Here is a 57,671-nt window from a genome sequence, read left to right on the forward strand (position 1 = left end):
GCAAGGGGGCATGGCGGCGGGAGTTGTCTCTTTCATTTATCAAACCATAACGTGAAATGGTTGCCATGCCTGTATTATACCTTTTTAGAGTCTTGTTTTTCGTTTAAGCACCGTTATCTATTTAAAGAGGCGGTGATTCCTGGGGATGCCAAGGCACTTGAGCAGACTGTAGACGAGATTACACCCGAACAAATCCGGGAAATGCCTTGCAAACATCTCAAAACGCTAGATCAACTTTGGCGACAAGCAAGTGGCGATCGCTTTGGGTTTGGCATTCAGCGGCGAATTTGGGAAAGTTCTCCAGTGAATCGAGATTACACCAAGTTCGGAGAAGCTGTGGGATGGAAGCAAAACGGAACTTGGCTCAAATTTAATGATTTAACCGCTAAAGAATCCGCTTCCAATGGCAGTGCTCTTCCAATCGGTCATTTTCCCTGGTACTCTTGGCAGGTTCAGGAACCTACTGAGACCGAGCCTACTCGCTTTCGCCGTGTGGGATTTGGGGAATGGATGGCACGACTTAAAGCCTGTGGATTTTGACCGAGCTGCCGTCTCTGTGGAATAACAAGGTGCAATCCTCTTAGGAAGGCTTACCGTAGATATCGGTTCCATGAAATTTAAGCGCGATCGCCTATTTCTGCTTTAGACTAACTGCCATCTAACTGGTTTGTGCGAATAAAATATCACCTAGCGATCGCCAGTTATTCGTTGATAGGCTAATCCCCGCTAATCTCCACTAACATCTCACCTGTTCGCAAAAGCTCTAAAGCTTCCGGTAATGTTGCACTCAAAATCTCTCGCAATCGCGTATTTGATGTATTGCCACACGTCAACCAGATAATTTGTGGCGGTACTCCGTAGCGATCGACCAAATCAACAAAATCTCTGTCCTTGGTCATAACGATCGCTCCTTGCGCTTTTGCTGCCTCGAAAATCTCAAAATCTTCAGCATCTCTCAGACCAATATCGCGCAAGGCTACTGCTGTCACCCCAAATGTATTCGCGATCCAGGCTGCAATTCCAGGCGACAGTTGTGCATCTACCCAAATCGTCATGCCACCAGAACTGGATGATCGAGTTTACGCGCCGCGTAGGTGAGTGCTGCCTTCAGATCCTCCATTTCAAGATCGGGCATTTCCTCCAAGATTTCTTCGGCACTTAAACCAGCCGCAAACAAGTCCAGCACATCGGATACTCGAATTCTCATACCCCGAATGCAGGGACGACCTCCACACTGCTTCAAATTAACTGTAATTCTGTCAAGCAAATTAGGCATCCGATTTCACTCCCAGATGAATCATCATTTCAGTGTGGATCGCATTTGCCCAACTTGCAAATCAAAAAATCTGAAGCTGCGATCGCTTATTTCTGCTTCTGACTAACTGCCCTCTAATTGGAATAATGAGGTGGAATTGCGATCGCATAGTGAAAACAATGAAGTGTAAGCGCGATCGCTTATTTCTGCTTCAAGCTCATAGCTATCTAACCGGTTTCTACATCCTTCCTACTGTGGTATTAGACTGCACTCTCACTCTCCAGCTATGATTTTAGCTTATGCTATTGTACATTAAGCATCTGCTTAATTTGATTGAGTCGATAAACAACTTGGTAATTATCAGGATAAAGTTCGTTCACAAATTCAATCAGATGCTCGACCGTGCAAGGATTTTGAAACCCGCCATTCCAGACATGAAAATCATTATGGACTTCCTGAGTTAAGGTAATGAGATTATCCTGGCAAGCGGCTAGACGAGGGTAATGCTCTTTGGAATAAATATGATGAACGACAATATTTACTGCTTTGTTTGATTTATCACGCTTTATATGAGTGATTTGGCAACGCTTACCGTCCCGTCTCTTAGCTTTATCCATTGCGGAGTTAATTCTTTGTTGTAGGGAAGTCTGCTCATCGATAATGAGTTTGAAGGTTTTTTTGCCCACAACTTCGATAGCCTCACACCAAGTGCGGCGATTTCTAACAGTCAATTTTTTAGCTAGATGTTGCGACAGTTTATAGAAGCCTGAAAGAGAATAACAGCGCACGCCATCAATTTCATCAAAGTCCTCATATATTTTCATCGGGTCGAGTGACCTTTGAATCTCATCGAAAGCTTTGTTCAGCCGTGCAGGACTCGTACAAAGAATATTAACAACATCTTTTTTAGACAGGAAATGTCGGTTATTTCTAACGGTCAGCGAACTACAATTTTCTTGGATTTTTCGGCTAATAAAGGCATTACGAATCTTCTCTTTATGCCGAGTAATAAACTCTGTAATGCGTGCCCAAATACTTTTCGGTGCTTTTTCATCTATATATTTGGCGATCGCATAAGCTCCTTGCTCAGAAAAGAGTCTTTCATTCAGGCTCTTGTTTATATAGATGAAATGGTCATTTTCACGCAACTCCCACTGGTCATTTGGATCGGAGTCAAAGAAAGTGATTATTTCGTCTAATTCCTGACGGGTAATTTCCAGCGCGCTTGCAAGTTCAGCTTCACGTATTGTGGGACTTGATATTTTTTTAGCCATGACTATGCCTCCGCACTGATACTTTTGTACATGACAGTGAGGCAATTAAAGATAGCGGCATCACCTGTCTTAGAAACACCCGGATGATAGATTCTACTTAATCTGTAATAAGCGTTTTTGATGTCCTGATTAGTTGCAGTTTGGGGATCTAGTTCAAAAACCTGCCAAGGCTTGAAATAGTTAAAGATATTGATGCCGTTAATACAGCCATAACCCTGTTCTTTTTCTTCCCCTGGAAGAAAGCCGATAAACTTACGGTAAAGCTTTTCCCATCCGTCCTTCACACTTAGATTAAGAGTATCCATACCATCTGTTGCCATTTTAAAAGCTCCAGATTTCTTGAGTTCTGTTGTGTTTTTAACTGAGAAATGCTGATAAATTGCTTCCTTAATTTGAGTTAGGGTTAATGGTTTAATTTTTGGTGGCTTAATAGTTAGTTCTTTCTTTTTATAATTTTCGATGACAAAGTGAGCAAATTCCTCAAAAACAAACGTACTCACTCCATGCATCTCTGCAAGCTGAGCAATCTCATTTTGTAGATATGAATTTAGTTGGCTGGGGTTTTGCACTTTATTATTCTTGGCTGCCCCCGCTTTCGTTGACTTGGCTTTAGCGGCAGTTTTGGACATAAATTCGTTGAATAAATGGATAAAGTTAGCGTCCAAACAGCGAAATCAGAGAACTAACAGCGTTGCTACTCCTTGAAAGAATAATTACCTTGCTTTAAAGTTATTATTCCCAGATTTGAGCTGCAAAGTTACATCAGCAAGAATAAATACTGTATCCACAGCTACCGAACCTCACAGAATCTGATAAACGGTATTTTTCGATACTTTTATAGTAAGATAAATACTGAATCTAGCGATCGCTCTCCTTCTATCAGGCGTAAACTACAACCGGAACTCGCTTAAACGCAGGTATTCCAGACTGCTTATCTATACGCGCTTTAAAGATTACATTAACTTCGGGATAGAACATCATTGCTGCTCCTTGGCGCACCGCACCAAAGATAATTTCAACATTCTCTAACTTGCCTGCATCGCCTTGCACCGTCACTTGTTGATGCTCTTGCCATCCTGCTTGTTTTGCATCGGATGGGTTCATTAAAATGCAGTTGCGGTGCGGCATTCCTCGATATTTGTCGCCTGGTTTATAAACTACCGTGTTGTGTTGCGAGTAGCTGCGTCCCGTCATCAATGCTAATACAATGCTCTGGGTAGATTCCGTTACTCCAAACTCTTTTGCTTCCGGTAAATGCAATTCCGGTAATGGCGTCACAAACATATTCGCTCTACCGGACGGTGTAGCAAATTTTGGTTCCTTGAAAATACGTCCGGTGATGGTAAATTCTTCCTTGGTTTCATCAATAGTCGCCATCTGCTCAAAACCAGGAATCGTTTTGGCAATCAGTTGGCGGACATATTTAGTATCTTGCAGTTTGCGCCAATCAACCGGATCGCTGCCAAGAATCCGATGCGCCAATTGTGTGAGAAATTCTACCTCGGAAATCAAATCCGCATCCTTGAGATGGGTTTTACCAACATCATTTAGCCGCACAAAGTTGTTGCCCGATTCCGTAGTAGTTTCGTGCGGATTTTCAAAGCGGTTAAAAACGGGAATGATGATAGTATTTTTCTGCGCTAATCCGTGAAAGTGTCCTAGATTCGGTTTAGTGGCGAGATAGATGATGGTTTCAATATTGCCTAAAGCACGCTTTGCTTGATTTAAATCCGGGTTGGCTGCATACAGATTTCCACCCAGGCAAATCAACGTGTCTACTTTGTCTGCATCAGCCGCATCAATTAAGTCGCGGGCGCGATATCCAGGGTTGCGGTTGAGCGATCGCCCCAGCAATTTCTCTAGCGCTTCCTGAATCTCTTTTTTGAGTTGGACTGTCACTCCCATCGAGCCAAAACCCTGGACGTTGGAGTGTCCCCGGATCGGCATCGTACCGCCGCCCTCTTTGCCCGCATTCCCCGTCAGCAGAGCCGTGTTAGCGATCGCATAGATGTTATCCACGCCGTTTTCTTGCTGCGTTGCACCCATCGCCCAGGCGAATACCACACCCTTAGAAGAGGCGATTATTTCTGCGGCGACTTCGATCTCTGCTAGAGAAACACCGCAAGTTTGCGCGATCGCATCCCACGAAATAGAGTTAGCATAATCGACAACCGCTTCCCAACCCTCAGCATGGGCGCAAAGATAATCTGTTTGAATTAAGTTGCGTTCAATTAGCGCTTTTTGGATGCCGATAAATAGCGCCACATCGCTACCAGGAATCGGTTGCAGATAAAGTGAGGAAATCTCCGATCCGGTAAATAGCGACTTGAGGGGAAATGCTGGAGATGCAAACTTGACCAACCCCACTTCAACGACTGGATTAACGACAATAATTTTGCCCCCGCGATCGCGCAACTCGATCAGTTCGTTCATCAAGCGCGGATGGTTAGCAGGTGCATTCGACCCGATCAGCACCACGCAGTCTGCCTTTTTCAGGCTATCCAGACTCACCATTGAGGTGCCAGAACCAAACATCTGCTTCAGTCCCACCGTCGAGGGGACGTGGCACAAATCGGAGCAATCTGCCAAATGATTCGACCCCAGAGATCGCATCATCAGTTGCAGCAGATAAGCCGCTTCATTCGACGATCTCCCGGAACTATAGGAGGCGACTCGTTCCGGGGACTTGCGAAAACCAGCTTCGCTAATCTCGTAAATCTCATCCCAGGAAATCCGCTCGTAATGAGATTTCCCCTCGCGCAGAATGACCGGAAAACTGAGACGACCGAGGCGATCCGCTTCTAAGGAAGTTAACTGTTGAAGTTCGGCGATACTGTGGCGGTCGAAAAAATGGGTCGAGACGCCTGGTTGCAACTCGGCGGAAATTGCCTCTACGCTTTTGGCGCAGCGTTGCATCGTTTCCCCCAACTCGTTCGCGAAGCCGCCTTTTTGTCCCCCCGTTCCCCAAGCACAGGACAAACAAGCACTTTTATGCAACAACGTTTGCCACAGTTTTGGCCCTTCGGGTGATAGGGTATGCTCTGCCCAATATTGTACGACGGGCAAACCGCCACCCATTTCTGGAGCGTTGCTGGTTGCTTTCGTTGCGTCTTCTGGTTTAATATCTGCGTCCATACAGCTTCCTCTTGAATGCAGCGCCACTCATCTGTCAGCCTGGAATGCGTTCTATCCCTCTGAATTTATCTTGAGCAAAATACTATCTAGAGGGACTTGAAATCAGCGTAACTCATCAAAACTTCTCTCGCACGATTGTATGGATGTGCGATCGCTGAGAGTTTTTTCCCTAGAAAACTGGCTTCTCAAACATCCTCTAACTATTTCAATCGTAGCGCTGGGATCTCAGCCCTTAAGTAGATTTTCAGATGCCTTCCTCTAGCCTGCAACTGCTCTATGAAATAATGGGGACACAATTGTTCCTAAAATTTTTATGACCACTTCTCAAAGCCAGGGCTATCTCGTCACGATCATTTGCGAAACGGTATTGCAAGATCGCCTAGTTAAGTTGCTCAGCGGATTGGGTGCTTCTGGCTACACCATTATTCCAGCCAAGGGCGCTGGTAGTCACGGTAAACGTATGGGAGATATCGCTGGCTATAACACCAACATTGAAGTCAAAACCATTGTGTCAAAAGAGATATCAGACCAATTGCTAGAAGACCTAAAGGAGTTTTCGAGCAATCATGCCTTGATTGCCTTTCGTCAAAAGGTAGATGGCTTGTTTGATTAAGTAGTTGAATCTAAACTCTGACTGGGGCGATCGATTTCCACTTGCCGAGTTTTAAGCGTTGTCTGCGGAATATTCAAGATTGCGATCGCTCATCCTGCCAACGCACCAAGATACACTATTCCGCAGATAGGATGGGCAGGAAAAAAAATGATCGACTTCTTGCCCTTGCAGAAACAGAGTTAAGGCTAGGACTCATCGGTTTCAGGGATTAATAATTCCTGGGGGCGCACAATTGTAATGCCTGATATGCCAGCAAAATCCCTTGGATTGAAAGTTAGAAGATGCGTAACTCCATGTGCAAGCATGACTGCACCGATACGAACATCATGAGTGCGCTTACCCACCACTCTATTAATTGTGACCAAATCTAACCAATTTGGAAAAATCTGCGGAATTTCCTCTAACAACGGAAAGCGATCGAGAAGCTGATCTACTGTGTTTCTCGTTTGCTCAACAGCCCACCCTAAACCATTCACTTCAATTGGTCGGGTAGCAACAACCCAAAGTTCAACAAGCACTTGCGCTGTTAGAAAACATTCGTCTTCCTGTGTGAGCAAACAGGATATTGCGTTTATTGCAAGGCTATGCTGCACATCGGAGGGGTTGCAAAAACGTAAAACAACATTAGTATCCAGCAGATATCTCGTCATTCCTCATAAATGCTGTCGCGGCTGAAGGCTTCATCAGGCAGACTTGGACTATTTTTGGGAAGTTGCGATACCCATTCACGTAACTCTCTAGCCCGTTCTACTGGCGTTTCCCTTTGCCAGAATGGAACAGATGATTCAACCCGTCTGGATTGAAACTCAAGGAAGGCGATGAAATCAGCGAGCTTCTTAAGTTGCTCTTCGTTTAACTTGTCTAGGTCTTGCTTGAGCTTTTCTCGGAGCATGATTATAACGATCGTCCGAAAGCAGATTCCTTCTATTGTAACCAATGCGATCGATCATTTCGGCTTAAATCTCGCTGCTATCAAACTGGTTTCCGGATTTTTCCTGCCAGGTCAAGAACTCAACAAAAATTTAGAACCTTATACAATTTAGGTTGAGGCAAATGATGTAACTTCCTAATAATGGTGTCAATTAAGGGTTCCATAGCCTATCGGAACTCGTAATCAGATTTCTTTTATGCTATTTAGTTATGCTTCCAGCTCTAGAGGGGTTGCGGAGGATGATAATCTATAGCAACTGCTTCGATTGAAACATACTTTTGGCGCGGATGACTAGGTTGAGCCGGATATAAGTAGTTAATACGACCTGTTGTAAGCAAAGTGCGAATTATTCTAAGAACATATTGCTTTTTACGTGCTAAGAGAGATTCAAGCTCGTTGACTCCAAGCGGAGCTAAAGCACATAGCTGGACTATAAGGTTTTGCAGCCTCATACGATCAATCCGAGGCTGAGTGCGTACAAATGCACTTATCTGCATCATTTGATTCCAAATATCTACAGGGATAGCCTCTTGTCTACTCGATGATGTACCTGTTTTCATAGGCTGTCGAGTTGTAGATATTACCGGTGAGCTTAACTCATATCTTGCATAGCGTCCACCACTAATCATCTCAAGGAAGAGTCGATTACGAAGACCAATGAGTACTTTAGAAATATCGGCTGGGTGCTGACCAGTTAATCGAGCTAGGGTTGCATTATCAACATAGCCGTGGTGTTTGGCATGAACTAAGGCTAATTGTTCTGCCTCATTCCACTGCAAACCTAAACTCCTTAACCAACGACGATCTTCAACAGAGAGTAAGTGAGCCTGACGAAGCTGTAGGGTGAATTCGTACCTTTCTGTTCCCGTATCAATTTTAGGCATTTCCAGCCCTAACTCACGCCATGCTCGAATAATTTTGGGTATGCCAGTTCCCGCCTCCTCTGCTAACCCAACAAAACGAAACATTCGCACTAATTCTGGGTTACGCGGATCAGAGCGATCGCCGTGGAGAAGATCGAATTCAGAAATACGAGAACTGCCAGGGTTACGAAAGAGGAAACTGCTAGGTGTGCGTATAATAAGTGACGCTTCTGGTACAGCATAATCAGCATGAACAAGAAGGTTCACTAGGGCTTCACGTAGCACAACATGGACAGAACTTTCATCAATTCGTGTTGACCCTTGTAAGTGAAAGGCGGTGGCTAAACCTGCTGTCAGACGAAGATAGAGGGTCTCAAAAGCACCAAATAAATGCCCTTCCCATGTAACGCGATCATCCCATCGTTTATCAGGATCGTTTTCACTTAGTACCATCCTATAGTCGATAAGGTGACGCGATCGCCACTTTCGGATAGCTCGATCCGTCCCCAACAGAAGCAAGCCTGCAACAGTCAATCCTTCCCTTTGTGTGCTTCGTTCGCGGTCATACCCTCTTATTGATGTCAAAAAATGAAGATCGTCGTAGGTATTGCGCGGTTCGCCAGGATGCAGAGTTTGATATAAGCGCCGATAACGGATTAATGCATTTTGATCTATATCATCTAAGCCGAATTCAGGCAAGATAGCGGAATCTGCACCAATATCTGACGCTTCACGCATCATGCGATCTACCTCAGGTTTAGTGCAGTGATGATCTCCTGTATGTCGTCTGACACACGTACCACTATATGGATTACCGTTGATGTAAATGGGTCTTTGCTGGCGCGGTGCTTCTGGCACTCTAATAACGATAATTTCCTTATTGTCTAAAGTTTCAATATGTGCGTCTCGTGCGCTACAAATTGGGTAATTAATTTTTGAAGAACTACGCAATGTATTGTAGAAATCATCTAGCATCTTGGATGCATTAGAAAGCCCCTCGACCACAAAGCTGCCATTAGACTCTTTAACTCCTAGTAAAATCCATCCACCGCTCGTATTGGCAAACGCACTAATCGTTTCCCAAAGGCTTTTAGGTATGCCACCTTGCGCTGCTTTGGCTTCTATTTCTAGCGTTTCGCTACCTTGTAAACGTTCGAGGAGAGTGGCGAGCAAATTAGAAACAGCGGTATCACTAGACATACATATTTTTGTTCACTATAAATCAAACTCTTGAACGCCAGCTTGGTAGCTTATAGGTTCAAACTGCTGACCGACAGCAAATTGGCTTTTCTCTTAAGCATACCGAAGTGTAAGCCAGGGTTGCGGGAAACATCTGGTGGGTGGAAGTAACTGCAAGCTTTGAAAGTCCCTTCACCGCTAAGCTAGAAGCCGTCTACATATTTTCCTTACCAGAGCGAGCAGCTGTCAATGATATGGTGATTCGCCAGGAGCGATTCAAGCCGTAATTGAAGGGGCTTCAGCATCAGAGGTATAGAATTGTTCGTAAACCTTCATCTACCTCTTCTTGCAAACTCGCTGGTAATGAACCAATACGCTCAGTCAAAAATGCTTTGTCTACAGTGAATATCTGGGAGACATTTCCAACAGAATCTCTGGGTAAACCCGTGGTATCCCGTGATAATAAAACATTGCCTGGTGCGTTCACAAGTTCTATATTGGAAGTGATAATAACAACTATTACCGTCCTAAGACGACTTTGGGTGAATGTATCATCCTGAATAATTAGAACTGGTCTACGATAGCCAGGTTCGGAACCCATTGGGTCAGGTAAATTTGCCCACCAAATCTCTCCGCGATACACTACCAATCCTCATATGGTAGAGACCTAAACTGCATTTTTGCCATCACTGGGTCTAATTCTGAAGACTCCTGAGAGTAAACTTCGTTTAGTTGCGATAACATTCGCTCTCGGTTATATCGCTTCAAATACGCTTTCAATGCTTTCGTGTAGAGTTCACTGCGAGACATACCCAACTGTTGAGCAAGTGCCTCAGCTTCTTCAAAAATTGGGTCAGGAAGAGAAATAGCGGTTTTCACGGGCTGATTCCTCAAGTAGTTGACATACTTTAGTTATACTATCCAATTGCCGGAATTGTAGGTTAGCCAACTACATGAGACAGAAATACTTTATTGGATTTAACTGTTGCTTAAAGCCATTGTCAATTGCAGGCTAGATTTTGCGCTATATCTGCGCTCAAGTTCTAGTAAACCTTCTTTAAGACGGACTCCACCTCTAAAACCTGTAAGTGTGCCGTTGCTGCCGATAACACGGTGGCAAGGCACAATAATACACAGAGGATTTTTACCGTTGGCGGCTCCCACAGCACGCGCTGCTGTTGGCAATCCTATTTTTCTTGCTAGTTCTCCATAAGATATCGTTTGACCGTAAGGAATCGATTGGAGTGCTGTCCAAACCTGCTGTTGAAACAGTGTCCCTATGGGGGCAAGTGGTAGCGTGAATTGATACAATTCGCCATTGAAATATGCCTGAAGTTGCTCAACGGCGTCACCGTCTAGCTTCTTTTGGAAATGCCAAGTGGCTTTTGGAGACTTTGCAGCTAGCCCTTCTTGAAAGTCTATTGCCACCAGCCCAACTGAGTTTTGCGCGATTAAGATACGTCCCAGAGGGCTATCCATGTAGGTATAGAAAATTGGATCAGAAATCATATAAACTCCTTTTTGCTTAAATTTTCCAGAACGCGCTCGCCTGCCATACTAGATAGAATTTTGACATGGATTCACATCTGTGCATTATGGGAATGCGTTGGCGAAGCCCACCGAAAGTATTGCTCATCAGCAACCCATACCATCGTTCAACCCAACAAATATTTATAAGAGTTGGATTTGTTTCCTTAAACGCCACGTTGCAAGGACGCGGGAACGCCCGCTTGTGACTCCCCAACCTCTGTGGATTTTAAATTTTTAGCTCTAATTGCTACATCTCGCCAGCAGCTTTTTTTGAGCAGCAACGAACGGTTGCAAAAAAATCCCCTGGCAGAAATGCCAGGGGATAAAAGTGCTAAATCTTAGCTAATGAATTGCGTAACTCATGCCCTTAGGCGACAGGAAGTAACTCACGCTGTTCGGATTTGACTACCTGAATCTGACCGTCATCGTCAACATCAATGATGGCAGTGTCTCCATCTTGAATGGTGCCAGATAGCATGGCTTCAGCCAAGTTGTCTTCCAGGAGTCGCATAATCGCCCGACGCAGCGGTCTTGCACCGTAAGCAGGACTATAGCCTTCGGTTACGACACGGTCTTTGAAGCGATCGCTGACTTCCAGCGTAATTCCCTGTTCGGTCAAGCGTTCGGAGATTTCGCGCAGCATGATTACAGAAATTTGCTTCACTTCGTCCTTCGTCAACTGACGGAAGACAATGATCTCGTCGAGACGATTGAGAAACTCAGGACGGAAGTACTGCTTGAGTTCTTCATTCACCAAAGCGCGAACATGGTTGTATTGCGCTTCAGCTTGATTGTCAGTAACCTCGAAGCCTAGACCGCCGCCGCCTTTCTCAATGACTTTAGAACCGACGTTGGAAGTCATGATGATCAGGGTGTTCTTGAAGTCTACTGTGCGACCTTGAGCATCGGTCAGGCGACCGTCATCCAAGAGTTGCAGCATCATATTGAACACATCGGGGTGAGCTTTTTCGATTTCGTCGAATAGTACCACCGTGTAAGGCTTGCGACGCACCGCTTCGGTTAACTGACCGCCTTCGTCGTATCCCACGTATCCAGGAGGCGAACCAATCAGCTTGGAAACCGTGTGGCTTTCCATGAATTCCGACATATCTAGACGGATCATGGCTTCTTCGGAACCGAAGAAATAAGCAGCCAAAGACTTCGCAAGTTCCGTCTTACCAACTCCGGTGGGGCCAGAGAAGATAAAGCTGGCGATGGGACGGTTCGGGTCTTTTAGACCAACACGAGCGCGGCGAATCGCCTTAGAGGCCGCGGTGACGGCTTCCTCTTGACCGATCAGACGCTGGTGCAAGGTATCTTCTAAGTGCAGCAGTAATTCCGATTCAGATTCGGTGAGTTTGCTGACAGGAACTCCAGTCCAGGAAGCAACGATTTGAGCAATGTCTTCTTCGTTAACAACTGGGAAGTCTTCGGCGCTGATCGCTTCTGCCTTTTTGTTGTCAGAAATCGCCTTCAACTGTGCCTCAAGTTCCAACTCGCGATCGCGCAGTTGTCCCGCTTTATCAAAGTCTTGAGCCTTCACAACCGCTTCTTTCTCTTTGGTCACTTCACGCAGTTCGCGCTTCAGTTGCCCAGTCCCAGAAGACTTGCTGTTTCTCAAATGGACGCGAGAACCCGCTTCATCAATCAGGTCAATTGCCTTATCCGGCAAGTAACGGTCTGAGATGTAGCGATCGCTCAAGCTGGCGGCTGCAACCAGAGCAACATCAGAGATTTTAACTTTATGGTGCTGCTCGTAGCGATCGCGCAGACCAAATAAAATTTCGATGGTTTCACTGACGCTGGGTGCGCCTACCATAATCGGCTGGAAGCGACGTTCTAAGGCAGCATCTCGCTCAATATGCTTGCGGTATTCGTCCAGGGTGGTCATTCCCATGCACTGCAACTCGCCTCGCGCTAATGCTGGCTTGAGGATATTCGCGGCATCCATGCCACCTTCGGTTGAACCCGTACCAATCAGCGTATGCACTTCGTCAATGACCAGAATGACGTTCCCCGATGTCCGAACTTCATCCACAATTTTCTTGAGGCGTTCTTCAAATTCGCCCCGGAATTTAGTACCCGCGATCAGCGAACCCATATCCAGACCGATCACCTGCTTATCTTCTAAGAAGCCAGGAACGTCCTTATTCACAATCCGCTGAGCTAAACCTTCAGCGATCGCAGTTTTACCAACCCCTGGCTCTCCAATCAACACCGGGTTGCTCTTGGTGCGGCGAGCTAAAATCTGGATGGCGCGTTCGATTTCTTTGGCGCGACCGACGACCGGATCGAGCTTGCCTTGTGCGGCGAGTGCGGTCAGATTCGTGCCAAACTCATCTAACGTTGCGGTTTTGCGATCGCCACGTCCGGATGTCGAACGATCTTCTCCACTACCCGCAGAGACGGCTGTGACATCTCCTAGCATCCGAATCACGGCGGTACGGAGGTTATCGGGGTTAGCGTTCAGGTTTTGCAGCACTTTGGCGGCAACCCCTTCCCCTTCTTGAATTAACCCCAGCAGCAGGTGTTCCGGGCCTACATAGTTATGTCCGAAAGCCTTTGCTTCCAGAAAGGCTTGCTCGAAAACACGCTTCACCTTAGGAGTGAAGGGAATTTCAGAGGGTACAAAGCGAGACCCCCGACCAATAATTTTTTCTACCTCAATCCGGCATGCTTGGAGGGTGATGCCTTGATCGATCAGAACTTTAGCCGCCACACCCGTGCCTTCTGCAATTAATCCTAAAAGGAGTTGCTCGGTGCCCACGAGGTTGTGTCCCAGGCGACGTGCTTCTTCCTGGGATAGCATAATTACCCTAACGGCTTTGTCTGTGAAATGTTGAAACATAGCAACTTTCCTCTACCGAGCTGTTTAGGCTATGGGTGAAGTGGCATTTCCCCATGCATAAACTTTTATGTACTTGCTTAATTAACAATGTATCTCCACCCTGATAGCGATCGCAGTGGGCACAACCGTATGAAATCAGGTGTAGTTGCCGCCTATGCATGGGAATAGAAGCGCAATGCATATATGGCGGAAAAAAATATACCTCGGTAGTTAGAAATTTAGGTATATAAATGGAGGGATAATTTTAAAATTCTTCCCTACCGTCGCCAACATTCAACCAGAAGCAGCTTCATCAATTCTTATAAACTTAATAATCCTTATTATTAAGTCCCCATACATCGCTCCCTGTATTCGTAGCTTAAGATACCAATCAGAGTTTCATCCACTAAAAATGTCGGAAAACCTTATATTTCTACCTGGCGGTATATTTATATCTCCTGCATGAATCATGAGGTCTAATGATTCTGGCGTGTGCAACGGCAGGACTAGACATGAGATCGTAAAGCTATCATGTAATCGACAGCCGTTCTCATTGGGATCTCCCTCCTTTAGTTTTGAAGCCCAGTGAGCGATAAAGACATTGCCCTAGTATTTCACTATCGCTCCGGCTTGATATCCTTCAGGCTTTTCCACTCAGCCAGGAACGAGTGAATCATCTTGAGAAAATCCCCTGATTGAACTCTTTCGGTAGATGTAAATGGGGTGTAAAGTATGGGCGAAGCAAGTGCATCCCAAGGTAAGCAAAAATACCGGAATCCGACTGCCAACTTCTGATTTTCAGATGAAAAACGGCTGAATCATTCGCTCATCGTGTTCGCAATTCGAGCATTAGAGAATAACACCCTCTCTTAGAATTCAACTTTTCCTACAAGCTCGCTGCATCAAGATCCGGTTGTTTTTATACACCTCTAAAGTTCCAGCCTGCGGATTATCTAACGTACCATCCCACACCCAATATTCATAGTTTCTATTCCGAAACTTATACACTCAAACGCCTTCTGTCCTTTGGCTAGTTCCTCTGCCCAAACTTAAATTCCCGTTGGGATTAGTTGCACGATAGAGTAGTTCACCAGAAGTATGTTTCTGCCAAATATTGATGTTATAACCACCCTGGCAGTTCATGCTTAGGATGATGCCAGCAGTAGAATCAGCAGAGGCTCTTAAGGAAAAATTAGCTAAGCTACTGATTGGCAGTAAACAATCTGTTGAAGTAGCACTGTCAAGCTAGTTAACTTAGCAGGGTTTGTTGATGGGACAAGGATTGTTATCTACAATCCTTGTCCCATCAACATTGTTTCCGAGGCGACATTATTTCCTGCTGAGGGCTAGTCCTGAGTTTTTTACTTGGCAAACAATTCTTTGCCTGCTAAGGCAGCAGCCACTCGTGTTACATTCGCACCATGATACTTGGCAGCTTCCAGCCTCTCTTCAGTAAACCATCACTGGCGATTACATCATCTTCAGTAACATCCTCAACAAACTTTACCGCCACTTCAGTACCTGGAACTGATGTCACACCAGATGCTACCGCTTCTGCCATCTTCTGGGTATTGCCGTAATCAGTTGCGTAAACGATTAAAACTTTTGTCATCTTTTACCTCACACTTGTTGAAGTTGATAGCTGTTTGTGCGCCAAATCTCAATCGCTTTGCGTTTAAGTCCCGCTACCCTAAATGCTGTTTTAAAAACGCCAACGTGCGATCGCGTGCTAATTCTGCGGCTTCTTGGCGATAAGCGGAACTATTCATGCGGCTAAACCCGTGACTCACTCCTTCATAGCGATAGATTGTGACCAGAGGGTTGTCTTTCAGTCCTTGCTGAATGGTTGTTTGAGCGCTTGGGGACACATACTCATCATTTCCACCTATATGCAATATCAGCGGTTTCTGAATCTTTGTCGCCTCGGCTAAATTCTTGTCAATCTCAACACCGTAGTAACTGACGTTGGCATCCGCATCGGTGCGTGTTGCCATGAAATATGCCAGTTTGCCGCCCAAACAAAAGCCCACACTGCCGACCTTGCCTGTGCTGCTGGGATACTGCCGCAGAAAAGATAGACTGGCCTTGAGGTCTTCTACGCCGCTATCCACATCAAATGCTCGAAGTAGCTCAAAGGCTTTAGCCCAATGCTCCTCCTTGCCAGGATCGAGTTGCACATCGGGTTCCAGTCGCCAATACAGATCCGGCACCAGTACCAAATAGCCTGCCTTAGCATAATCATCGGCAGTCTGTCGCATATTCGGATTGACCCCAAGAATTTCTTGAATCAGCACAATCCCTGCACGAGGCTGAGTATCGGGTGCTGATAGATAGGCGTTAAAACTGCCGCCTGAAAAGGCTGGAATGGTTACATTTTGAGTTGTCATGATGCCTTCATTCTTCCTGATTACGATAGCCATCTGGATGCTAGAACGTTAACTGGCATCAGCCACGGCGCTGTCAACGATCCACTCCAACGATCGCGGCTGAAAATCCAGTTCGCGTTTTGCCTTGGCATTCGATACGCCTCGCATCTGAGTCTGGTAGTAAACAATATCCGCACCACCATCCCTTTTCAGAGCATCCTCAACTGATACCTGTGGCGGTGGTGGAGCATTCAGCGATCGAGCAAACGCAGGGAGCCATTCGCGCACCGCTAAAGGGCGATCGTTCGCAATCAGATAAACACCAGGATTGCCCTGCTCTGCGGCTGCAACTGTGGCGATCGCTGCATCCTCAATGTGTAACCAGGACCAAACGCCATTACCATTCCCGACGATCGGAAACTGTTGCTGTCGCACCTGTTGTGCTACATCGCCATCCGGGTTGAACCAAGTGCCGGGTCCGTAGAAGAAACCATAGCGTAAAGCAATTCCTTCGAGATTGGATGTTTCCAATAAACGGTGTTCAATTTCAGTTACGAGGCGAGCATCGGCGGCAACGGCGGGGGAGGCATCAAGCGATAACGGTGTTTCCTCATCTGCCAATCCAGTACCGGGAATTCCCCAGAAGGCGACCGACTGTCTCAGGTAGCGGCGCACCCCTGCTGCCTGTGCAGCCGCCAGCACGTTGGCACCCCCTTCTAACCGAATGCGCGTATTCAGAGGCGCTGCTGCACTCATGGATTCACGACTGTAAGTCCTGGGTAGGGCGGTGAGTTGTTCAATCACCACTTCCGGTTGAGCGCGGGCGATCGCCGCTTTAACTGAATCAGCGTCGAATACATCCGCGACCGCAGGCTCTATTCCCTCTGCCACTAATGACTGTGCCCTTTCCGGGGAGCGGGTTAGAGCTATAACATCGTGACCTCTGGCAAGTAATTGGTTGAGTAGCGGACGACCGATTGCTCCTGTTGCTCCGGCAACAAAAATCTTCATCTGTAAACCCTCTAAAACTTTGTTGACGTTGAGTATCTTTCTCGTTCAATCGTTTTCATTGCTTACTTCATAGCCTAAGAGAATCAACAAAAATCAAAGTAGTGTTTCTTTGTTTTCATTAGGCAGGGATGGGTTGAAGCCGTGACGCGAGAAATTGACGGATGTAGTTTGCGATCGCATCCCCATCTTCTTCCAGCGCAAAGTGCCCGGTGTCGCGCTCTGGAGCTTTAGCCGCAATCCGATAACCAATCGGAACACCATAATCCATTAAGTAAAGGCTATATTTCTTGAGAGCGATCGCAGCGATAAATTTCTCGACGATCTGTGCCAGATGATCGAACGTGTAATCAAACTCATCCACAGTTGGCATCGAACTGTTACTAAAACCCGGATAATCGGGAGCAACGAGATGGAAGCGATCGCTAAGCGCGGGCATCAGATTGCGGAACATATGAGATGAGGTTGGGAAGCCGTGCAACAGCAGAATCGTTGGATTATCGCGAGAACCAGCTTCTCGATAAAAGATATCTAAACCATCGATCGAAACGGTGCGATATGTAATCATCGGATTACTCCTTGTAAGTTTACTGGAGTCGTTTTACGGCAATTACTTTGGCATGGGTTGCCACGTCGAGAAGTTAGCAAGATGTGCCCAGTAGGAACTCAATCCAATAAACGCAAAAATGAGGGCTGCCACAATTAACACAATGGCTCCAACAGTTCGGAAGAGCCGGTTTTCTTTGAAATAGAGAGTTGGTACAGCAAAAATTCCTCCTAAACCAACTAAGATAAACCCAGTTCCTGCTGGCACATCGATTGGTATGAGTCCCAGGTTGATGAAGCGCAAGCCAATGAGCAGCGATACAAGTCCTGCAAAAAATCCATAAATGCCATTTTCGGACAATGGGTAATGGATAAAAAGTCATTAGTTGTTACCTGAGGACTCATAACTAAGAACGAATAACTAATGACCAAGATGTTGCCAATTGCCCTAATTTATACGCCTGATTTTGCTATACACGATCCTGGTCAAATTAGGGTCGAAGGAAATAATTTATATCACCGGGTAGCGGGGCAAGATTTGCTTGACCCAGTTTACACGTTAGACCAAATTCAGTTTCCTTACCCAGTCGTTAGTCCGGTTCCCCACCCGGAATCCAGTAGTCGCCTGACAGCAGCAATGGCAGCGCTAAGAGATTTTGGGTTAAGCCAGCAGATGACTCTTCTTGAGCCAGAATCGGCAACGGAAGAGGATTTACAGGCGGTACACACATCGGAATACATTGCTCAAGTCCGGGCAATCAGTGCGGCTGGCGGGTATTTGGCTGAGTCTACCTATGTAAGCCCCGGCTCTTACAAAACCGCCTTGATTTCCGCTGGGGCAGGAATTAGCGCCCTCAAGGGCATTTTGTCCGGGCAGATTCAAAGCGCTGTGTGCTTAAACCGTCCGCCTGGACACCACGCCGGACGCAAACAAGCGGGTGGTTTCTGCTTATTTAATAATGCAGCGATCGCAGCCAAGTATTGCTTAAAAAAAGAGGGTGTAGAGCGTGTTTTAATCTTGGATTGGGACTTGCATCACGGAGATGGCACCCAAGATATCGTACAGGACGACCCGCGTATCATTTTTTGCTCCCTCCACCAGTTTGGTAAAGAGCTTTACCCGCAAACCGGCAATCTGGAGGATATTGGCGCACAAGGTAACATTATCAACCTGCCGCTACCCGCGAAGCTAGCAGATGATGAGTATTGGGCGTTGTTCCAAACTATCATCCCGGCTCTAATTGCCCAGGCTAAACCCGACATCGTGATTGTGTCGGCAGGGTTTGATGGACACTTCGATGATATCAATCATCTTTACCTGTACGATCCTGGTGCAGGCTTGTGCCTGAGTGCCCAACTTTACTACAACCTAACCCGTTTAGTCGCAGAAGCGATCGCTTCTGTGGGTGGGCATTACCTGCTGTTGTTAGAAGGTGGCTACGATGCCACGAATTTGGGCAACTGTCTAGTGAATACGTCTGCGGCGATGTTGGGTTTGCCGCTTGTCATTGAAGAAACCCTCCCCCAAAGAGAAACGGAGTCTTCTTTTAACTTGGAGGAATATATTGCCACACTCAACGCAGTACAGCTAGGTCGTTGGCAATTCTCTCGATAGTCACTTCTCACCCCTGACTGCTCACCCCTGACATCTCTACCCCTCAGCCCTCAGTCCTCAGTCCTCAGTCCTCACCCCTCAGTCCTTTTTTTCAGAAGCGCTTTTCATACTCCACCACTCCCCTCGTTTCCCCAGACAAATCGGTGCCACCTCGCAACAGAATCTCATTATTAACTCGATAAGTAACACCAAACTCAGGAGGCTCATCAGCAGTCAAAATCTTCGATACAGAGGCAGAAAGCTTAGGAGTGACGGAAACCCCAACTTCTGCCGCCAAGCCCAACGTTGAAGTGCGGGACTTTTCATCCCTAACCACCGTGGGGAATAAGCGAAACTCACTTAATCCCAACGCATCTCCCACCACATTTTGGAAAGGTGTCAACAGTGCCGAACCTGCCAAATTTGCGAGTCCTAGCGTGGTATCTCCCCGACCTAGCGTTTCCACAAAGCCACCACCCAAAAGGGCGACAATTTCGCTCTCGCTGCGAGGCGGATTACTGGTCAGCTCCAGATTATCTGCCAATTGACTTGCCGAACCTGTGGCTCTGGCTTGAATGCGAACCGTTCGCAATGCCCCTAAATTGGTAGCGGGAACATCGCTAATTTCGCTACTCACAATACCCGTGGCGGTTGTGTCAGCAATCCGGCTGCGGGTTACTTCGGAAACAGACGCGACCAGCCGAATATCTAGAACCGGGTCAAGTCCATCACTGGGGGTAAACTCAGCCGTGTGTTCGTAGCCGCGTGCCAAGCGGAACTGAGTCGTAAACAGATTCACCTGACCCCTGGTTAGCCGAATCGTCCCCTTTGGCTGAGGTTCATCCAAAGTGCCATTGAGAGTAAAGCCACCAGTCGCCTGGAAACTCAGCAGCGGTGGGCGGGAGATTTCGACGCCTTTGTCTAAAGCCAGTTGCAGGTTATTAAATGTGGGAGTGAAGGGTTGCTCGTCAGAGGTTGGGGATGATGGGGTAGCGGTACCACCACCGGGTGAAGCCGTTCCGTTTGTGCCATCCCCTGCCGTCTCTCCTATCAGCACCCGACCATCGGCAAGTCGCACTTCACCACCAATTTGCGGATTGAGAGCCGAGCCAGTAATCTCCACGTTGCCGTTGACGCCGCCTGAGTATAACCCTTTCAAATTTACAGCGAGTTTTTCAAGGCTAACCGTGAGTTTATCCCCCGACTCTTGCCCCGTGCCTGAGATGGGGATGGCTCCGGAGGCGACCACTTCACCACCACTAAAGTCACCCCGGAAGTTTTCTACTTGGATGCGGTCAAAGTTAAATAAGACCCTACCGTTGACATCAGTGAGCGGTTCGGGCAAAGCTTGCGCCTTGATAGTGGCATCGTCAACAGTCGCAATCCCGTTAGCGACAAGCTGGTTTAATTTGCCCGTATTTGGATTCACCGTACCCTGAACGTTGAGTTGCACTTGTCCGGTACCATCCACCCAAGTGACAGCAGAACGCGAAAGCAGGTTTAACAGGGAAAGTCCCTCATTTTGAACGTTTAAATCCAGGCTGAGTTGGTTGTTATCGGGTGCAACGGAGGCAAAGGGCAACTGATAAAAGGGAATGCTGCCAGTGATTTGAGTCGTCGAGGGGATACTGGCGATTGGAGATGGGGTACGAGGAGTTGTTGCAGGTTGAGTATCGGGCGGAGTCTCCCCGGCTTCTGGGTTTGCCTGCTCCCCAGCTTCGGCAGTGGCGATGGTGCTGCTGAAGGTCAGACGAGCATTGGTGTATCGGAAACTGCCCCGCGCCGCTTGGACGGCGGTTTGGTTCAGGGTGGCATCGGTGAGAGCCAGTTCGCCGATGGCTTGGGGATTGTTGATGCTGCCTGCTAGGGTTGCGGTTCCATTGAGATTCCCAGTGATATCGACTGGTAAATTGGCGAACTGTTGGAATGGGGCGACAGGGACATTTCTCAGGCGCAGCTGACCGCTTTGTTCGGTTCCGCCAAGGGTGCCAGTGAAGGCAAGCAGCGTTTCTTCAGATTCAATTCGTAAGGGCAGAAGGGTGAGGACGCCGTTTTGGAAGCTGCCTTTGACAATCACATTATCAGCGGTGTAGAGACGATTGGGCTGGTCGTCTCTGCCCCACTTCCAGTTATTGCCGCCGAAGTCAAAGTCAAGGTTAATGCCTTGTCTAGGGGAAGCTGCTACATTGATTCCGCCGGAGAAATTGCCGGTGAGGTCTTTGAGTTCGGGGATGGGCGAAGCTTCCCGTTCCTCTTTCTGGGCGGCAAGGATGGCTTCTATTTCCGATAAGCGGCGCAGTTGAGCTTCCAGGCTAGCATTGGGTAGACCGACGGGTTGGGGTTTAACCTCGGCGGCGCTGGCATAGGTAGGAGGTTGTCCGCCTCTGGCGAGGTCTTGTAAATCAAAGATTTGCAGGAGGGGGAGGACGTTTTGGATTTTTCCTTGAGCTACTTTCAGCGAACCTTGCAGTTCTGGCCCACTGGAGGTTTGAGTGACGCTACCGGCGAGGGCGTATAGACTTTCGCCTTGGCGGAACTCTCCCCCATCCAAGGTGGCGGTACCATTGGCATAGCGGAAACTGCCGATGGTTAGCAAATCGCCTTTAATGGTACCAAGCACGGGTTGAGCGATCGCTACATCATTCCCGGCAACATTAAAATTGGCGAGATTCAGGATAAAATCTCCAGAAAGTTTACCTTCGATGGGTTGGGATGCGATCGCTGGCGGTAGACTTGCTAAGGCATTCTGGGGAGCTAAATCTTTCAACAATTTGAGCGGAACGTTTTGCACATCCACCACCAACAAATCGCCCTCGCGGTTGCCTTGTGCCAGCACCTCGTCACGCTTCACTAAAAAAGAGACGGGTTGATAGCTAGGCGACAACACCAGCGAAATCCGGTCTTGTTGATTGCCTGCTAGCTCAACGCTACTCGGCTGTCCGGGGACTAAATTGATTTGCCCGGTGAGAACGGGGTCGAACACCAAGTCATTGGCGGCAAAATTTTCGACGCGCAACTGTCCGGTTGCTCGGATAGCCGCTGGATTGACAGCACTCAGCGACCCAGAAGCATCAACGTTGCCACTCACCCGTCCTCGCAGCGCCGGAACCGGCACGGAATCTGGTAATGCTGCGACAAGCTGTTCCAGGTCAACATTATTAGCAGAAATTAAACCCGCAAAGCGCCCGTCTTGGAGTTGAACATTTGAGGCGGTGAGGGTGCCATCCCCCACATTCAAACTTCCAGAAATCGTCCCGTTCAGAGTTGCCGGGGTGAAGGCAGCCAAACTGCCGGACAAGTTGAAGGAACTATTATTCAGCCGACCTTGGAATTGCGGGGGCAGTTGGGGAAATACTTTTGCCAACTGGACGCCATTCGCCTCGCCAGATGCTTGCCAGCGACCGTTGCCGAACTGTACGTTGGCTGCACTGACGCTTCCCTCACCCAAGTTCAGATTTCCAGAAGCCGTGCCAGTAATCGTTTCGGGGCTGAAAGCGGCTAAGCTTCCGGATAGGTTAAAAGAACCATTATTCAGTTGCCCTTGGAATTGGGGCGATTGGGGAAACACTCTAGCGAGTTGGATATTGGACGCCTCACCAGAGGCTTGCCAGCGACCATTGCCAAACTGTACGTTGGCGGCACTGACGCTGCCTCCAGCTAAGTTCAGGCTTCCAGAAGCCGTGCCGCTAAGAGTTTCTGGCGTAAAAGCCGCCAGACTTCCCGATACATTAAAAGAACCATTATTCAGCTGACCTTGGAATTGCGGTGGCAGTTCGGGAAATAGCGTTGCTAACTGAACCTCAGACGCTTGTCCGCGAGCTTGCCAGCGACCGTTGCCAAACTCTACATTGGCGGCACTGACGGTTCCCCCACCCACATTCAGGCTTCCAGAAGCTGTTCCGGTAACGGTTTGCGGGCTAAACGCCCCCAGACTCCCCGATACATTAAAAGAACTATTATTCAACCGACCTTGGAATTGCGGTGGCAGTTCAGGCAACACCAGTGCTAGTTGTACCCCAGACGCTTGTCCGCGAGCTTGCCAGCGACCGTTCTGAAACTGGACAGTCGAGGCAGTAACGGTGCCACCGCCAAGATTCAGACGCCCTGAAGCTTCTCCGCTAATCGTTTCGGCGCTAACATTTTCCAGACTACCGGAGACGTTAAAAGAAGCATTATTCAGCTGACCTCGGAATTGCGGCGGAATTTGGGGCAACACCTTTGCCAACTGGACACCAGAAGCTTGCCCAGAAGCTTGCCAACGACCGTTGCCAAACTCCACGTTGGTGGCACTGACGCGACCACCGCCAACCTGAAGATTTCCTTGGGCAGTCCCGCTAATCGTTTCCGGGGTGAAAGCCGCCAAACTTCCTGACAGGTTGAAGGAACCATTATTGAGTCGCCCTTGGACGGGTGATTGGGGCAAAACCGTTGCTAATTGAATGGCAGACGCTTGTCCAGAAGCTTGCCAACGACCGTTGTTCAGCCGAACGTTTGAGGCATTGACGCTGCCCCCGCCAATATTCAGTTGAACCGAGGCGGTGCCACTAATGGTTTCGGGTTTAAAGGCAGCTAGACTTCCAGATAAGTTAAAAGAACCATTTGCGGTTTGATTTTGGAATTGCGGCGGCAGTTGCGGGGCTAGCTGCCTCAACTGGACAGCAGAAGCCTGCCCAGAAGCTTGCCAGCGCCCTGCATTCATCACAATTTTTGATGCCTTGACGGTGCCACCAGCAACCCGGACATTCGCTTGAGCGGTGCCGCGAATCGTTTCCGCTTGGAAAGAATCGACACTTCCCGCTAGATTAAATGTCCCATCTGCCTGGGCTGACTGCAACTGTGGCGGGAGTTCTGCCAAACGTGCTAGTTGAACATCATCGGCAACGCCTGCCGCCTCCCAGCGACCCTCCGCCACCTGACCTTTGAGGTTGACGGTGCCTGCCCCGACGCTCAGAGTCGTGTTGCGAAAGTAGGTTTTGTCCTGAGTAACGATGACTTCTCCACTGCCTGGGTAGGTGGCTTGGGGTGCCTGAACTTGCACGACGGTCTGGAGGTTGCCGGTGGTGCCAAAAAGCTGTGCTTTGGCGGCTACGGTGCCGATTTGGATATTGCTCGGCTTGGCGTTGTAAATCTGGGCAACGGCATCCCCTGGAATGTCTTGACCGATGACATCGAATACCAATCCTCCTTTGTCGCCCATCTGAATGCGACCATTACCAGCCAGTCTGCCGCCAACGCTAGGCAAGGCACGGATGTTGGTAATGGTGAGGAGGGTATCGATCATCTGAAATTGACCGCTGATGCCGCGAAAGTTTACCTTATCTACGATTAGGGGCACTTTTTCGGTGGGCTGGAGGGTGGCGACGGTTCCTGAGAGGATCGGTTTTTCCAGCGCTCCTTTGAGCTGCACGTCAACGCGGACTTGTCCAGTTACGGGGAAAGGTGACTCTACTTTGAGAGTATTGAGGGCAGTCGCGATCGCGACCGATTTCACTTGGGCGGCAATGTTGTACCCACCCTTTTCTTCTTGGGTATCAATAACCCCATTGGCAACTGCGGGAACCTGACCGTAAAGAGCGCTGACATTCTCCAGCGCGATCGCATATCCGTTGAATCGCAAGAGTCCGTTAGTATTGCTAAACGGTTGCGGCACCTCTGCAACCTGCGCTTTCACATTTTTGAGGATAGCTGTTCCCAGAAATGTGGCTCGCTCTTCATTTTGGAATCGGACTTCCAAGTTGCCATCCAACAGCCCTGCATACAAGTCTATTGGCAGCTTAGCTAAACGATCGACATCGACTGCACTCAGGTTCTGCCCTTGAACTTGCAGGTTGGTTTGCCCGGTTGGGGCGCGGTATTCGCCAGAAATTTTGAGGCTGCTTTGGATGGGTGTAGCCGTTGGATTGGGCTGCTGTTTTTGAGGAACACTTTGTTTCGGTGCCCCTAATTCGACCTGCGATTGACCGCTGACATCAAAGCGAATCCGCTGGTTGTTATCGAAAAAGCGAGCCGTACCACCTACCTGGCGAAAAGTAATTGGCACCCCCCTCTTCTGTGTCCTGGGAAAGAGAGGTTCCAGCCGTCTGGTGAGCGTGTCTTGAATGTTACTGCGCGGGGGAGTTTGAGTGGGAAGAGGCGTTGCATCTACATTTCCTCTTGCTTCCTGGCTGCCTTTTTTCCTCTCTACGATTTTGGGCGTTGGGAGCAGCACTACATCCGCGTTTTGAACCCGAACGCTTTGGATATCCGTCTTAATCGCCCCACTCGGTTCTTCTGACTTCAGTTCAGTAGAAACCCAGCGTCCCTCTTTGTCCTGTTCAACGTAAATATCAGGGTTGACCAGGGTAATATTTAGCTCCAAAGTCCGCCTAAAGAGCAGCGCTAGCGGATCAAAAACCACGTCTACACCTTCTACCGAAGCGCGGTCGGGGTCAGTGGGCGTAACTGGTATCGAGGAGCCACCAAAGCGCAGATTGTTGATGGAAAAGCCTTCAACTTTCCCCAGTTGCACGGGTCGTTTCAGCGTTTGACTGAGATTTTCTTCAACAATCGGTGCTAACCGCTGATGGACAAAAATCCACGCCCACCAGACCCCGCCAATTGTGCCAAGCAACAGGATAATTCCCAGGCCAAGGCCGGTGCGGCTTAATAGTACCCATAGACGCCGATTGGAACGGGTAGCTGCTGTTTCATTACCCGATTTTGGGGAGTTCTTCATAGAAAACTAGCAACGGCGGTAACGAGGGTGTCTTTAGAAATGATTACAGGCTTCTACCGATGAATACTATCGGCTTGTCCTATGTTAAGTGTCAACTCTGCTCCTTACACCTGTTCCTTATATTTGGGAATTTTCCCACACTCGCGTACTCAGAATGAGACTTGCTTTGAAAGGGTCTGCTTGCGATCGCGTAGGTGACACTCTTAACCTACAATCAATGCATAATCCAAAAGACTTAAGTAGCGCTGATATGTTTCACCAATCCGTCAATTCCCTAAAACTCATCCCCTTTTAGAGTTTTGATTTCTGATTTTGGTTCGTAGAAGATTGGCTGCGATCGCGTTAGCGAAGCGAGGCGTTAGCCTAGCGCTGAAAGAGTCAGTTCGAGTCTATTGCAGTAGCCACTGACAACCCTTTATTTGTGGCGACCTTAAGCTGAAATGATTTCAGTAGTATTTAATCTAGGGTGGCTTTAATCATACATTTGGCTTGCAGTACAACCAGCTCCCCTGTCTCAAAAACCGAACAACGCTGCATCAGACCAGACATGGCTGGAATCATTCCCCGATCTAGCATTCCTAACATCTCTTTCGCTAGCGGCTGCCACTGCCTAAACCAAGGATTGTTGGTAATATATTCAGAAGTAAATGCTGCGCGATCCAGCAAAAAAAAATCCACATCATAGGTTTGAATAAAATTTTGAATTTCTGCCAAATTCTGAGTGTACTGAGTGTGAATTAAATCGGTAGCTCGTTGGCGAATTTGACGCTCGTATATTACATGATAAGGATTTGCATACTCCCACCCGACTAAAATAGCTCTCTGGGAAAAAGTAGGCAGGTTATCCACTTCTTCCGATAAAGAAGCAATCAGAATATTTTTAGGTTGTTTCTGAAAAAATTCATATAGTGCAGGTGCCTTACCAACGACATAGTTACTGTTTGGAAATTTCTCCAATAAGTACGGATAAAAGAGGATTGTAGTTCCTAGTAGAGTGGTGAATCCCAAAGCTATAAACTGCCGCCGAATTAATAGTTTATCTTGCTGCTTTGCCCATTTAAAAACTGCATCAAGCAGTGCGACTAATACGATTGCTGCACTCAAAATCATCACCAACTTGAAGCTATATCGCGTGTAACGAGCCGGAGCAAAAAGCTTGTAGAGCATGGCATGGGCAGCCACAAATATCCCGAAAGATGCTAGCGCAATCTGAGGCAAAATGATGATGTTGCTGGCAATTTGCTTAATTAGGGGAAACCTGTCGGGATAGCGCATTAAGATTGGCAAGAATAATCCCAGCAGAGATAGGGGATGTTCAAACACATTAGGCAAAAGACCACTATGTTGCCCAAATAGCCAAAACCACAGGGGATTAGTGTTATCAAAAAAAGGAATTCTTCCCGTTTGAGAAAATGCTGGTAACGATCTTAGCTCCATCCCAGCGATCGCTGGGCCAACTTCAGAGGATTTCAAAGCATAGGGCAAGATCGCTAGCAGGCAAAATCCCAGCCCAGTAGCGCCGAACAGATAATCAAGCCGATTCTTAGATAGATGGAGTCGATGTCCGTCCCAGCGCCACAGTCTCAAGATTAAGATTCCGGCTAAAATGAACAACAACGGGGGATAAAACAATCCAGCCAAAGCGATCGCGCCTAGACATAAAAATAAAGAGCGCCGCAGCAGATAGTACAAAAATGCTAGAAAAAATAAATAAATAAAAGATCGGGGAGTGCTAGAAACTAAATCATCCCTCATGGAAAGATTTTGATTGAGCAGCAGCGTACTAATAAATCCTGCTGTTGGTACCGGAAATATTTCCAGGCAGACTGCAAAACAGTAGGCGGTTGTCAGCAGTGTCAAAAAGACTGGTAGTAATTTACTCAAGCCAAGTGGCTCAATCCCCAAAAATGCTATCAGTCGATAGAAAGCAGCATATCCAGAGGGGGTTATAGCTTGAAAATAGTCAGTAATAAAATCATTCGGAAACAAGCTTGAATCTACAAATCGCTGCATCCAAAACACATATACTCGTGCATCATCTTGCACCACATATGAGCTACTGAAAGCCTGCTTGAGTCCTAAAAAACTATAAATGAGGGCGAAAGTTAAGCTTAAAGTGAACCAAAATATCATCTGAGATTTAGAAGTTTTAGCAGTCGAGGTTGTTAAAAATTTGTGCAGGTGAGTGATTACCATACGTAAGGTGACAGACTTAAGTTGAATGGGCAAAATGAAACGGAATAGACAAACCTCGTAATCCGACGCTAAGCAGAATTAAACTTAAAGCTCTTCATCAGACTAGACACGGCTGGGATAGTTCCTTGTTTCAAGGAAGCAGGAGCGTCTCCTAGGCGGCAGATGCAGGTAAGGGAGTAGCCGCATAAAGCAGCATACGCTACGCGAGGAGCGTATACACGTACCTGCGCTCCTCGCGTAGCGCTTTTCGCTCTCATCAACAAAATGCTCCCAGTTAGCTGCCTGGAGCGTACACAGGACACGCTCCAGGTAGCTTGCATCAGTTTCATGGGGTTGTAAGGACACATGAACCCTTAGTGTCACCAGGGGTTCATGTGCGGAACTATGGCATTCGGCTGAGTAATTGGGCTAGACTTTGGACTTGAACGCCTTTGGATTTGTCGCGCTCATCGCCATTATTTGTCAATGACGCTACATCAATTACCAAACTGCTAACAGCTAGTAGAAACAAAAATATGGGGAAAATTCTAGTTACTGGTGCCGCTGGTTTTGTTGGTTTTTACTTGTGTAAACTGCTGCTAGATAGAGGAAAAGAGGTCATTGGCATCGATAATCTTAATGATTATTATGATGTCAATTTAAAACAAGCTCGTTTGGAGCAACTGAAGGACAAAAATAATTTTCAGTTTTACAAAATTGACTTGGCGGATCGTCAAGGAATTGCGGAGTTATTCGCGAATTCCCAGATTGAACAAGTACTACATATGGCTGCCCAGGCCGGTGTACGTTACTCGCTGCAAAATCCCCATGCTTATGTTGATAGCAATTTGGTGGGATTTACGAATATCTTGGAGGGGTGTCGGCATTCGCAAGTTAAACACTTGGTGTTTGCTTCTTCTAGTTCAGTTTATGGGGCAAATAAGAAAATGCCTTTTTCGGTGCATGACAATGTAGATCATCCGGTCAGCTTGTATGCAGCTAGTAAAAAGGCAAATGAACTGATGGCGCATACCTACAGTCATTTGTATGGTTTACCAACGACTGGCTTGCGCTTTTTTACAGTATATGGGCCGTGGGGTCGTCCAGATATGGCAATGTTTTTGTTTACCAAAGCCATTTTAGGAGGGCGTCCGATTGATGTTTTTAATTATGGTAAAATGCGGCGCGATTTTACATACATTGATGACATTGCAGAAGGAGTTTTACGAGTAGCTGATAAAATTCCACAACCAAATCCTGATCTAGCAGGAGCTGACTCCGATCCGGGAGTGAGTGCCGCACCTTATAAAATTTACAATATTGGCAATAATACGCCGGTTGAATTAGGGCGTTTTATCGAGGTTTTGGAAGATTGCCTCGGTACGAAGGCAGTGAAAAATATGCTGCCAATGCAACCGGGAGATGTTCCTGAAACTTATGCCGATATTAGCGATCTACAAAGAGATGTTGGGTTCAAGCCTAGTACACCCATTGAGGTTGGAATTCCGCGTTTTGTTGAGTGGTATCGCTCTTTTTATGGAGCTTAGCGGTTAGTTATCAGTCATTAGTTCTATCCATGATTTAAAAAAATGACTAGAAACTAATGACTAATTCTTAACAATTAATCGCCAAGAGCTAGCGCAATCCAAGTTTCTTTTGCAAGAGTTTCTTGGCATTCTCTACTTCTGATTCTTGATTAGAGGTGTAGTAGCGATCGTAGTAATAGTACGATCCACCGGCGTTTCTTCTCACACCGTTGGCAACCATACCCAAGACGGGGGCACTAGAGATTTTTAATGCATCTATCGCTTGTAGCAGGATGGAGCGATCGGTTTTGCCCAGTCTCGCTACCATGATCACGCCATTGGTATGGACAGCCAGGAGTCTGCCATCTGCCAGACCTAGTATCGGTGGCGTGTCATAAATCACTAGATCAAAAACAGCGTTCAACTGCTCCATCAAATACTGCATTCGCTTGGAGGAAAGCAGTCTGGTTGGGTCTGGTGGGATTTGTCCAGCGGTTAGCACGTAGAGATTGTCCCAGGAGGGCAAGCGCTGGATGGCTTCTCTGGGAGTTAGACCTGTGGCAATGACGTTGCTCAGCCCCTGGTGATTTTCTAAACCGAGGACATTATGAACCTGAGGACGCCGCAAATCTGCATCTACCAACAAAACTCGCTGTCCCATTGCCGCAGCCGCCTGTGCTAGGTGTACGGATACAGTGGATTTACCATCACCTGGGGACGCTGAGCTAACCACTAGCGAGTGGATGGGGGTATCAGAACCGAGAAAACGAATATTGGTATGGAGAGAACGGAAGGATTCTAAGAAGGGAGAAGCATTGTACCAACTAGCTTTGCGAGTGGTGGCACGCTCTTTGGATGGGGTCTCTCCGTTTTGGTTTTTGGCTGAGGCTCCGTTTCCATTTGGCTGGGCGAAGTTGGCGAGTTCTGCGATGGGTTTGAATAGTTTGAGTTCTTTGTGGTGGGGAATCAAGCCAAGAATGGGTAGTCGGGTGCTGTCTTTGAGTTCTTCGGGGGAGTGGAAAACATTGTCGAGTCGCTCTGCTAATAAGGCAGATGCCAGCCCTAACATTACCCCAGCGATCGCGCCTAATATCAGATTTCGCTTTGGCTTGGGAAAGATAGGATCTTCTGGCTTTTGGGGTTTGGCGATTAGCTGCCAGGGGAGAGCTTTCTGTGCTGCTTCAATTTGCAGGGTTTCCCGAACGGCTAGAAAGCGGTTTAAACTCTCGGTTGCGACGTTGAGTTCCCGCTGTAAATCTGTGTACTGACGGGCAATCAGGGGCAGTAGTCTAACTTGTTGATTTAAGCGCTTTTCGGCTTGCGCGATCGCATTGCCGCGAACTTCCAGAACCTGCACTTGGTTTGCCGCATCCACAAATTGCTGAATCAGCTCTAAGCGCACCGTGCTGGGGGAAGACAAATATTGCCGTTCGTTGAGACCAGACAGGTTATTTCCCAGTACCGCCGCCGCTTCTTGTTGCAACAAGGGCAGCAAATTTTGCTGCTGCTCTTTGAGTGATTGAATGGTAGGGCTTTCTTCCAGAAACCGGGCTGACTCGGTGGCAAGCTTGGTTTCGACTTCCTTAAGTTTGTTGAGTAACTGTTGGTAGCGGGGTGCTTCCGAAAGAGATGCAGCAGCGATCGCTTGATTGGGGGGTAGCCCTAACTGCTTTTGTAGCGTTGCATACAGCGACCGGACTTCATTATGTTTTAGTTGGTTATCGAGTTTTTGTTCCTCAACATTTGAGGCTAGCACGGCAAGTTGTTTGGCTTGTTCTTCCGGATCGAGGATGTTGTACCGCTGCCGGAACGTTTGCAGTTGTCCCTGGAGTTTGTCCACCCGTTGTTGAAGTCCAGGAAGTTGACCGTCTACAAACTTAATTCCCTGGTTGAGGTTAGTTTGCCGCTCCTGAAGAGAGTACCTCAAATAAACTTTAGCTAACTCAAATAATACATACTTGATTTTATCGGGATCGGTATCGCGGTAACGTACTTCTAAAATTTTTGTTTTATCTATTTGGGTAATTGTTAGGTTGTTTTCAAGAATGAGTGACTCATAGTCGATATCGGGATAGCGCTTTTGGATCTGAGCGATGAATGCCGCCATCCGTTCGGAACTGAGTAAAACTTTAATTTGGGTTTCGTAATCCAGACTAGAGTCGTTTAGAGCTGGCTCGATTGCCTGCAATTGAGTGAGTTTAGTCAGCTTGTTTTCAGCCGTGACGGGTTCTACCAGGAGTTGGAACTTTCCTTCATACTTGGGTGTCTGGCTGAATGTCCACAAGCCGATTCCAGTCGTGACAACGAGCGCCACCCCCGCAATCACCAAAGCACGGCGACGCACCACATTCAAGAGCTGACGAACATTCAAGTCGTCCTGGCTGTTTTCTAGAAACTGAGTTTCGTCGGTTAGCGGCAATGGCTGAAATTGCTTGCCATTCCCTTTCGGCGATGACGGTTGAGAAAATTGGCCCGCTTCCATCTAAACCCCTGCACCTTGTTGGCTTGGTTGACGCGATCGCCAGGGAGATTCCTGGTTCTAGCCTCATTTTGTACCATGAATGTGCAGGATGCTACATCCAAACGATCGAATTTTTTACTCAGCTCTTGATTGTGGCTCTCCAGACCTAGGCAGCCACGTTTTTACTCGAAGATTCTAAAGAAGTTGAATAAGCTGAAAACCCCTCCCAGCGGACTCAACACCGTCCCCAGCGTGTCTGAGAAATTAGCGAGGTTAGAGCGGTTCACCACCACCACGTCGTTATTGCGTAGAATCGGATTGTTTTGATCGTTGATGCCCTGAGCAAAATTGACCGGGACGTTCCGCTTTGATATGGTGCCATTGGCGTTGAGACGAATTAGCTCTACCGAACTCCTCCGGGCACGATTGTTAAATCCTCCGGCTGCCAGCACCGCTTGATTCAAGGTCGTATTGGGTGGCAGTTCAATCGTCCCTGCTTTGGCAACTTCCCCGACCACATTGACCCGAATGGTGTTGGGAGAGAAGCTAGCCGATGCGACTTGGGGTACCTCAGAGGGGTCGATATTGCTGGCAGTAGGCACCACCACGGTATCTCCCTCTTGCAAGATGACATCTTGGGTGACATCCCCGGACTGTAAAAGTTGCCAGAGGTTGATATTGAGGACTTTTTCGGGTCCCGAACGGGCAGAACGGCGGACTTGAACCTGGCGAATATCTGCTAAGGAGGTAATTCCCCCTGCAACTTGAATGGCTTGGGTCACGGTGGCAGGAGTGCTGCTAGAAGCCGCAGTCGCATTCGCCTCAGGGGGAGTATTCGCAGTGGCGATGGTGGTTGGTGACACGATATAAGGCCCTGGACGGGATACTTCTCCGACTACGACAATCTTGATCGGCCCGGTGTTCTGGGGCGCAAAGCTGGCATCCGCTAAGGTGCGGGATTCATCGGCGTTGATTTGGGGGCTGGTGGGGATAAACAGCGAGTCTCCATCTCGCAAAGTGAGATCTTGACTCAAATCACCGTTGTTGAGTAATTCCCAGAGATTGACAGCGATGACTCCCGATGAACCGGGTGAAATGCGGCGCAGTTCTACTTGGCGGATATTGGCGGCTTGAGTAATGCCCCCAGCCAATTGCAGTGCTTGCGTGACGGTGGGAAATTGATTGCCTTCGGTTAGGTTAACGGTATAGGAACCCGGACGATTGACTTCCCCAGCCACTGCGATTTTGACGGGACGGGGTGCCAGCAGAGTAATGGTCAGCAGGGGGCGTCGGATGTAGCGACCGTATCTGCTAGAAATTTCATCGGTTGCTCTTTCGAGGCTCAATCCCCGAACGGGTACGCTGCCAATGATTGGCAGGTTGAGCGTACCATCGATTAGCACCTGGTACTCTCCGCTGTATTCAGGAACCTCAAAAATATCCAGCCGGACGCGATCGCCTGCGCCTAGAGTATATGGGGCCTCCGATCCACGTCTGGTAGATGTTCCCGCTGGGGCAGCAGAAGGGCGCAATCCAGGGAGTTGCGCGATCGCTGGTGATGAAACCGTCATTGCCGCCACGGCTAGAAGCGCGAAGCCCGCAACGCTTCGGGTAGCCAGTTTCGGAAAACTAGCACCGCTCTTACAAAAATCACAGCTTGTTTCACGATGCCTTTTGGCGCTCAACTTAGCACTCTTCATTCCAAATCTGTTAAACCTCGTTACACAAAGTCACGCCATTGACGGATACAATCCGTAAAAAGTTGCAGTATAAAATTTAATCACCAACGTAATTTTCCCAAACTCGTGTACCTTTGAGGTGGCAAGGAATATTTGGGTATGAGGAGGAAAGGTTATGACGCCAGCAACAGGTGGGAGCCGTGTCAGTGCAAGCAAAAAGAAATTGTGGTACCACCGACTACGCATCCTACTAAGTTCCATGTTTTTGGGCAGTACGATCCTCTATGCAGCTGCCAGTCTGGCTACCACCGGGGCAAGTTCTGGTAACAGGAACGCTTCAGAACCAGCCAAGGGTAGCGGTTCAATGGGTGACGCACTCTTAAAAACGATGCTGGGGGCTGAGGCGCTGCGTTCCAACAACCCGCCTGCTCCTTCAACCACCCGTTCTAGCTCTTCGTTGCCAGCGATTCGCAATCCAGCCGCTCCTGGAAGCAGTGTACAGCAACCTGGAGCCGTCACGACGCCGACTCAACTGGCTCAAGCCAGCACCTTCCCAGATGTACAAGGTAGCTGGGCGCAGACGTTTATTGAAGCACTCGCAGAGCGAGAAGTGATCGTAGGCTTTCCAGATGGCTCTTTCCGCCCTGACGAGCCGGTGACACGCGCTCAGTTTGCCGCCATGATCCGGAAGGCTTTTCAAAGACCCGCCACTCGCCAAGCGATCGATTTTGTGGATGTGCCTGCCAATTACTGGGGTTACACAGCCATTCAGGAAGCTTATCGGACAGGGTTTTTAGAAGGATACCCCAACCAGGTTTTCCAGCCGAATCAAAACATCCCCCGCGTTCAAGTCTTGGTATCTTTGGTCAGCGGACTTAACTTGAATCCAACCGCAGATACCGCCTCAATTTTAAATGGTTTATTTCAGGATGCTGGGAGCATTCCTGCCTATGCCCGCACCAGTGTTGCCGCCGCCGCACAAAATCAGCTAGTTGTCAACTATCCAGATGTGGCGCTGTTAAATCCTAATCAGTTAGCCACCCGTGCTGACGTGGCAGCGTTTATTTACCAGGCTTTAGTGAATGCGGGGCAAGCGCCGCAGATTCCCCCAACGGATGTTGCCGCTCGTTACGTGGTTGGCTACGAACCCGTTGCGACAACACCGCCTCCCCCTACGGCAGAGCAAGTTGCAGCCTTGCGCCAACAGTATCGACTTCCTGCACCCCCGATAGTAGAACAGCTACGGCGGTTAATTGGGGGAAATTCCAGTATTACGACACCCACGGCTTTCGGGGCTGACCGAGGGCAGGCATTTATCGGAGCTGGCTTCCAAGAAAGAACCCGCAACACCAATAAGGCAGATGGGGTAATTGCTGCGGGTATTGGTGTGGGCGATGCTCGCAAAGCCGTGGGTGTAGAAGGAGTTATCTCAATCTATGACCTCTTCGGCGATGATAGCTTTGAAGATGGTGGCATCAGCTTCAAGATTCACCGCCAGTTTGCTAATGACATAGCCGTCGCTGTTGGGGTAGAAAATATCGAGACATTTGGAGAACCCGATCCGGGGTACAGCACCGTTTACGGTGTCGTCAGTAAAGTTTTCCCACTAGGATCTCGGACAACCGCAGGCTTCTCCCCCTCAGTTACTGCCTCTGTGGGTCTGGGTGGCGGTCGCTTTCGTTCAGTACCTGATATTGAGGCTGGTAGAGATTCTGTCAATCCGTTTGGCAGTATAGGCGTGCGCGTAGCTCAACCAATATCGGTCATTGCCGAATGGAGCGGTCAAGATTTGAATGTGGGTGCTTCGATCGCTCCATTCGAGAATATACCGCTGATCATCACTCCAGCGCTTGCTGATGTAACCGGAAATGCTGGTGATGGGGCGCGTTTTATCCTGGGCGTCGGTTACGGCATTACTTTCTAAGTTCTTTGCTCGCAAAACAAAAGCCATGAACATCAAACGTCTTTCTGTAAATCTCGGTCTGGGTTTAGCTTTGGGTTCTTCTCTTCTGCTTTCGGAAACAGCGCTTGCCCAGACTCCAGGCTTCAATTCAGATGTCACCGGGCCGGTTATGACGACTAGCGACGTTGTCAACGGAGCCTTCATACCCGACAGAGGCGGGCGGGGAAGACTCGCCTTCAGAACGGAGGCGATCGCGTCTGCTGTCAACCAGGCAGCAGCCTCAGTCAACTCCCAGACTGCCAATAATAGCTTAGGGAACGTTTTGACAGGGACTGGAAATGTTGCTGCTAGCGCGAGCCAGCTAGAAAGCGGTCTGGTGAATGCTACTGAAGGCATTAATCCAACCCTGGCTCGTAACGTGGTTGCCAACTTGCAAGGGCTAACCGCAAATGGTAGGGTCGATGCGGTTCGGCTGGCGGCGGCAGTGGAAGCATATAATGCTCTCATCAACTCCAGTAGCGGCGTATTTTTGAGCGAGCCTCCCGATGAGCTGCTAGCGATTCAATCTGTCCTGGCTGCATTGTTGAATGCGGCTTTTGGAGCAGGTTAATGGTACTTCCAAATTTGATGTCAATTAATGAGGATCTATGGGGTTGAGCGCTGCTACTATCAGTCCCTATGAGGGAGTTTGGGATGAAATCGCTCAGCGAGCTGAAAACTTGAGCTAAGTGTAGGTGAAACAAACTCTAGCAGCACAAAAGCTGCTCCATTCTTGGAAAAAGCTGACTAGTGGCTCGACCAACCGCCAAATCTTTGGTGCAGCTGTTACAGTTGCTCTGATGACAGCGTTGGTAAAAGTAGCAGCTGCGGGAAAGGAATTGGTAGTTGCTTGGAAATTTGGCACTGGGGACGAACTCGATGCATTTTTAATTGCCTTGCTCGTTCCTTCTTTTATCATCAATGTGGTAGCTGGCTCTTTTAATGCTGCCTTCATCCCCACCTATATTCAGGTACGGGAGAAAGAAGGTGTAGAGGCAGCACAAAGGCTTTTCTCCGGGGTAATTGTCTGGAGTTTAGGGTTGTTGTTAATTACTACCATACTGATGGTAGTTACTGCGCCTCTATATCTACCCTGGATTGCTAGGGGGTTTAGCTCTGAAAAGTTAGGCCTGACGTTTCGTCTTCTGTGGGCGATCGCGCCTGTTGTGCTGCTGGATGGGGTGGTTGTTATCTGGGTTGCACTTTTGAATGCGGGTGAGCGATTCGCTTTAGCTGCACTTTCTCCGATTATTACCCCAGTTATCAGTGTGATATTTCTGCTGATATGTTCGTCTTGGGGAATCTTTGCCTTGGCAGGTGGTCTACTGTGCGGTGCAGTTTTGGAGATGGTAGTTATGGGAGTGGCGCTGAAGCGGCAAGGTATCTCATTGCGCCCCAGGTGGTACGGATTTGATCCTCACTTGCGTCAGGTAGCTGGTCAGTATGCACCGATGATTGCTGGAGCTTTTTTAATGAGCAGCACCAATCTGGTGGATCAATCAATGGCAGCAATGCTGTCACCGGGAAGTGTCGCCGCCTTAAACTATGGCAATAAAGTAATTGCATTTCCAATTGGGCTAATGGCTACAGGATTGGGAACAGCAGTAATTCCATATTTTTCAAAGATGGTTGCCTGTAAAGATTGGACAGGAGTGCGCTATACACTTCAGCGTTTTCTTTTTTTTATTTTTATGGTGACCGTACCCTTAACAGGGTTTTTATTTCTGTTTTCTGAACCTATTATCCAAGTGTTGTTTCAAAGGGGTTCATTTACACCTGAAGCTACGCGCTTAGTAGCCCAAATACAAGCTTTTTATGCCTTGCAAATCCCTTTTTATATTTCAGGTATTTTGGTTGTGCGGTTAATTTCGTCAATTCAACTTAATCAGATACTAATGTGGGCATCTGGGTTTAATTTAATAATTAATATTAGCTTCAATTACTTGCTTACAAAGTATATGGGCGTATCAGGTATTGCCTTATCTACTTCCATTGTTATCTGTTTTTCCTTTGGTTACTCGACCTACTGTTTATTGAGTGTGAAAAAAATTACACCCAAACTTATATGAAGTTAATAACCCTTTTTCGCCTCTTATACAAAAAGTTTTTTTCTAAGCAAGAAAGTAAGTATGCTAGCTTTGTTCTCGGTGAGAAAATAGCATCTTTATGGTATCCAAAATTTACTTTCAGTGAGTATGGAAAGATATGGCTTGAAGATAAAGATTTTTTCGATTTTTACGAAAAATATGTAGGAAAAAGCTACCGTTCTGCTGACAGAAAATTTTTTATTACATCTTTGTTATCGCTTGTTGATGAATTGCCGGGTGACACGGCTGAGTGTGGTGTCTTTAACGGTGCTTCATCTTGGCTAATTTGTAATAAATTTAAAAATACTGACAAGGTACATCATGCTTTTGACTCGTTTGAAGGCTTATCTTCACCTTTGGAGATAGATGGAGTGTATTGGCAGGCAGGTGATTTGAAAGCCACTGAAGATATAGCTAAAAGAAATCTTGCCGAGTATAAAGATAAAATAGAAATCTATAAAGGATGGATACCAGAAACATTTAATAATGTCTCAAGTAAAAAATTTTGTTTTGTTCATATAGATGTTGACCTTTATCAACCTACCTTTGATTCCCTTTGTTTTTTCTACCCTAAAATGGTAACTGGTGGACTAATCTTGTGTGATGACTACGGATTTACAACCTGTCCAGGCGCAAAAAAAGCGTTTGATGAGTTTATGGAAAATAAGGCAGAAAAGATTATTAATGTTCCAAGTGGTCAAGCTTTTGTCATCAAAAAATAATTGTACTGGCTACAGCAATGCTTCAGTAAATAAAAAAATGCAACAGGACAAAATCTGGGATTATTTTCAGGTACAATCATCTGACATATTCTTGCAGTCAGCTCCAAGGTTAAACTATCTTTTTCGCCAAGTTTTGGCAATTTATAGTCACACCAAGCCAAGAGTATTGAACATAGGAGTTGGCAACGGCTGGCTTGAACAGAAATGTATGGAGCAAGCCTGGGAAACTTATGCTTTAGACCCAAGTGAAACCACAATTGCTCTGCTGGAGCAAAGAGGTATTGAAGGAAAGGTAGGGTATATAGAACAGATTCCGTATCCTGATAATTTTTTTGATGTTGTTTTTTGTTCTGAGGTTATCGAACATTTATCAAGTGAACAAATACAGCAAGGCTTGTATGAGATAGAACGGATATTAAAAAATTCTGGGTTATTGGTTGGGACTGTTCCATTTAAGGAAAACCTTTTTAACAGCCAAGTTATCTGTCCTGATTGTGGACATATTTTTCACAAATGGGGACACCAGCAGTCTTTTAATACTCATAGTTTAGCGGCTATATTTTCAGGTAATCTGAAAGTAGAGAAACTTAAAGTAATTTATTTTGTTAGTTGGTCATCATTGAATTGGAAGGGTGTTATAAGTGCCTTGCTCAAAAAATGCTTATCACTAATTGGCTTACATGGAAGCAACGGAAATATATTTTTTATAAGTAAGAAATTTGTATGAGTCTTATCGGTGATATCTATTCTAACCTATATAAAAAGCTTTGCGGAACGCATCCGCATATACGATTTTGGCATTTTCAATGGTTGGCAGTAAAAGACCTTTATTCAGATCTCAAGCGTATATTACCGACTCTTGAAGGGCGCTTGCTCGATGTTGGCTGCGGTGATAAACCTTACAGCACTTGGATAGATTTAGAGAAAGTCAAACATATCGGCATTGATATTTATCCCGGCTCAAAGGTTGATATTGTCATTGACACTGATGAAGAATGGCTTTTAGAAACATCTTCTTTTGATGCTATTTTATGCACTCAGGTTTTAGAACACACAGCCAACTTAGGCAATACTATTGAGGAAATTACTCGGGTTTTAAAAACGGGCGGTATACTAATACTAACTGTACCTTTTATCTATAACGAGCATGGTGCACCAGATGATTATCGGCGGTTTTCAGTATACGGACTTATAAATTTAATCGAGCAAAATTATGAAGTTATGGAAGCAAAACATCAGGGCGGTATTGGTAGCACGGTTGGGGCGCTAGTTTTAAATTGGCTCGAAAGGCAAATGAACTTGTACAAATACAGTCGTATATTAAAAGGCGTAATTCTCCCGCTTTGGATATTTTTTTGTATGGTCATTAACTTAAGCGGTTGGTTGATAGATTATAGCGATCGCACTCAGGCATTTTATAGTAATGCTTTAATAGTTGCAAAAAAAAAATGCGGTTAACCTTAGTAATTCCTTCCATATTCGCTGGCGGTGCTGAAAAGGTAATGTCAGTCATGGCTAACTACTGGGCAGCTAAAGGATGGAAAATTACTTTGTTGACTTTCGATGATGGCAAAGTACCTCCGTTTTATGACCTAGATTGCCATGTTCATCATATTTGTTTGGGTATAGCTAGAGAGTCGCCAAGCTTGCTCGTTGGTATCTGGAATAACCTGAAATGCATTCAAGTTCTAAGAGTCGCCATTGCTGATAGTCAGCCCGATGCTGTAATTAGCTTCATAGATAAAAATAACATACTCACCCTACTGGCGACGCGCGGGTTACATATCCCAGTAGTAGTATCTGAACGCATTCATCCAGCAATGTACTCTATTGGCGGGGTAAGGGGGTTATTGCGTCAGTGGATTTATCCCAAAGCCAATCGAGTTGTTGGGGTAACTGCAAGAGCATTGAGTTATTTTTCTGCCCAGATACAATCTCGCTCGTATGTTATCCCTAATCCAGTTATATTTATTAATACAAACCAAACAGAGTCAGCAAAATTGATAACTAAACCATCTCTAATTGCTGTTGGACGGCTTGACTCTCAGAAGGGTTTTGACTTACTGCTACAAGCTTTTGCACTGCTAAAAGTCTGCTACCCTGATTGGACATTGACAATATTAGGAGAAGGGGCATTACGCACAGAATTAGAAGCTTTGCGGAACCAACTTGGTTTGTCTAACCGGGTTCATCTACCTGGACGGGTGAAAAATATTTATGAGTTTCTGAAGCAGGCGGATATTTTCGTTATGTCTTCCCGGTTTGAGGGATTTCCTAACGCTCTGTGTGAAGCCATGGCTTGTGGGCTACCCGTCATTTCTACAGACTGTCCTAGTGGACCAAGAGAGATTATTCGTGATGGCGTCGATGGTATTTTAGTACAAAATGGAAATGTAGATGCTTTGGCAGCAGCAATGGAGCGTCTGATGTCTAATGAAGCAGAGCGCCAACGCCTAGCTAGTCGTGCTACACAGGTAATGGATAGATTTAGTTTAGAGAAAATAATGGAAATGTGGGAAAACTTGTTGGATCAAGTTATCAAGGAGAAGCTATGACAAGCACTTTTGAGCAGGAAGTGAAGCAGGGCGATCGCTTTGAGTTTGGCAAAAACTGGAGAGGATTTTTATCAGTTCTCAATGACGCTCGCATAGCAGAAGCAGAGAAGTCTCTTAAGCAAATGCTAGTAGTAGAAGATTTACAGAGCAAAACATTTCTTGATATTGGTTCTGGCAGTGGATTATTTTCACTGGCTGCCCGTAGGCTAGGGGCGAAGGTACATTCCTTTGATTACGATACAGAGTCAGTAGCTTGCACGCAAGAACTAAAATGCCGATACTTTCCTAATGATTCTAACTGGACTATAGAACAGGGTTCAGTGCTGGATGTGGATTACATCAAGTCTCTAGGAAAATTTGATATTATTTATGCTTGGGGTGTGCTTCATCACACTGGTGCAATGTGGCAAGCTCTAGAAAATGCAATATTCCCTGTTGCAGAACAGGGAATATTGTTTATTGCTATTTACAACGATCAAGGTAGAAAATCTAAAATTTGGCGCAGAATCAAGCAAGTTTATTGTTCAGGGATCGCAGGTAGAACTCTAATTTCTGCTTTATTTATTCCCTATTTTATCCTGAGTGGATTAATAGTGGATCTGGTTAAAGGTCGAAATCCAATAATTCGCTATACTGAGTACAAAAACTCAAGAGGTATGTCCAGAGTTTATGATTGGTTGGATTGGTTAGGTGGCTATCCTTTTGAGGTAGCAAAGCCAGAAGATATTTTTAATTTGTATGAAAACAAAAATTTTGTTTTAGAAAAGTTCATTACTTCTGGAGGTGGTTCAGGTAATAATCAATTCGTTTTCATAAAAGGATGATTAGTTATATTTATGCTTTGTTTAACGAGTGAAACAAAAATATGAATAAAAATTATTTTAGATAAGAAAATGTTATTTTAATGCTAATTATCCTTGTAAATGCCTTAGCTATAGCTATAAATCGACTGATGTTTTTGAAATTAGAAACAGATGTTTTGCTGTTGCTATGCTAGAAATAATATAACGATTGAGAATAGTTTTTTTTGATGATTTTATGGCGAGCGTTGTAGAGAGATTCATTAGCAATTTGATGGGGAACAATAGCGATGGAAGAGCGAAATAAACAGCCGACAGTGCATGAGCAAGCTTATCAGCCTGTATTCACAGTTTTCACTCCAACCTATAACCGCGCTCACACTCTTCATCGGGTTTATGAAAGTCTTCAAGCACAAACATATCGAAACTTTGAGTGGGTAGTTATTGATGATGGTTCTATTGATAATACCTGTGAGTTGGTAGAGCAGTGGCGGCAAGAAGCTAATTTTACAATTCGTTATTTTTATCAAGAAAATTCTGGCAAGCATATTGCGGTTAATCGTGGGGTACGAGAAGCTAAAGGCGAACTATTTCTTGTTCTTGACTCTGATGATGCTTGCGTCTCAGAAGCGCTGGAACGTTTTAAAGAGCATTGGGATCTAATTCCTGAAGATAAAAAACATCGTTTTTCTGCTGTCACCTGTTTGTGCAATGACCAAAATGGGGAAATAGTTGGTAGCCGTTTCCCATTTGACCCAACTGACTCGGATTCTTTAGAAATTCGTTACCGCTACAAAGTTACAGGCGAAAAATGGGGATTTCACCGCACAGAGGTGCTGCGTCAGTTTCCTTTTCCAGAGATAGTTGGTGAGAAAACTATTCCTCAAGGTTTTGTATGGGGCAGGATTGCTAGAGAATATAAGACAAGATTTATAAATGAGCCTTTGCGAGTCTACTTTAGTGGCACGGATCAGTTGACCCGACTTTCACCACAACAAATTTCTTTGGGTCATGCTTTATGGCATAAAATTATTTTAAATGAGCAGAGCAGTTGGTTTTGGTATGCACCATTCAATTTTATGCGCTCGGCTGTTCACTACAGCCGATTTTCTTTTCATACCGGGATTACTGTCAGCGAACAGTTTAAAATGCTTAACACAAGAATTGGTAAATTTCTATTGCTAGGAGCTTTACCTGTAGGGTATTTGGTTTACTGCCAGGATCGAAAGGAATAATATGGTAAACATTCAGCCTTTTTCAGATACAGAACTATTAGAAGCTTTTTATAGCTCTGAAATTGCTACTTCCAAGCATCTACTGACTATTTACTCATTAGCTATTGGTTTAAATGCAAAAATAATAATTGATTTGGGGATAGGCTCAACAACAAAAGCTTTGCGTGCTGCTGCTTTAAAAACAGGTGGAGTTGTTATGAGTTGTGATTGTGATGTTAATAGATTCTCATCTTTGTTAAAAAACCAAGACAAGCATTGGCAATTATATTTGGGCGCTAGTGAAACTTTTTTAAAATCCTTGGAACAGCCTTTTGATCTTGTTGTTCATGATGCCGCCCATGATTATTTTCAAGTCAAACTAGATTTAGAGCTGATTTTACCTAAGATGAAAACTTTTGGTATAATTTGCGTGCATGACACACAGCAAACTAACCTTTGCCATGATATGCTTGCAGCAATTAGAGATGCTACGAACGGATACAAAATTTCCCTTACTCACCTACCATTCAATGCAGGTCTTTCTATTATTAGAATCGAAGAAGGGAACTATCCTTCTATAACACCCAATGGTAGTCTCTTAAAAGATGGGCTGTTTGATACTCAACTGATATCATTTCATCCTTACAATGATAATTTAAACAATATTAATGCGAATAATTCTTCGTTAGGGCGATGGCTTCGCTGGAGATTAAGAAAATTGATAAAGGGTTGGTAAGAAAGGCAAAATATTCTTATAGTTTTTTGTTGAAAGCAGCTTGTGCAACAATCGTTCTTTATTAATAAAGCAAAATTTAATATCACTTTTATCATCCGCTCACTCAATTATGGCGGTGCTGAAAGACAGTTATTGACGCTAGTACAATGTCTTGAAAAAGAACGCTTTAATATAACGGTTTTATACTTTTATTCGGGCGGTACTTTAGAAAAAAATCTCAAGGATACTCGAGTCCAATTGATTTCTCTGGACAAGGGTGGACGATGGGATATAGTTGGTTTTTCTTGGCGTCTTGTCTCTCAGATAAGACGCATCAAACCTGACTTATTGCATGGATATTTGGGTATACCTAATTTACTGACTATCTGCCTAAAAATGCTTTTTCCCTCAACTCGGGTAATTTGGGGAGTACGAGCATCCAACATAGATTTCAGTTGCTATGACTGGCTATCCCGTCTGGTCTTTAAACTAGAGTGTATGTTTTCACGCTTTGCCGATCTTATCATCGTGAATTCTCGTGCTGGTCGCACCTATCATCTGGAACATGGCTTCCCTGCTGATAAAATGCTGGTAATTCCTAATGGTATTGATACAGAGCACTTTAAACCTAGCTTAGAAACTAGAGCAAAGGTGCGGACAGAATGGGAAATTTCAGAGGATACCATTTTAATTGGTTTAGTTGGACGGCTAGATCCCATGAAAGACCATCCTACCTTTCTCAGAGCAGCTGCACTCTTGTGCAAACAACGCCAAGATGTACGCTTTGTATGCGTGGGTACTGGTTCTGAGAGTTACGCTCAAAAGTTGTATCAGTTGGCTAAGAAGTTAGATATTTCTGAAAAAGTTATCTGGGCAGGAGCGCGTGCCGATATGCCTATGGTTTACAATGCTCTGGATATTGCTACCTCTTCTTCTTCTTATGGCGAAGGGTTTTCCAATGCGATTGGCGAGGCAATGGCTTGTAGTGTCCCCTGCGTGGTAACGGATGTAGGGGATTCATCGTGGATTGTGGATGATACAGGGCTAGTTGTACTCCCTCAAAGTTCAGAGGCTCTGTTAGCTGGGTGGTTGACCTGTTTGGGAAGAGACAGAAACGCAATGGGGCTAAAGGCGCGATCGCGTATAGTCGAGCATTTCAGTGTAAAGCAACTCGTAGAGCAAACAGAGGAAGCACTGTGGCTGAAGGTTTAACCAGCGATTTGCTCTGGCCTGCTTTCTGTATTGGATTATTATGCTTCTGGATTGCTAGTCGAAATCTTTCAAATTTTACAGCCTTTTATGCAGCCCTTGTCAAAGTTTTAATTCCGCTGCTTTATTTTGCTTTTTTCTATGATGGTACTTGGACATTTCTAGATGACATAGGTTATCAATTCCAGGGCAAAAAAATGTTGGAATTGGGATATAACCCGATTACAGCCTTAGTCAATCCAGATGGTCTGTCGAATCTGATGTTTCTATCAGGAGGGAGACATATCCTCTATGGCTGGTGGAATATACTCGGTCAGTATTTATTTGGTAAGTATTACTATCCTCCAGTATTTCTTAACGTTTTTCTTACTTTTATTAGTGGATATTTTCTTTTTCGTATAGCTCATCTGAGTGGTTTTAGCCGTAAGTATTCTAGGGGGCTTTTTTTATTTGCTTTATTTCACTGGGAAATAGTAGTATGGTCATCCTTTGTGAATTTAAAAGATATTCTTGTTATGACTCTTACCATAATAGCGCTTTACTTAATCTTAAGATTATCCAAACAGCTCAAATTATATGATTTATTGAGTTTGGGAGGAATAGTTTTCATCTTTTTCTGGATTAGATTTTATGTCCCTGTCGTCATCATGATAGCTACCCTAATTTGGATTTCTCTTTTTCAGAAGGGCTGGCGGAGATACATCTTACTTGTTTTAGCAGCCATTGGTAGCATTTCTGTAGTATTTTTTTTAGGATTAGAAGATACTCTATATAATTTAAATCGCCTCGATCGGAATTGGACAACTATTGTACTTGGAGTAATCAGGATGGCACTAACACCTCAACCTTGGTCAATTGAGCCAGCATATACTTTCCTGTTTTTTCCATCTATTCTTCATTGGGTATTATTTCTCCCTGCTATCTGGGGTGGATGGATGCTTTGGTGGCGTTCAAGGGAAGTCAAATTGCTGTTCATATACCTTGCCCTAGCCCTTCTGCTTTATGGAGCTTTTTATGATCTACAAGGACCTCGTCAGCGGCTTCAGATAACACCTATCATTGCTTGGGCACAATTTCACTTTTTGTGGGTAATTTTAAAAAATCAGCGCCCTCGCATTCCGTTAAAAGCACATACGAGCTAGCTAAGACTAGAAAACTAGATGAAGTTGTTGTTTATCATCACCGGGCTTTCAACTGGTGGGGCTGAAATTATGCTCTACAATCTGTTGTCTCGGATAAATCGAGAGAAGTTTGAGCCGGTTGTTATTTCTCTAATGAAGCGAGGAACCTTAAATGCTTGCATTGAAGCTTTGGGTATTTCAGTTTATACACTTGGTATGCAAAGAATACCGACATTGGTCTCGCTTTGGCACCTCGTCTATACAGTTCGGCAACTGAAGCCCGACTTGATACAAGGCTGGATGTATCACGGCAATCTAGCAGCACAGTTGGCTAACATTTTGTGTTTTCCAAATTTACCTGTTTTATGGAGTATTCATTATTCAATTGATTTAGTAGCCGCTGAAAAGCCTATAACTGCGCTGGTAATCGTGATATGTAAATATATTTCAAAATTATCTCATAAAATTATTTTTGTAAGCAAAACTAGTCAATTGATACATGCTAAATTTGGTTATTTTAAGGAAAATAATTGTATTATTCCAAATGGCTTTGATAGTTCACTCTTCAGACCTTCAGAGCGTGCTAAAGTAAGGGTTCGTTCAGAGTTAGGCTTACCTGAAAAATCTCTTATCATTGGATTGGTTGCTCGTTACCATCCAATGAAAGACCATGCTAATTTTATTCAGGCTGCTTCATTACTAGCAAGAAACTACCCTGACCTATACTTCCTTCTAGTTGGACAGGGTATAGAGCGAGGAAATAAAATTTTAAATCAATTAATCCAAGACTTTGGACTTGTAAGGCAAATACATTTGCTAGGAGAGCGACATGATATTCCGAAGCTCACTGCTGCTTTAGACATTGCTTCGTCTTCCTCCTCCTATGGCGAAGCCTTCCCTCTGGCTATTGGTGAAGCTATGTGTTGTGGTGTACCCTCTGTAGTTACAGATGTGGGAGATTCAGCCTGGATTGTGGGAGATACAGGGCGAGTTGTACCGCCAAGAAATCCGCAAGCACTCGCCAATGCTTGGAAAGAATTAATTGATTTAGGATCAGATGGTAGGCAAGCGTTGGGAAAGGGGGCACGGGAAAGAATCATCGAATACTTTTCTTTGGACTCTGTTGTGGAACAATATGAGGCGTTATATGAAAATATGCTTAAAAAAAAATAAACTACAACTACAATCTTTTCTCCAAGTCCATCAAGCTATGTTTACCAAAAGGGTAAATAACATATTAAATTATTCACCTTTTGTCAAGGCAAATGCATTTGTACCCGCTCATATTATTTCTAAGCTTTGTATCGCAGCTATACACTTCGATACAAATTCTGGTTCAACCCATACGGCCTTTTTTGAAGAAAATTCAGTACGTCATATAGTAAAGATATTTGTTGACCACAAAAAATATGGATATTTAGACAAATTTTATGGAGTAGCTGCTGAAATAAATCTAGGGGGTAATGCTGGCGTTGCAATAGACAGGATGGATGCAAATAAGTATGCTGCTTGATAGACAAAATGTATAGCCGTCGTAATTCTGAATAGCAAAGCCGAATTTATGATGAGCTTGCATAAAAATATAAATTAGATGATTTCCGAAAGCACGATTGATGAGATGGTCAAGCATTAGTCAGTATCGATTGGGAAATTGGTCAGACAGCAGAAAGAAAATTATTTTACAAAATGTGCGGTTGAGCAAGGCAAAATCTAAAATTTTATTGTATCCCGTGCTGTTCTAGAACATCTTTACAATCCCCTAGATAATCTAACATAAGATGGTCGCCTGCCTCAAATAATGAGGACAAATGTTCCACAAAATTGATTTGCGCGATCATGGGATGTTAACCGCAAGACAACATGAAGTCACTTCTCTACAATTACCTACCTATATTTATCCTTACATGGTACGCAACTCTGGTCGTCTGAACCGGATTCTAGTACATCGCTACTGAGATGTACTAAAAGAGATGAAGAGTAATAGTTTGATTGATTACTCATTGTTAGTTACACGTTTAGTAAGTTTCAGAGATATCACTCTCCACCAAAAATTTGAATACATTGATGCGGACAAGCGGCATCAATCAATAAATTTAGTGGAATATCATAGGCAAAAGTTTGCAAGGGAGTTTCGCCATGTAAATAGCCAAGACATAGCTATATCTGGCATTTTTAATTGAAAAAAATGGATAAATAAAAATTGTGTGTGGTATTACAGGTTTTTGGGACACATCCTGCCAAAAAAGCGCATTGCAGATGCAGGCGATCGCGCAGAAAATGTCAAATACCCTACTCCATCGAGGGCCAGATGACGGCGGAGTATGGGTGGATGCCGCATCTGGGATAGGTTTCGGGCATCGGCGACTGGCGATTGTAGACCTTTCCCCAGAAGGCCATCAGCCGATGGTTTCTGTTGATGGTCGCTATGTAATTGTATTCAATGGCGAGATTTATAACTTTTTAGAATTGCGGCGAGAATTAGAACGGCTAGGACATCGGTTTCGCGGTCGTTCTGACACAGAAGTAATGCTGGCGGCTTTCAGAGAGTGGGATGTAGAGCAAGCAGTCAAACGTTTTAACGGGATGTTTGCCTTTGCGTTGTGGGATTGGCAAGAGCGAGTTTTACATTTAGGGAGAGACAGACTAGGCGAAAAACCCCTCTATTACGGCTGGATAAATGGAACTTTTTTATTTGCCTCTGAATTAAAAGCTCTCAAGGCTTATCCTAATTTCGAGGCTGAAATCAACCGGGATGCCTTAGCCTTGTTTATGCGACATAACTACATCCCAGCACCCTATTCCATCTATAAAGATATTTACAAGCTACCCCCTGGCACCCTTCTAAGTTGGAATGGGGGTGCGACTCGTTCTCCTACCGTACCTTATTGGTCTGCCAAGGAAGTTGCTGAATCAGGTATTGCTAACCCTTTCACAGGTTCAAAGTCGGAAGCAGTAGAACAGTTGGAAGCATTGTTACGGGAAGCAGTACAGCTGCGAATGGTGGCAGATGTTCCCTTGGGTGCTTTCCTGTCAGGGGGCATTGATTCTTCGACTGTAGTTGCCTTGATGCAGCAGCTTTCCAGCCAACCAGTGAAAACATTTACTATCGGTTTTGATGAAGACGCTTTCAATGAAGCAGCTTATGCCAAGGCTGTCGCTAAGCATCTAGGTACAGACCATACAGAACTGTATGTGACACCGGAGGAAGCACTAGCAGTTATCCCCAAGCTACCGATGCTGTACGATGAACCCTTCTCCGACTCATCCCAGATTCCTACCTTCTTAGTGTCTCAACTTGCTAGACAGCAAGTTACCGTTGCCCTTTCCGGAGATGGGGGCGATGAACTGTTTGCTGGCTACAACCGCTACTTCTGGGGTGCCAAAATTTGGCGGCAGATTGGCTGGATACCACCAAGTTGGCGGCAGGTTGCAGCGAGTGCATTAACCCGCTTATCCCCTCAGGCTTGGGATCGGGGCTTTACACATTTTGATAGCCTACTATCGGCTCAACTCCAGCAACGCCATCCAGGAGACAAACTGCATAAGCTGGCTGAGATTTTGGCAGTGTCTCATCCCGATGCCATGTACAAAGGTCTAGTTTCTCACTGGAAAAACCCCGAAGCTGTAGTCATAGGTAGCTGCGAACCACCAACAATCTTAAGCGATGCCTATGGTTCGGACTCTGCCCTCCGTCAACACTGGACGCGCCTACCATCCTTTATTCAGCGAATGATGTACCTCGACACTGTCACCTATCTACCGGACGATATCCTTACCAAGGTAGACAGGGCGAGTATGGGTGTGGGTTTAGAAGCCCGCGTACCGCTGTTAGACCATCGGCTGGTCGAATTTGCTTGGCGCGTGCCGCTGTCTATGAAAATTCAGAATAAGCAAGGTAAATGGCTGTTGCGCCAAGTTTTGTGTAAGTATGTGCCAAGTAACCTGATCGAGCGTCCCAAAATGGGCTTCGGCGTTCCAATTAAACGTTGGTTGCGCGGTTCTTTACGAGACTGGGCAGAGGAACTACTTTCTGAACAGCGACTGCGAGATGAGGGTTTTTTCAATCCGCAACCGATTCGTCAGAAATGGAAGGAGCATCTTGCGGGCGATCGCAACTGGCAATACTATCTTTGGGATGTCCTGATGTTCCAAGCTTGGTTAGATGCCTGACACTCTTTATGTGAATTCCTTATCAAAACTTGATAAATGTTAAGTCAGTAATTGATCCAGTTACTCTGCCCCTAAAAATAAACTATTGGAGGATATAAATGTCTAATCTAGTTAGACCACTCCGCAAAATTCTGTTATTGGAAATAAATGAAGTTCCGTGGCAGCTTATCGATAAATTCAAAACAGACCCACGCTTCCCTCATATCAGAAAGTTTTTTGACAACGCCAAAACCTACACTACGTTAGCAGTTGATAGCGGTGAACTTTCCCCTTGGGTTACTTGGCCTTCATTTTATCGGGGTATGAGTAATCAAGAGCATGGAATCAAAAATTTAGGGCAAAATCCCGGTACTTTCAAAGGTAAGCCACTCTGGGAGGAATTTCGCGAACTTGGTCTAAGTATTGGTATCTGTGGCTCTTTACAAAGTTGGCCTCCTAGCGATCCAGGTGAGGGTGGATTCTACATTCCCGATACTTTTGCTCACGACGAAAGGTGTATTCCCAGATATATTGAGTCTTTCCAAAAATTCAACCTGGGGCAAGTTGCCAAAAACGGTCTTGTTGTCAAAAAAGATAGACTGATTTCTAAAGATTTATCAGGTTTATTAGCTTCTCTACCTAAACTGGGTATTTCCAGGAGTACCATCATACAAATCGCCAAGCAGCTTTGTATGGAATGGATTGACCCACCACGTGTTGCACGTCGATCAACTTTCCAGACTATCCTTTTATGGGATATATTCAAATCTCTCTATAACGCCCATAACCCACCCGCATTTTCTACATTTTTTACGAATCATGTGGCTAGTGTAATGCACCGCTACTGGCACCATATTTTTCCTGAAGAATTTGGCGATCGCTACCTCACTCAACCCAAGATCCATGCGGCTACCATGATTTTCGCTCTTGAAATACTTGACAAAATATTGGCTGATGCCATGCAATTGTGCAAAGTAAATCCAGAAATAACTTTAGTCTTTGCCACCAGTATGGGGCAAGCCGCAATTCATCGGGATGAATATCAAGGGTTTTCATCGGCAATTTCAGATATCCCCAAATTTATGGGTGTATTTGGCTTACAAAAAACAGATTACAAGCAACTTCTGGCAATGGTGCCGCAGATTGCTGTAGAAATTCCCGACCCACAAGTAAGATACCATCTCATTCAAAAGTTGAATAACTGTTACTCTATGAGTGGGAAGCCACTATTCGAGGTTGAAGAAATCACTAGTAGCCTTAGTATTACTATTAGAACGCCTCCTGCTATAGACATTAAATTAAATAAATTTATTTATAAGAATAAAAATGGAGAAAGTATTGATTTTAGTTGGGAATCAGCAGGCATTACAATGCATCAAGTTGAGGCGGGCACAGCCTACCATATACCAGAAGGTATAATGGCGGTATTCGGTTGTGGAATTGTACCACAGGACTCACGACAAGGAATTAAGGCTTCATCGTGTAAATCTCTACTACTTAAACTTGCCTTTGAAACTACTGACGTAAAAAGTGCGTATACCCTCTTATGAAGCAGGAGCATTGCTTGAAAGCTACAACAAATGATTGATTATAATCTATAGGTATCAAGCTGAATACGCCAAGTAAGGTGTATATCAAAGGTGCTGTAGTTTGGTATTAGAACGGCTAGCAAATTAAAATATTTCAAAACGTGGAATAAAAATTAGTTGGTAATACTAGGATGGGATAAATGGTGTAGAAATGAAACATTTTCTAAAAAATTTCTGAGTCGCTAATATAAATTGTTAGCTTTGTAGTTATGGAATTTGCTAAGTGCGTGCCACTGACAATTAAAATTAAAAAAAGTTAGGGTACATAACTTTTGCCGCAAGTTTTATGTAAGTATATGCCTCGGAACTTGATTGAGGAAACCAAAATGGGCTTTGGTATCTCAATTAAATGCCGGTTGCTAGAGTTCTGTGTGCCACTGGTGAGAAGCATTGCTTTGAGAACAGCGATCGCAGCATTAGGGTTGTTTCAATCCTCAACCCATTGGTCAGAAACAGAAGAAGCACCTATCGGGCGATCGCAAGCTGGCAATATTATCTATGGGCTGTCCTAATGTTCCAGGCATGGTTAGATGCCTAAAGGCAGACCGACCCGGTTCTAAACATCAAAGAGAAGCAAGTATCATGAGCGATCGCAAAGCGTTTAGGCAAACAAATCGCATTGCCGTCATCGGTCTTGGTTATGTTGGTTTACCTGTTGCCTTGGCGTTTGCCAAAAAGTTCCCCGGCACAATTGGCTTTGATAGTAATGTCGAGAAAGTCAAGATCCTCATGCAGGGCATTGATCCTGCGCGTCAAATCAGCAATGATGACTTAAAAACCTCCAATCTCCGGATCTCCACTGCGATCACCAACCTCGCCGAAGCAAATTTTTTTGTAGTCGCCGTACCAACGCCAATCGATCGCAACCACCGACCGGACTTAACCTGCCTGATCCAAGCTTCTGAAACAATTGGCAAAGTGCTACAACCAGGAGCAGTAATCGTATACGAATCCACTGTATATCCGGGAGTAACAGAAGATATTTGTGGGCCGGTCTTAGCAAAGGTATCAGGCTTACAGCAAGGTATAGATTTTAAGCTAGGTTACTCACCAGAGCGGATCAATCCGGGCGATCGCGTTCACACCCTAGAAAACCTGGTCAAAGTCGTAGCTGGGGAGGATGCCGAAACCCTGGAACGGGTTGCCAATGTCTACGGCAGCATCATTGACGCAGGCGTTTACCGCGCCCCTTCCATCAAAGTAGCTGAGGCAGCCAAAGTTATCGAGAACACTCAACGAGACTTGAACATTGCCTTGATGAACGAGTTAGCCTTAATTTGCGATCGCTTAGGCATCCGTACCTGGGATGTTTTGGCAACAGCCAAAACCAAATGGAATTTTTTGCCCTTCACACCTGGACTCGTCGGGGGTCATTGCATTGGGGTCGATCCTTATTACCTGACGACTAAAGCAGAAGAGCTGGGGTATCATCCTCAAGTCATCCTAGCCGGTCGCCGTATCAACGACAGCATGGGTACATACCTAGGACAGCGCCTAGTCAAGCTTTTAGTTCAGGCTAATCTGCCCATCAAAGGGTCGCGAATTGGGATTCTAGGGCTAACGTTTAAGGAAAATGTGCCAGACCTTCGCAATAGCCGAGTGCCAGATATTGTGGCAGAGCTGCAACAATTTGGTGTAGAGCCACTCGTACATGACCCCTTGGTTGATCCCGATGAAGCCCAGCGCTACTACAACATTGACCTTGTCCCTTGGCAAGCCTTATCCGCTCTGGAGGGACTGATCCTTGCAGTCAGTCATCAAGTCTACCTAGACATGCCCAGCGCTCAACTACTCACTTGTCTGCGCTCAGGTGGAGTATTAATGGATGTCAAATCGGTTCTTGACCCTGCGATATTACCATCCACTATCCATTATTGGAGTCTTTAGAGTATATCTGTAAGACGCTAATTATCTTGTAGTGGCGAAGCATTCAACTGGGAATGAATCGATAGAACCCTGTTTTTCCCTAAGATTGTTAGCTCTGAAGAGAGCCCCTACCAAGAACACATCTAAGCTGGGCGAATTGACTTGATAGACAACCTTATTAGTATCGGTTTTACTATCAAGTTTATATATTTCCATACCTGCATATAAACTAATTGATAAAACTAGGGTGAGATTAAGTTGTGTGGAAAACAAAAATCGCCTGAAAATTTTGCTAGTTGCTAATACGGGCTGGTATCTTTATAACTTCCGTCTGCCTCTAGCTAGATTTCTGCGTCTTCAGGGAATCGAAGTCGTTTTAGTCTCCCCTTGGGATGCCTACGTCGAAAGGCTGGAAGCAGAAGGGTTTCGTTGGATTCAACTGCGGCTGAGTCGGCGGAGTATCAACCCTCTCGTAGAACTCTTAACCATTGCTCACTTAACATACATTTACCTTTGTGAGAAGCCCTCCGCTGTCCATCACTTTACAATTAAGTGCGTTCTGTACGGAACGATTGGTGCAAAGCTCAGTAGAACAAGAGCAGTTGTGAATGCTGTAACCGGCTTGGGCTACATTTTTATTAGCACCGAGTGGAAGGCTCGGATTTTACAACCGATTATCCGGTTTCTGTATCGGCAGATATTGACTGCCCGTAGGGTGAGGGTTGTGTTCCAGAATATGGATGATCTGCAAGCTTTTGCAGACCGAAAGTTGATCGTTCCGGACCGGACGGTACTAATCAGAAGCTCTGGTGTTGACTTGAAGCGCTTTTCACCACGTCCCAGTCACCCCGATGCTCCACCTGCTCCGGTTGTGTTGTTCGCCGCTAGGCTGCTAGTTGATAAGGGTCTGATTGAATACGTTGAAGCTGCCCGCATCCTCAAAACAAAAGGAGTCTGCGCAACGTTTCAAATAGCAGGTGTCCCAGACACCGGAAATCCATCTTCAATTTCTGAGACGACCTTGGAGCAGTGGCGCAGGGAAGGAGCGGTTGACCTTCTAGGGTATGTAGAGAAGATGGAAAACCCGATCGCCTTATCAACCGTTGTTGTGCTTCCTTCCTACCGGGAAGGTGTGCCTCGGATTTTACTAGAAGCAGCTGCGATGGGGAAACCACTGGTAGCAACGGATGTCCCTGGCTGTCGAGAGGTGGTTATTCCTGGCGAAAATGGCTTTCTGGTTCCAGTTAAAAATGCTCGGCTGCTGGCTAATGCCATTGAGGTACTCCTGAAAGATCCAGATCTGTGCAAAGCAATGGGGGACGCCGGGAGAGAGAAGGTGTTACGTGAATTTGATGACCAGGATGTGGTAAGAAGGACGGTAAAAGTCTACGAAGTAATAGGAGTAAGACTATCAAGCGACATGGCAGCAACTGAGCAATAGCGATTAATTTCTAATTCTTGGAGTTGGTTGAGCAGTGGTTGGTAACGGTAGCCTCACTCACCCGCAGCAAAGGCAAACTGATGAAGATGTTTCATCCCCAGCGCAAAAGATACCATTTTTGTGTTTAGCTAGTTCTGCCTTTATCTTGCTATTAATCGAGATTATTCCTGTGGGAATAGGGATTACTTTCTATCTAAGCACCCTTGCCCCAAGCTATAAACGCTAGGTGGAGAACCAAACTAGGAAAAGTTTATTGCTCAAGTTGTCCAAATTATCTGTTACTGCAAATTTGGGTTTTCCAGGCACGCCGCCTAACCAAACTCGTGAAATTTTTCGTGCAGATGAAATTCCGGAGTGGTGGGTACATCTCGACTGGCGTGCAGTTGATCCGTCACCTAAAAATACCCTTTTTCCAAAAAAAACACCCCATTCCTAAAAAGTCAAGGGTGCTTGAAAGAGTGTATACCTGATTATTTTGGAGCTGCTAGCCTATCGCCCAATGTGGTAGTCATCAAAAGACTGGTAGTAAGAGTCTTCGGGATTGTACAGGTGACATTCATCTGTAATCTGCTTCATCAAAGACCAAGAGAAGTGACATTCACGAATTGAGTCTCCCCACTTTTCTTGGATACTGCGATGAGCTAGTCGCAAGTTATAGGAAGGAATTGCGGTAGAAATATGGTGGGGAATGTGAACGTTGATGTCGTGGCAGAGAAATTCCACCCAGCGTGGATAATCGCAATGGACGGTTCCAAAGAGTTGCGCTTGAGCTTGATTCCACTGCTCGGCGGGGGTGAAGGGAATTTCCGGCGCTGTGTGGTGAACCAAGGTAAAGGTACTCATCCAGAAGTGGTACACCAGCCAGGGTAGAAGCCAAAATTTGACAAACCCCCAGATGCCGAGTGTGGTAATTAATAAGGGGAAGGCTACACTGGCAAATCCCAACACGACTAGCGCCGATAATTTCACCTTCTGGCGGTCTTTGCCTTTAAATTGCCACCAATTAAAATGCATAACGCCCCAGTGGACAATCGAAGCCACCCACCAAAATCGACCCCGCAGTAAGCGATAGCCCCACTGTCCCAAGCTTCCTAAACTGTTATAAAACTCTGGTTGAAAGGGTTCCCAAGCATTGTCTTCATTAAGCTTATTGGTGTGGGCATGATGGTAATTGTGCAGAATCCGCCAACTGTGGAAAGGATAAATTAGCGGCAGCATGAATAAATGCCCCACGAGATCGTTCACCCAGCGCCGATTGGCAAAGGAGCGGTGTCCGCAGTCATGACCAATCACAAAAAAACCAGTCAACCCTGTGCCGATAAAAATCCAGAGGGGAGGTAAAAGAAACCAGGGAGCGATCGCTAAACCCCAGTAGCCCAAGCCAACCATTAAAACGTTAATCAGCGCTGTGAGCCAAGCTTTGCGGCGATTCTTGGTAAAAACCTCACGCGGTAGACTTCTCAAAATGTCTCTTAGGTGCAGGCTGTCAGTGGTTGCATCCGAGTTCGGGATCGTTGCTGGGATGGTCGATGTCATGCAGAGATTCAAGTTCTCGTGGTTTTCGTTGAGTGCAGTGCGTTTATACGCGCACAAAAATACTGCCCGATACAGATTTGTGGCAGGCAGTATTTTTGATCGGCGAATGATTTATAACTTCGGGCAAACGAAGCTAGCACCGAAGAGTTGCCGATAGAGTTACAAACAGCATTTCTAGGGATAAAAGCCTCTTCCTACGAACCTTACGGGTTAGCGGTGCTGGGTGTCGCCGCCATCTCGCGATCCGATGCTAACCGCTGCTGTTTGATTGTTTGCAGCTGTTGCAAGAGAATTTCAACTTCCGCCTGCAAATGCAGGAACTTAACTTGCTGGTCGGCTTGATAGACAGCTTTGGTCACAGGCTTCAGATGCTTGTCACCAGTTGGGGCTGTCAAAAGATTGCTCAGCGGCTCGGAATTGCCAACAGAGTCTTGCGGACGGGTCAGTGTAGATGAACGAGTGGACATCAGCTAAACAGATATTTCTGTGTACTCACACCATCCAGTAATTTTAGCCTGAAGTGGTAACTAAGTTAAATTTTATGTGTCGCTTTTCTAATTGGCTAAAAAAATGCTGTGTTCTGTAGAAGTTAGGTCGGTACTGCTACCTTTGTCGCTCTGGCGGACGCAGGCTGCGCCTACGGGTCGAATACGGCTCGCGTCGTTCCTTCAATAATGGACACAATCGAGGCACCGCCTCGATTGCGAACCAAATTTAAAATCGGTTTAATTTCGCCAAGGACGACTCACCTGTTCCAATTGGGCAACTTCCTCGCTGCTCAATTCCCAACCGAGCGCCCCGGCATTCTGCCGCGCCTGTTCGGCTGTCTTTGCGCCTGGAATCGCAATCACATCGTTCTGAGCGATTAACCAATTCAGGGCAACCTGAGCGGGGGTTTTTTGATACTTTTCCCCTAACTGACTCAGCAAGGATGTCACCGGGGAGATTTTCTCTAAGCCGCTGCGGCTGAAGCGAGAGTCAAATCTGCGGGCACCCGTCGGTTCCTGGTACTTCTCAACGGTGTACTTACCAGTGAGTAACCCTTGTG

The 57,671-nt window shown here is 45.8% G+C and carries 48 protein-coding genes and 2 pseudogenes (1 of these 50 running past the window's edge); 26 read left to right on the top strand and 24 right to left on the bottom strand.

Annotated features, from left to right (window positions below; genetic code table 11):
* On the top strand, positions 1 to 540 hold a 540-nt coding region (locus NDI33_RS21280; protein WP_206753693.1), incomplete at its 5' end, for a GUN4 domain-containing protein.
* A gap of 176 nt (positions 541 to 716) precedes the next feature.
* On the opposite strand, the gene NDI33_RS21285 is transcribed toward NDI33_RS21280, so the two are convergent.
* The 5 genes from NDI33_RS21285 to NDI33_RS21305 all read right to left on the bottom strand — a co-directional run bounded on the left by NDI33_RS21285 (position 717) and on the right by NDI33_RS21305 (position 5,664).
* Positions 717 to 1,055 (bottom strand): DUF5615 family PIN-like protein, encoded by a 339-nt coding sequence (locus tag NDI33_RS21285; RefSeq protein WP_190677537.1) that lies wholly within the window; start codon positions 1,053 to 1,055, stop codon positions 717 to 719.
* A complete protein-coding gene (locus tag NDI33_RS21290) occupies positions 1,052 to 1,276 on the bottom strand; it encodes a DUF433 domain-containing protein (protein WP_190677539.1) in 225 nt (74 codons plus the stop codon). Before NDI33_RS21290 ends, NDI33_RS21285 begins: the two co-directional genes overlap by 4 nt.
* A gap of 281 nt (positions 1,277 to 1,557) precedes the next feature.
* The gene (locus NDI33_RS21295; RefSeq protein ID WP_190677541.1) at positions 1,558 to 2,529 is read right to left on the bottom strand and encodes a hypothetical protein; all 972 of its coding nucleotides are present in this window, start codon (positions 2,527 to 2,529) and stop codon (positions 1,558 to 1,560) included.
* A 2-nt stretch (positions 2,530 to 2,531) separates the two neighbouring features.
* Positions 2,532 to 3,038, bottom strand: coding sequence for a molecular chaperone DnaJ (locus NDI33_RS21300; protein ID WP_190677610.1), 507 nt, complete (start codon positions 3,036 to 3,038; stop codon positions 2,532 to 2,534).
* Positions 3,039 to 3,408: 370 nt separating this feature from the next.
* The gene (locus NDI33_RS21305) at positions 3,409 to 5,664 is read right to left on the bottom strand and encodes an FdhF/YdeP family oxidoreductase (protein ID WP_190677543.1); all 2,256 of its coding nucleotides are present in this window, start codon (positions 5,662 to 5,664) and stop codon (positions 3,409 to 3,411) included.
* Between the two features lie 313 nt (positions 5,665 to 5,977).
* On the opposite strand from NDI33_RS21305, the gene NDI33_RS21310 reads away from it, so the two are divergent.
* Positions 5,978 to 6,277 (top strand): hypothetical protein, encoded by a 300-nt coding sequence (locus NDI33_RS21310; protein ID WP_190429137.1) that lies wholly within the window; start codon positions 5,978 to 5,980, stop codon positions 6,275 to 6,277.
* A gap of 185 nt (positions 6,278 to 6,462) precedes the next feature.
* Here NDI33_RS21310 and NDI33_RS21315 read toward each other — a convergent pair whose 3' ends face one another.
* Complete coding sequence (locus NDI33_RS21315; protein WP_190677544.1) at positions 6,463 to 6,927, bottom strand: type II toxin-antitoxin system VapC family toxin; 465 nt, start codon at positions 6,925 to 6,927, stop codon at positions 6,463 to 6,465.
* Positions 6,924 to 7,169, bottom strand: coding sequence for a hypothetical protein (locus NDI33_RS21320; protein ID WP_190677546.1), 246 nt, complete (start codon positions 7,167 to 7,169; stop codon positions 6,924 to 6,926). Before NDI33_RS21320 ends, NDI33_RS21315 begins: the two co-directional genes overlap by 4 nt.
* Here NDI33_RS21320 and NDI33_RS21325 point away from each other — a divergent pair.
* Complete coding sequence (locus NDI33_RS21325) at positions 7,168 to 7,320, top strand: hypothetical protein (RefSeq protein ID WP_190677548.1); 153 nt, start codon at positions 7,168 to 7,170, stop codon at positions 7,318 to 7,320. The genes NDI33_RS21320 and NDI33_RS21325 overlap by 2 nt on opposite strands.
* A 109-nt stretch (positions 7,321 to 7,429) precedes the next feature.
* Here the strand turns inward: NDI33_RS21325 and NDI33_RS21330 are convergent, their stop codons facing one another.
* Positions 7,430 to 9,271, bottom strand: coding sequence for an RNA-binding domain-containing protein (locus tag NDI33_RS21330; RefSeq protein WP_190677550.1), 1,842 nt, complete (start codon positions 9,269 to 9,271; stop codon positions 7,430 to 7,432).
* A 128-nt stretch (positions 9,272 to 9,399) separates the two neighbouring features.
* Here NDI33_RS21330 and NDI33_RS21335 point away from each other — a divergent pair.
* Positions 9,400 to 9,537 (top strand): annotated as a pseudogene (locus tag NDI33_RS21335) (hypothetical protein); the annotation flags it as partial.
* Positions 9,538 to 9,554: 17 nt separating this feature from the next.
* Here the strand turns inward: NDI33_RS21335 and NDI33_RS21340 are convergent.
* From NDI33_RS21340 to NDI33_RS21380, 9 genes and pseudogenes are all read right to left on the bottom strand, one after another.
* The gene (locus NDI33_RS21340) at positions 9,555 to 9,893 is read right to left on the bottom strand and encodes a type II toxin-antitoxin system PemK/MazF family toxin (RefSeq protein WP_347275930.1); all 339 of its coding nucleotides are present in this window, start codon (positions 9,891 to 9,893) and stop codon (positions 9,555 to 9,557) included.
* Positions 9,893 to 10,129, bottom strand: a complete 237-nt coding sequence (locus NDI33_RS21345; RefSeq protein WP_190677555.1) for a hypothetical protein — start codon at positions 10,127 to 10,129, stop codon at positions 9,893 to 9,895. Before NDI33_RS21345 ends, NDI33_RS21340 begins: the two co-directional genes overlap by 1 nt.
* Before the next feature lie 99 nt (positions 10,130 to 10,228).
* Positions 10,229 to 10,759 carry a methylated-DNA--[protein]-cysteine S-methyltransferase gene (locus tag NDI33_RS21350; protein ID WP_277878920.1) on the bottom strand — a complete coding sequence of 177 codons (531 nt, stop codon included), beginning with the start codon at positions 10,757 to 10,759 and terminating at the stop codon, positions 10,229 to 10,231.
* A 388-nt stretch (positions 10,760 to 11,147) separates the two neighbouring features.
* Positions 11,148 to 13,628: an ATP-dependent Clp protease ATP-binding subunit gene (locus tag NDI33_RS21355; RefSeq protein WP_190677557.1), complete on the bottom strand. Its 2,481-nt coding sequence runs from the start codon at positions 13,626 to 13,628 to the stop codon at positions 11,148 to 11,150.
* Positions 13,629 to 15,015: 1,387 nt separating this feature from the next.
* Positions 15,016 to 15,219, bottom strand: coding sequence for a flavodoxin domain-containing protein (locus NDI33_RS21360; RefSeq protein WP_190416112.1), 204 nt, complete (start codon positions 15,217 to 15,219; stop codon positions 15,016 to 15,018).
* Between the two features lie 73 nt (positions 15,220 to 15,292).
* Entirely contained in the window at positions 15,293 to 15,994 is a 702-nt protein-coding gene (locus NDI33_RS21365; protein WP_190416111.1) for a dienelactone hydrolase family protein, read from the bottom strand.
* Between the two features lie 48 nt (positions 15,995 to 16,042).
* Positions 16,043 to 16,984 (bottom strand): NAD(P)-dependent oxidoreductase, encoded by a 942-nt coding sequence (locus NDI33_RS21370; protein WP_190416110.1) that lies wholly within the window; start codon positions 16,982 to 16,984, stop codon positions 16,043 to 16,045.
* Between the two features lie 214 nt (positions 16,985 to 17,198).
* Positions 17,199 to 17,549, bottom strand: a pseudogene (locus NDI33_RS21375) (alpha/beta fold hydrolase); the annotation flags it as partial.
* Positions 17,550 to 17,591: 42 nt separating this feature from the next.
* A complete protein-coding gene (locus tag NDI33_RS21380) occupies positions 17,592 to 17,888 on the bottom strand; it encodes a DUF981 family protein (RefSeq protein ID WP_199302553.1) in 297 nt (98 codons plus the stop codon).
* Positions 17,889 to 17,951: 63 nt separating this feature from the next.
* Here NDI33_RS21380 and NDI33_RS21385 point away from each other — a divergent pair, with 63 nt between their 5' ends.
* Positions 17,952 to 19,142, top strand: a complete 1,191-nt coding sequence (locus NDI33_RS21385) for a histone deacetylase (protein WP_190677559.1) — start codon at positions 17,952 to 17,954, stop codon at positions 19,140 to 19,142.
* Between the two features lie 91 nt (positions 19,143 to 19,233).
* Here NDI33_RS21385 and NDI33_RS21390 read toward each other — a convergent pair whose 3' ends face one another.
* Together NDI33_RS21390 and NDI33_RS21395 are read right to left on the bottom strand one after the other, a co-directional pair.
* Complete coding sequence (locus NDI33_RS21390; protein ID WP_190677561.1) at positions 19,234 to 25,836, bottom strand: translocation/assembly module TamB domain-containing protein; 6,603 nt, start codon at positions 25,834 to 25,836, stop codon at positions 19,234 to 19,236.
* Positions 25,837 to 26,292: 456 nt separating this feature from the next.
* On the bottom strand, positions 26,293 to 27,885 hold the full coding sequence (locus tag NDI33_RS21395) for a hypothetical protein (protein ID WP_348245665.1): 1,593 nt from the start codon (positions 27,883 to 27,885) through the stop codon (positions 26,293 to 26,295).
* 662 nt (positions 27,886 to 28,547) lie between these two features.
* On the opposite strand from NDI33_RS21395, the gene NDI33_RS21400 reads away from it, so the two are divergent.
* The gene (locus NDI33_RS21400) at positions 28,548 to 29,558 is read left to right on the top strand and encodes an NAD-dependent epimerase (RefSeq protein ID WP_190677616.1); all 1,011 of its coding nucleotides are present in this window, start codon (positions 28,548 to 28,550) and stop codon (positions 29,556 to 29,558) included.
* An 88-nt stretch (positions 29,559 to 29,646) separates the two neighbouring features.
* On the opposite strand, the gene NDI33_RS21405 is transcribed toward NDI33_RS21400, so the two are convergent.
* Together NDI33_RS21405 and NDI33_RS21410 are read right to left on the bottom strand one after the other, a co-directional pair.
* Complete coding sequence (locus tag NDI33_RS21405) at positions 29,647 to 32,019, bottom strand: polysaccharide biosynthesis tyrosine autokinase (RefSeq protein ID WP_190677566.1); 2,373 nt, start codon at positions 32,017 to 32,019, stop codon at positions 29,647 to 29,649.
* A gap of 161 nt (positions 32,020 to 32,180) precedes the next feature.
* The gene (locus NDI33_RS21410; protein ID WP_242033227.1) at positions 32,181 to 33,569 is read right to left on the bottom strand and encodes an SLBB domain-containing protein; all 1,389 of its coding nucleotides are present in this window, start codon (positions 33,567 to 33,569) and stop codon (positions 32,181 to 32,183) included.
* Between the two features lie 283 nt (positions 33,570 to 33,852).
* Between NDI33_RS21410 and NDI33_RS21415 the strand changes: the two genes are divergently transcribed.
* From NDI33_RS21415 to NDI33_RS21510, 20 genes are all read left to right on the top strand, one after another.
* Positions 33,853 to 35,601 carry an S-layer homology domain-containing protein gene (locus tag NDI33_RS21415; RefSeq protein WP_190677570.1) on the top strand — a complete coding sequence of 583 codons (1,749 nt, stop codon included), beginning with the start codon at positions 33,853 to 33,855 and terminating at the stop codon, positions 35,599 to 35,601.
* Between the two features lie 25 nt (positions 35,602 to 35,626).
* The gene (locus NDI33_RS21420) at positions 35,627 to 36,190 is read left to right on the top strand and encodes a hypothetical protein (RefSeq protein WP_190677572.1); all 564 of its coding nucleotides are present in this window, start codon (positions 35,627 to 35,629) and stop codon (positions 36,188 to 36,190) included.
* 124 nt (positions 36,191 to 36,314) lie between these two features.
* Positions 36,315 to 37,688, top strand: coding sequence for a murein biosynthesis integral membrane protein MurJ (murJ, locus tag NDI33_RS21425; protein ID WP_347275931.1), 1,374 nt, complete (start codon positions 36,315 to 36,317; stop codon positions 37,686 to 37,688).
* Positions 37,685 to 38,428, top strand: a complete 744-nt coding sequence (locus NDI33_RS21430) for a TylF/MycF/NovP-related O-methyltransferase (protein WP_190677574.1) — start codon at positions 37,685 to 37,687, stop codon at positions 38,426 to 38,428. The genes murJ and NDI33_RS21430 overlap by 4 nt, the downstream gene beginning before the upstream one ends.
* Positions 38,355 to 39,155 carry a class I SAM-dependent methyltransferase gene (locus NDI33_RS21435; RefSeq protein ID WP_348245666.1) on the top strand — a complete coding sequence of 267 codons (801 nt, stop codon included), beginning with the start codon at positions 38,355 to 38,357 and terminating at the stop codon, positions 39,153 to 39,155. Before NDI33_RS21430 ends, NDI33_RS21435 begins: the two co-directional genes overlap by 74 nt.
* Positions 39,152 to 39,886: a class I SAM-dependent methyltransferase gene (locus NDI33_RS21440; protein ID WP_190677578.1), complete on the top strand. Its 735-nt coding sequence runs from the start codon at positions 39,152 to 39,154 to the stop codon at positions 39,884 to 39,886. Before NDI33_RS21435 ends, NDI33_RS21440 begins: the two co-directional genes overlap by 4 nt.
* Positions 39,877 to 40,983, top strand: coding sequence for a glycosyltransferase family 4 protein (locus tag NDI33_RS21445; RefSeq protein WP_190536694.1), 1,107 nt, complete (start codon positions 39,877 to 39,879; stop codon positions 40,981 to 40,983). Before NDI33_RS21440 ends, NDI33_RS21445 begins: the two co-directional genes overlap by 10 nt.
* Positions 40,980 to 41,807 carry a class I SAM-dependent methyltransferase gene (locus tag NDI33_RS21450; RefSeq protein ID WP_190536695.1) on the top strand — a complete coding sequence of 276 codons (828 nt, stop codon included), beginning with the start codon at positions 40,980 to 40,982 and terminating at the stop codon, positions 41,805 to 41,807. The genes NDI33_RS21445 and NDI33_RS21450 overlap by 4 nt, the downstream gene beginning before the upstream one ends.
* 266 nt (positions 41,808 to 42,073) lie before the next feature.
* The gene (locus NDI33_RS21455) at positions 42,074 to 43,018 is read left to right on the top strand and encodes a glycosyltransferase family A protein (RefSeq protein ID WP_190677580.1); all 945 of its coding nucleotides are present in this window, start codon (positions 42,074 to 42,076) and stop codon (positions 43,016 to 43,018) included.
* Position 43,019: 1 nt separating this feature from the next.
* Positions 43,020 to 43,733 (top strand): class I SAM-dependent methyltransferase, encoded by a 714-nt coding sequence (locus NDI33_RS21460; RefSeq protein WP_190536697.1) that lies wholly within the window; start codon positions 43,020 to 43,022, stop codon positions 43,731 to 43,733.
* A 42-nt stretch (positions 43,734 to 43,775) separates the two neighbouring features.
* Positions 43,776 to 44,924, top strand: a complete 1,149-nt coding sequence (locus tag NDI33_RS21465) for a glycosyltransferase (protein ID WP_347275932.1) — start codon at positions 43,776 to 43,778, stop codon at positions 44,922 to 44,924.
* Positions 44,909 to 46,063 carry a hypothetical protein gene (locus NDI33_RS21470; protein ID WP_190677581.1) on the top strand — a complete coding sequence of 385 codons (1,155 nt, stop codon included), beginning with the start codon at positions 44,909 to 44,911 and terminating at the stop codon, positions 46,061 to 46,063. Before NDI33_RS21465 ends, NDI33_RS21470 begins: the two co-directional genes overlap by 16 nt.
* A gap of 18 nt (positions 46,064 to 46,081) precedes the next feature.
* Positions 46,082 to 47,215, top strand: coding sequence for a glycosyltransferase (locus tag NDI33_RS21475; protein WP_190536699.1), 1,134 nt, complete (start codon positions 46,082 to 46,084; stop codon positions 47,213 to 47,215).
* Complete coding sequence (locus NDI33_RS21480; RefSeq protein WP_190677583.1) at positions 47,190 to 47,555, top strand: hypothetical protein; 366 nt, start codon at positions 47,190 to 47,192, stop codon at positions 47,553 to 47,555. The genes NDI33_RS21475 and NDI33_RS21480 overlap by 26 nt, the downstream gene beginning before the upstream one ends.
* A 295-nt stretch (positions 47,556 to 47,850) precedes the next feature.
* Positions 47,851 to 47,997: a hypothetical protein gene (locus NDI33_RS21485; RefSeq protein WP_190677585.1), complete on the top strand. Its 147-nt coding sequence runs from the start codon at positions 47,851 to 47,853 to the stop codon at positions 47,995 to 47,997.
* 247 nt (positions 47,998 to 48,244) lie between these two features.
* Positions 48,245 to 50,212, top strand: coding sequence for an asparagine synthase (glutamine-hydrolyzing) (gene asnB / locus NDI33_RS21490; RefSeq protein WP_190677586.1), 1,968 nt, complete (start codon positions 48,245 to 48,247; stop codon positions 50,210 to 50,212).
* A 98-nt stretch (positions 50,213 to 50,310) separates the two neighbouring features.
* A complete protein-coding gene (locus tag NDI33_RS21495) occupies positions 50,311 to 51,741 on the top strand; it encodes a hypothetical protein (protein ID WP_190677588.1) in 1,431 nt (476 codons plus the stop codon).
* A 365-nt stretch (positions 51,742 to 52,106) separates the two neighbouring features.
* Positions 52,107 to 52,292 carry a hypothetical protein gene (locus NDI33_RS21500; RefSeq protein WP_190677590.1) on the top strand — a complete coding sequence of 62 codons (186 nt, stop codon included), beginning with the start codon at positions 52,107 to 52,109 and terminating at the stop codon, positions 52,290 to 52,292.
* A 70-nt stretch (positions 52,293 to 52,362) separates the two neighbouring features.
* Positions 52,363 to 53,667: a nucleotide sugar dehydrogenase gene (locus tag NDI33_RS21505; RefSeq protein WP_190677621.1), complete on the top strand. Its 1,305-nt coding sequence runs from the start codon at positions 52,363 to 52,365 to the stop codon at positions 53,665 to 53,667.
* 241 nt (positions 53,668 to 53,908) lie between these two features.
* Positions 53,909 to 55,087, top strand: coding sequence for a glycosyltransferase family 4 protein (locus tag NDI33_RS21510; protein WP_190677592.1), 1,179 nt, complete (start codon positions 53,909 to 53,911; stop codon positions 55,085 to 55,087).
* Positions 55,088 to 55,576: 489 nt separating this feature from the next.
* Here the strand turns inward: NDI33_RS21510 and NDI33_RS21515 are convergent, their stop codons facing one another.
* The 3 genes from NDI33_RS21515 to NDI33_RS21525 form a co-directional block, all read right to left on the bottom strand.
* On the bottom strand, positions 55,577 to 56,623 hold the full coding sequence (locus NDI33_RS21515; RefSeq protein WP_190677594.1) for a fatty acid desaturase: 1,047 nt from the start codon (positions 56,621 to 56,623) through the stop codon (positions 55,577 to 55,579).
* A 203-nt stretch (positions 56,624 to 56,826) separates the two neighbouring features.
* Complete coding sequence (locus NDI33_RS21520; protein ID WP_190434831.1) at positions 56,827 to 57,090, bottom strand: hypothetical protein; 264 nt, start codon at positions 57,088 to 57,090, stop codon at positions 56,827 to 56,829.
* 258 nt (positions 57,091 to 57,348) lie between these two features.
* On the bottom strand, positions 57,349 to 57,671 hold the 3' portion of the coding sequence (locus tag NDI33_RS21525) for an aldo/keto reductase (protein ID WP_190416082.1). The gene runs 634 nt beyond the window's last position; the window shows 323 of its 957 coding nt (coding positions 635–957); the start codon falls outside the window, past its right edge; its stop codon occupies positions 57,349 to 57,351.

The organism is Trichocoleus sp. DQ-A1, from assembly GCF_039961955.1.
In the GTDB taxonomy this organism is placed as follows: domain Bacteria; phylum Cyanobacteriota; class Cyanobacteriia; order Cyanobacteriales; family FACHB-T130; genus FACHB-T130.

Coding starts and splice junctions, on each gene's coding strand:
- NDI33_RS21285 (WP_190677537.1), bottom strand. CDS start 1,055: ATGACGATTTGGGTAGATGCACAACTGTCGCCTGGAATTGCAGCCTGG.
- NDI33_RS21290 (WP_190677539.1), bottom strand. CDS start 1,276: ATGCCTAATTTGCTTGACAGAATTACAGTTAATTTGAAGCAGTGTGGA.
- NDI33_RS21295 (WP_190677541.1), bottom strand. CDS start 2,529: ATGGCTAAAAAAATATCAAGTCCCACAATACGTGAAGCTGAACTTGCA.
- NDI33_RS21300 (WP_190677610.1), bottom strand. CDS start 3,038: ATGCATGGAGTGAGTACGTTTGTTTTTGAGGAATTTGCTCACTTTGTC.
- NDI33_RS21305 (WP_190677543.1), bottom strand. CDS start 5,664: ATGGACGCAGATATTAAACCAGAAGACGCAACGAAAGCAACCAGCAAC.
- NDI33_RS21310 (WP_190429137.1), top strand. CDS start 5,978: ATGACCACTTCTCAAAGCCAGGGCTATCTCGTCACGATCATTTGCGAA.
- NDI33_RS21315 (WP_190677544.1), bottom strand. CDS start 6,927: ATGACGAGATATCTGCTGGATACTAATGTTGTTTTACGTTTTTGCAAC.
- NDI33_RS21325 (WP_190677548.1), top strand. CDS start 7,168: ATGATTATAACGATCGTCCGAAAGCAGATTCCTTCTATTGTAACCAAT.
- NDI33_RS21320 (WP_190677546.1), bottom strand. CDS start 7,169: ATGCTCCGAGAAAAGCTCAAGCAAGACCTAGACAAGTTAAACGAAGAG.
- NDI33_RS21330 (WP_190677550.1), bottom strand. CDS start 9,271: ATGTCTAGTGATACCGCTGTTTCTAATTTGCTCGCCACTCTCCTCGAA.
- NDI33_RS21350 (WP_277878920.1), bottom strand. CDS start 10,759: ATGATTTCTGATCCAATTTTCTATACCTACATGGATAGCCCTCTGGGA.
- NDI33_RS21355 (WP_190677557.1), bottom strand. CDS start 13,628: ATGTTTCAACATTTCACAGACAAAGCCGTTAGGGTAATTATGCTATCC.
- NDI33_RS21360 (WP_190416112.1), bottom strand. CDS start 15,219: ATGACAAAAGTTTTAATCGTTTACGCAACTGATTACGGCAATACCCAG.
- NDI33_RS21365 (WP_190416111.1), bottom strand. CDS start 15,994: ATGACAACTCAAAATGTAACCATTCCAGCCTTTTCAGGCGGCAGTTTT.
- NDI33_RS21370 (WP_190416110.1), bottom strand. CDS start 16,984: ATGAAGATTTTTGTTGCCGGAGCAACAGGAGCAATCGGTCGTCCGCTA.
- NDI33_RS21385 (WP_190677559.1), top strand. CDS start 17,952: ATGACCAAGATGTTGCCAATTGCCCTAATTTATACGCCTGATTTTGCT.
- NDI33_RS21390 (WP_190677561.1), bottom strand. CDS start 25,836: ATGAAGAACTCCCCAAAATCGGGTAATGAAACAGCAGCTACCCGTTCC.
- NDI33_RS21400 (WP_190677616.1), top strand. CDS start 28,548: ATGGGGAAAATTCTAGTTACTGGTGCCGCTGGTTTTGTTGGTTTTTAC.
- NDI33_RS21405 (WP_190677566.1), bottom strand. CDS start 32,019: ATGGAAGCGGGCCAATTTTCTCAACCGTCATCGCCGAAAGGGAATGGC.
- NDI33_RS21410 (WP_242033227.1), bottom strand. CDS start 33,569: ATGACGGTTTCATCACCAGCGATCGCGCAACTCCCTGGATTGCGCCCT.
- NDI33_RS21415 (WP_190677570.1), top strand. CDS start 33,853: ATGACGCCAGCAACAGGTGGGAGCCGTGTCAGTGCAAGCAAAAAGAAA.
- NDI33_RS21420 (WP_190677572.1), top strand. CDS start 35,627: ATGAACATCAAACGTCTTTCTGTAAATCTCGGTCTGGGTTTAGCTTTG.
- NDI33_RS21430 (WP_190677574.1), top strand. CDS start 37,685: ATGAAGTTAATAACCCTTTTTCGCCTCTTATACAAAAAGTTTTTTTCT.
- NDI33_RS21435 (WP_348245666.1), top strand. CDS start 38,355: ATGAGTTTATGGAAAATAAGGCAGAAAAGATTATTAATGTTCCAAGTG.
- NDI33_RS21440 (WP_190677578.1), top strand. CDS start 39,152: ATGAGTCTTATCGGTGATATCTATTCTAACCTATATAAAAAGCTTTGC.
- NDI33_RS21445 (WP_190536694.1), top strand. CDS start 39,877: ATGCGGTTAACCTTAGTAATTCCTTCCATATTCGCTGGCGGTGCTGAA.
- NDI33_RS21450 (WP_190536695.1), top strand. CDS start 40,980: ATGACAAGCACTTTTGAGCAGGAAGTGAAGCAGGGCGATCGCTTTGAG.
- NDI33_RS21455 (WP_190677580.1), top strand. CDS start 42,074: ATGGAAGAGCGAAATAAACAGCCGACAGTGCATGAGCAAGCTTATCAG.
- NDI33_RS21460 (WP_190536697.1), top strand. CDS start 43,020: ATGGTAAACATTCAGCCTTTTTCAGATACAGAACTATTAGAAGCTTTT.
- NDI33_RS21475 (WP_190536699.1), top strand. CDS start 46,082: ATGAAGTTGTTGTTTATCATCACCGGGCTTTCAACTGGTGGGGCTGAA.
- NDI33_RS21480 (WP_190677583.1), top strand. CDS start 47,190: ATGAAAATATGCTTAAAAAAAAATAAACTACAACTACAATCTTTTCTC.
- NDI33_RS21485 (WP_190677585.1), top strand. CDS start 47,851: ATGTTCCACAAAATTGATTTGCGCGATCATGGGATGTTAACCGCAAGA.
- NDI33_RS21495 (WP_190677588.1), top strand. CDS start 50,311: ATGTCTAATCTAGTTAGACCACTCCGCAAAATTCTGTTATTGGAAATA.
- NDI33_RS21500 (WP_190677590.1), top strand. CDS start 52,107: ATGGGCTTTGGTATCTCAATTAAATGCCGGTTGCTAGAGTTCTGTGTG.
- NDI33_RS21505 (WP_190677621.1), top strand. CDS start 52,363: ATGAGCGATCGCAAAGCGTTTAGGCAAACAAATCGCATTGCCGTCATC.
- NDI33_RS21515 (WP_190677594.1), bottom strand. CDS start 56,623: ATGACATCGACCATCCCAGCAACGATCCCGAACTCGGATGCAACCACT.
- NDI33_RS21520 (WP_190434831.1), bottom strand. CDS start 57,090: ATGTCCACTCGTTCATCTACACTGACCCGTCCGCAAGACTCTGTTGGC.